The sequence below is a fragment of the uncultured Veillonella sp. genome (assembly GCF_937981445.1).
Lineage (GTDB): Bacteria > Bacillota > Negativicutes > Veillonellales > Veillonellaceae > Veillonella_A.
The window spans coordinates 1-43397 of sequence record NZ_CALJON010000056.1; the positions used below are offsets into that span (position 1 = coordinate 1).

The following is a 43397-nucleotide window of genomic DNA, read 5'->3' on the forward strand; positions in this document are numbered from 1 at the left end:
TGGCTACCCTTGATGACGGTCAAAAATATGCTGGCGACAATGGTCAAACTGATGCTACTCAAGTCATTAAGAAGAAACTAAATGAACAATTAGATATTATCGGCGGTGCAGACCCTACTAAACTTAGCGACAATAACATTGGCGTTAATAATGTAGATGGTAAACTAAAAGTTCAATTAGCTAAAAACATCGACCTTGGCAACGATGGTTCTGTAAAAACAGGTGACACTGTTGTAAATAACGATGGTGTAACAATTACAAGAACGACACCTGCTGAAGGTGGCGAAGCTGGTGCAGAAGGTACTAAGAACACAACGACTATCGGTGCTGATAAGATTGTTGTAAACGGTCAAGACGGTAAAGATGGTGCGGATGGTTCTGGTATCGTAATTGGTAACCAAGACGTAACTCCAATTATCACTAATGCTGATGGTACAACCAAAGACGGTAAATCTGAATCTGGTAACTATGTAACAGGTCTTGATAATACGAAGTGGAATCCTACTGAAAATGGTATCGTTCCAGACCGTGCAGCTACAGAAGGCCAAGTAAAAGAGGCCGTAGATAGTGTTACATCTGATGTAACAACTAAAGGCTTGAACTTCACTGATGATAAAGGCACTGAAGTACATCGTGATTTAGGTGAAACCTTACAAATCGCTGGTGATGGTCAAAACATTGCCACGGTAGCAGATCCAACAACTGGTAAGATTACAGTTGGTTTAACTAATGACTTATCCATTGGTGGTCCAGCTGGTCAGGACGGCAAAGATGGCGTTGACGGTAAGATTGGTATCAATGGTGCAGATGGCAAATCTGGCGTTGGTATCAATGGCAAAGATGGCATTAGCATTAAAGGTGCTGACGGTAAAGACGGCGTAACCATTTCTGCTCAAAATGGCAAAGATGGTAAAGACGGTTCCGAAGGTCATATTGGCTTAACTGGTGCTCCAGGCAAAGATGGTGAAAGCACTTATGCAGACATCCATGTTGTGGAAGGTCAACCAGGCGTTAATGGTACTCCAGGCAAAGATGGTTTAACTCGCATCGTATACGAAGACAAAGGTGGCACAACTCACGAAGTAGCAACCCTTGATGACGGTCAAAAATATGCTGGTGACAATGGTCAAACTGATGCTACTCAAGTCATTAAGAAGAAACTAAATGAACAATTAGATATTATCGGCGGTGCAGACCCTACTAAACTTAGCGACAATAACATTGGCGTAAACAATGTAGATGGTAAACTAAAAGTTCAATTAGCTAATGAAATTACTTTAGGCGGTTATAATAAAGGTGATAGCAAAATTACCGTAGGTGGTGATAATGGTGGCGCTGTTATTATTGATGGTGGTAACCGCTCCATTACCTTCCAAGATCCTACTAATGGTGACCGTGCACCGATTAATGTAACCGTAATTCAAACAGCAGATAATGAATCTGTTGGCGGTGAACGCAATTCTGGCAATACACGCTTAACTGTAGGTGGTGCAGACGGTGTGGACTATGTAGCCTACACATCTGATGGTTATGATTACCATGGCGATATTGGCAAAGCCGCAGTAGGTCTTAATAGTATAGTTTCTGTAACTGGCGGCATTGAAAAAGAGGATGAACTAGCAACAGATCCTAATATTGGCGTAGTTGCAACACCAGTTCATGACGAAGATGGCGATACCGCTAAATTAGAACTTCGCTTGGCAAAAGACTTGAAAGGTCTTAACAGTGCTGAATTTGGTACGATTATTATTGGTAACCAACAAGCAACACCTGTAAAAGCTGATGGCAGTAAAGGTAATTCAGAAACAGGAAACTTTGTAACCGGCTTAAGTAATACGGAATGGAAACCAAATGAAAAAGGTATTGTTTCCGGTCGTGCCGCTACTGAAGAACAGTTGAAAGCAGCCACTGACTCTATTACAGATTATACAAAAGGAGGCGGCTTCGGCTTAGCTGACCAATCTGGTGAAGAAGTTAAGAAAAACCTTGGTGAAACAATTACTGTTAAAGGTGGCATTACTGAAGACACAGCAAGTGAATCTGAAGCTAATGGTGTGTCCAATATTACAACTAAAGTGAATAATGGCGCTTTAGAAATTAGCCTTAACAAGGATATTGATTTAGGTAAAAACGGATCCATTACAGTTGGTGAAACTACTATCGACAAAGGTGGTATTACGACCAATAATGTAACAGCTGATAAAGTAAAAGCTGGCGAAGTTGAAGCTGACTCAGTTAAGACTGACACAATCACTGTGGGTGATACGATTGCTATCAACCAAGATGGTATCAATGCGGGCAAGAAACAGATTAAAGACCTTGCTAGTGGTGCATCTGGTACAGATGAAAATAATAAGCCAGTGTATAATACAGATACTAATGCAGCTAATATTGGTGACGTGAAGAATATTACTAAATCTGCTAATGAAGAAACTGTTTCTAAAGGTCTTAACTTCACTGACGACAAAGGCGTTGAAGTACATCGCGATTTAGGTCAAACCTTACAAATTGCTGGTGATGGTCAAAATATCACAACTACAGCTGACCCAGAATCAGGTAAGATTACAGTGGGCTTAGGCAGCGAAATTATGGCTGGTAAACCAGGTAAAGATGGTAAGGATGGCAGTATCGGTGCTACAGGTAAAGATGGTGCATCCGTAGTTCTTAATGGTAAAGACGGTTCTATTGGTTTAACAGGCCCAGCTGGTGCTGATGGAAAACCAGGCGAAACGATTACAATTAAGGGCGCTAAGGGCCAACCAGGCGTTGATGGTAAAGATGGAATTTCCCGCATTATCGTAGATAATCATGAAGTAGCAACTCTTGATGACGGTATGGTATATGCTGGTGACACTGGTACAGCAGCTGTTAAGCTTAATAAAACAGTCAATATTACTGGTGGCGAAAAAGACGCAGCTAAACTATCTGATGGCGCTAACATTGGTGTAGTAGCTAGCCAAGCTGGTGATAATGGTCAATTGACAATTAAATTGGCTAAGGATTTAACAAATCTTAATAGCGTAACTACTGGTGATGTTAATGGTAACCATACAGCGATTACAGGTGATGGTATCACTATCTCTGATGGTCCAACCTTTACTCGTGAGCAAATCGATGCCGCTGGTAATAAGATTACGAGTGTAGCTGATGGCGATATTGCGCCGGGTTCTAAAGATGCTGTAAATGGTGGTCAATTATTTGATGCCTTCAGCAATGTAGGTGGCGCTATTAATAAACTGGGCAACCGTATTAATCGTGTTGGTGCTGGGGCAGCGGCGTTAGCAGCCTTACATCCACTCGATTTTGATCCAGATGAAAAATGGGATTTCGCAGGTGGTTATGGTAACTACCGCGGTGCTAATGCAGTCGCTGTTGGTGCGTTCTACCGACCAAATGAAGATACTATGTTCAGTCTTGGTGGTAGCTTCGGTGGCGGTGAAAATATGGTTAATGCAGGCGTAAGCTTCAAAGTAGGTCAAGGCAACCATGTATCTACAAGCCGCGTAGCTATGGCGAAAGAATTGAAAGATCTTCGCCAAGAAGTAGAACAATTGCGCAGTGCTCTAGTTGATGTAGCTGCTGGTAACAAGCTTGATCCAACTAAGACTAAGCTCTTCCCAGATGTTCCTAAGAACCATTGGGCATACAATGAACTCGCTATTTTAGCTGGTAATGGCATTGTAGAAGGGTACCCAGATGGTAACTTTGCAGGGGATCGTATGATGACACGCTATGAATTTGCTATGATTGTATATCGTCAAATGCAAAAAGGCGCTGAAATCAGCGAACGCTTATTCAACGAATTTGAACCAGAATTAGAACACATTCGTGTTGATGTGGTAGCTAAAGATAAAGATGGCAACCCAACAATTGAACGTGTTCGTGTAATTCCTGGTCGTGGTTAATTAGAGTTAATCCAAGTCGTTAGGGTTAATTAGAATTAATTCGACTTGTGGTGATTAATTAAAGTTAATTTGCCTTATCATGGTTAATTAGAATTAATGGGCAGCGCATAAGGCACAATGTAATTGGTGATACATTGCAAGAAACGTATCATATAAATTTAACCCAATCCCCTAAATAACACTGTGGTTTCTTGCAATTATCATAATAAAGATACAGGGTCATACCTAGGTTATTACCGACGTATGGCCCTGTATTTTTTATAGATTCCCTTGTGGGCAGTCAATAAGGAATATGAAAACACCCCGAAGCGTATACTTCGGGGTGTTTGATTTGGTCGCTATTTAACTGTTACTAAGTTGTTATTAAGATTTAATTTGATTTTAACTTTTGGCTTCATTTACTTTCTTTTTTTATCAGGCACATAGACTTGTAAAAAGCCCGGTAAAACTTCTAAATCAACGGGCATGAGAGGTCCTTTATTGCCATCCATATTGGTGGGCAGTTCGATATCCTCTAATAATGTGATTTGCGCTTTCCTTACTTTTAAAATCGTTACGTATTTGGAATTATAAATGGAGCCTCGTAAAATGAGTGGCACGATGCGTAATACATCCATAATAAAATACTCTTTGAAAATGATGATTCGCATATAGCCATCGTCTACAGCGGCTACAGGCATAAATTTTTCAAAACTAGATACAACATTAGTAAGCAATGCTAATACTAATGGAGACCGTACAGTAAATTCATGTTCCTCTGCTTTGATGTGGAAGTTGTAGTCCTTCGTTGTAAATAGGGCTTGTCCTCCTTTTACAAAATAGGCCAAGGGTCCTAATAATTGTTTTTCCTTAGGTGTTACTTCTTCTACGACTTTAGGAATGACGCCAGCAGCGATATTATTACAAAAGTATTGGTCGTTACAACGGCCAATGTCTACCCGTCTTATTTTACTGTGTTTAAGGGCTCTAATAGCCGCTAGGGGCTCGAGCGGAATGCCTAAGGCACGAGACATATCATTTACGGTTCCAACCGGAATAAAGCCAAATTTTGAGGTGCCACCACCTTGAGCTATACCATTAACGGTTTCGTTGATAGTGCCATCACCGCCCATGCAAAAGACAGAATCATAGCCGTTTTTAGTGGCTTCACGAGCAAAATTGGTGGCATCGCCAGCCTTTGTAGTAAATTTTACTTCCATATGCTCGAAGAGGGTACTAAGCTGCCACTCTAGTTCCATGGCATACTGACAGGCCCGCCCCCCTCCAGAGACGGGATTAATAATGATTAAGCATCGACTCATATAAACTCTCCCGTATCATTAGTTGACGCGCCCTAGTTCTTATATATATAATGTAATATAATACTATAATGATATATATAGACTGTAAAACAGTAAAGGGCACGCTAATTACTTTTTGTACTTACCTATATATTATATTATAAGATATGAAAGCTGTCATTTAAAAGAACGGAAGTTTTATTCTTTTATTGCTCATTGTTAAATGAACAAACGACACCCTACTAGTGTTAGTTGGAAAATGAAGGATGAGGATCAATATGGGTAAACAAGAAGAGTATCATTTGAATACAATCGATTCCATTGGACGCTTGCCACTTAGTGAACAAGTGTATGTGACTTTAAAACAAGCTATTTTGACTGGTGCATTAAAGCCACAAGTAAAGCTGAATGAAGTGAAAATCGCAGAACAGTTAAATGTAAGTGCCACACCTGTTCGTGAAGCATTTCGCAAGTTGGCAAAGGATAATTTAGTGGTTATTAAACCATGGAAAGGCGTTACTGTAAAGGGCTATACGCCAGAAGAGATTATTGCCATGTATCAGTGCCGTGAAGTCATGGAGGGCTTAGGTGCTAGACTATGTGCTGAAGTATGCACTGATGAGCAAATCGAAGAGTTACAGGCTGTGTGTGATGCTTGCTTAGCTACGACTGATGCAGAAGAGCGCGTTCAAATTAACAGCCGTTTTCATACATTGATTTCATTCTTCTCTGGTAATGATCGGGTAATGGATTATCTTGGTGAATTCCGTGAAATGGTAAATCGCGATATGTATATTAGTACCATGGATCAAGATCGTACTGATTTGTGTAATACAGAGCATGATCGCATTATGAAGGCCATTCGTCATCGCAATGGAGAAGAAGCAGAACAAGCTATGCGTGAACATATTCGCAATGCTTTTGTATTTAAAAAAGCACATGCGGACTTACGGGCTAAGAAATTTGGCGTTAAAGAATAGTTACTTCTTGTAGCCTATTAGGGCTTCCAATAGAATGAGACAAAGTAATTAACAATGTTTTTGCTGTAAAGACGTTTGTACATAAAATAAGAAAAAGTTTGTGAGAGAAAGACAAAATTTTAAAATATAGAATAAAAAAATGCAAAATTTGCATAACTGATGTTTACATTTTTTAACTTGTTTGTTATAATTGCTATGAGATGTGATGAACATCATATCTTGGGGCAACCCCCAAAGCCCCTTAACATTTGAATGTGATTCAAATGTTCTCTCTCTCTTTTTTCTCAAGCACAAAAGCCTCGGTTAACGCCGAGGCTTTTGTGCGTTTTGTATTCTTTAGGATAGTTTAGTCTTGTAAATTGGTAAGCATGAGATGCAAGCTAGTATGGTAGTATACATGTACAGGCATATACAGATATATACAGATATATACAGACATATAGAGATACAGTAGCTGTGAATCAAGCGTACGCTGTAAGCTCCTCCATATCTAGCAGTTCTTTGTGGGGTAAGAGAAAAAATAAAGAAAAATCTATATGTTATAGCCTATATATAGTAAAATATAGGGTAAGAGTTATAGAATGTGAATACATTAGGACTATGTAGATACATTAGGACTATGTAGATACGGGAGATACTAGCTGTATTGAAGGTGCTACTAGTGATACAAATAGTATTGATAGTATAGTAAGAAGATAGCTGAGATAGAAAATACAGAAAATATAGTAAATATAGAAAATACAGAAAATATAGCAAATATAGAAAATATAGAGAGTATAGAAAGGATGGCCCATGAAGAAAATCCATGTAAAAGATGCTGTAGGAGCGGTGTTGTGTCATGATATTGCTCGCATTGTTATTGGCAAAGTAAAAGATACACCATTTCGGCGCGGTCATCGCATTGAGGAGACGGATATTGCCTTATTACTAGAATTAGGTAAGGAACATATTTTTGTCATGGAGCCTGGCGATGAAAGTAAAATTCACGAAGAGGATGTGGCGGCCCATTTGTATAGTCTTTGTGCTAACGATAGTATTGCGCCTACGCCGGTGCGTGAAGGTAAAATTGAAGCCATCGCACAATGGGATGGTATGCTAGTCGTTGACGTGCCGGAGCTATTGCGTATTAATAGCATTGGTGAATTGACCATAGTGACTAAATTACATGGTCAAGCTGTAAAAAAAGGAGAGGTAGTAGCAGGCATGCGTTGCATTCCCCTTATGCTGGAAGCTTCGCAATGGCAGGAAGCGAAAGAGCAATGGACGGGCACGCCAGTAATTAAGGTGTTACCATATATTAGACAGCGTGTTGGGATTGTTACAACAGGAAGTGAAGTGGCAACAGGGCGCATTAAAGATGCATTTACGCCTATTATTAAGGAACGCATTGCTGATTATGGTATGGAAGTAGTGGCTCATGAGACTGTTACAGATGATACTGAGGCTATTGTAGCAGCTATAGAGCGTGTAAAGAAAAGTGGGGTGGACTTAGTCTTTTGTACCGGTGGCATGAGCGTAGAACCTGACGATTTGACGCCAGGGGCTATTCGTAAAATCAGTGCGGAGTTCGTTACCTATGGTTTACCCGTCTTACCGGGTTCCATGGTATGCTTAGCATATATGAGCGATGGTACACCGATTATGGGCGTACCGGGTGGCGTATTATTTAGTAAGCCTACGGCCTTTGATGTCTTTTTACCGCGTTTAGCAGCAGACTATAAGATTACCAAAGAACAATGTGTTGCCTTAGGTCATGGGGGACTGCAATAATATATTATAGGTGCTTATTAAAAAGGTAATGACAGTGTAATACATCAATAAAGGTTTGACACTGCGCATTGAGTGGCGTACAATGAAATTTAGATTATTTATTTTTAGCAAGAGGTGAAATGAATTATGTTTACCACATCGTTGCGGGTTCGTTTTTATGAGACGGACATGATGGAAGTGGCGCATCATACCAATCATTTACGTTGGTTTGAAATGGGCCGCGTTGAATTTTTCCGTGCTTGTGGCATCACCTTGTGGGATATGATGAATGATGGCATTGTATTTCCCATCACTAAAGTAACTTGTGAATATAAAGAACCAGCACGATTTGACGATATTTTGACGGTAGAAGTGACTGTAGCTAAAATAAGTCGAGCGCAATGTGTGTTTACGTATCGCATTTTACGTGAAGCTGATGGTGCTTTGATTGCTACGGGGGAAACACAAAATGTGTTTACTGATAAGGTAACAGGAAAAATCATTCGTTTGCCTGATACGTATTATGGTCCTATGGCAAAAAAAGCAAAGGAGAGTCCCTTATGATGCATGAGAGAGAGCAGAGAACAAATAAAGCAAATCTCCCTATTGGAGTATTTGATTCGGGCATAGGTGGTCTAACTGTCCTATCCGTATTGCGCCATATGTTTCCGCATGAAGATTTTGTATATGTAGGAGATAATGCCAATAATCCTGTAGGTAATCGACCTAATGAAGAAATCAGTGATATTGCTTTGCGCATCGGTCATTTTTTTAATAATGTGCCTGTAAAGATGGCCATTGTAGCGTGCAATACATTTTCGGTGGTTTCATTAGATTTATTACAAAAAACATTTAGCTTTCCTGTAGTGGGAGTTAGCAAAGGTGTTCATACGGCCATTGAAATAAGCCCAGAAAAATCAATTGCCATTATGGCTACAACGGCGACGATTAATAGTCATAAACATAAGGAAGAATCGATGCAGATTGATCCTAAGGTAGCCGTGTATGAACAGGCTTGCCCTGAACTGGCCCATTTAATAGAGGCAGGCCATACAAATGACGAGTTGATTACAGGCATAGTAAAAGACTATTTAGCAGATAGCACGAATAAAGGGGCCGATACGATTGTATTGGGCTGTACACATTTTCCATTTTTAAAATCTTTAATGGAACAAATCACAGGACCTGAAGTAGTTTATGTGGACCCTTCCTATGAAACGGCTAATGAAGTGAAGGCTGTGTTAGAAGCTAACGATTTGCTCAACTCAAAACGCACTGCAGGCGCATTAGATATATGTTTTACAAAAGATATTGAATTAGCTAAACGCATGACGGAACGATTGATTCCGGCCAATGAATTCACAATTCGAGAAATTACACTGTAAGGAGTGGCGGCATGTATATTTACACTTTAATTAATGTAATAGTAGCTATTATAGTTATTATTGCAGCTTTATATTTAGCATTTCGCTTTTATTGTTGGCGCCAAGGTGATGAACAAATCACGATGCTAACGAAACGACGCACGCAATTTGAAGTAGAGGATATTAATTTCCATCAAGTAACTTTAGTTTGCGATATTCCATTTGTTAACAAAGGCCGTCAAAATGGTACTATTATGGACCTATATCCTCGCCATTTAATGCCACAGGAACAATTTGACAATGTAGCCATTCAATCTTGGACTACAGATGCTAATGCAGAGCGTCATGATGGCTATTGGAAGGCTCAAATTATTGAATCTCATAAAGGCGGTTTAGTGCGACTTCGCCTTATTTTCAATGCTAAGAATGGCAATATTCATAAAGACTTAGCCGGCTTCCCTGATATGAATATAGATATTGTGTACCAAGTTGTGGGACGCTCGGATTGGCATATTTCAAAAAATCGCATTGTTCTTTCCGCTGAAGAATTACAGCACGCGTTACGATAGGAGGAAATACACATGGCAGAACTACAATTAATCCCTGTTCAAACGCGCATTCTTACTCAGCGCGATGATATTGCAGAATCCATAGTAGAATATGCAGGTCATATGATTGGCCCAGAAGATATAGTTTGTGTGGCTGAATCAGTAGTAGCAATTACACAAGGGCATTTTACACGTCCTGAAGATCTTACCCCGACTTGGCAAGCGCGCTTGATTAGCCGCTTTATTCCACCAGAAGGGTCTATGGCTTCTATTTATGGTATGCAAGCGGCCATGGAACTTGATGGCAAGTGGAAAGTGTTAGGGGCCTTCATTGCTGGTGCGATTGCTAAGGTATTTAGAAAATCTGGTGTGTTCTACCAATTAGCTCGCCAAGCGTCCTTGACTGATGATGTTACGGGTACAATGCCACCATTTGATAAGCACATTGTATATGGTCCAAAAGATCCAGATAAAGTGGCAGAACGCATTGTACAGCGTACTGGTAGTTATGGTGCGGTAGTCGCTGATGTTAATGATTTAAAACGAGCGGCTGTATTGGGGAAAAGTCGCGGTATGGAACCTAAACGCATAGCCCGTATTTTGATTGATAATCCATTTGGCAATGATGATCAAATGACGCCAATTGTAATTATTAAAAACTTTGCGTCTGTTTCTAAAAAAGCGTAATTAAGAGGCCTGAGGGCCTCTTTTTGTTTTTATTCATATCCATGCTAGTGAGTTAGTAAACGTATTTTTTATGGATTATAAAGCTTAGCTTCGAACGAGTTAGTTTGTTATTTTAGGAGGTCTCTATGCTAATAGGTTTAGATGTGGGTGGCACATTTACAGATGCTGTAGTGCTTCAAGAGGGGCAATTATTAGGGAGTCATAAATGCCGTACAACGCATGATAATTTACTTCAAGGTATTACCGAAGCCTTGGCCGGCATTAGGTCAGTTGTTGTGCCGGAAGCGGTGGAACGCATTACCTTATCGACTACAATTATTACCAATACCTTGATTAATAAAAAAGAAGAGCCTGTTGATTTGTACATTATTCCCGGTCCTGGCATGGATATACGTCCTATGCTACCTGTAGAGCCTATTATATTGCGGGGCTATACGGACCATAGAGGGACTTTGGTTAGGAGTATTAGTACTCGAGAGTTGAGTGAAGCCCTCCCTAGAGAGGAGCACAAAAAGGCCGCCGTATCTGGTAAGTTTAGTGTGCGCAATCCTAAGCTTGAGCAAGCTGTAGGAGCGTATTTGAAGACCAATGGATATGATATTGTAACTGAAGGGGCGCGCCTTAGCGGGACTTTGAATTTCCCACGCCGCACTATTAGCGCGTATTTTAATAGTGCTGTGAGTACGGCGTTTAAAAATTTTGCGGCCGCTGTGGCAGAAGCTGTTTCGTCATATCATAAAGGGGCACCCCTATATATTTTAAAAGCCGATGGCGGTTCATTGCCATTGGAGACTATGCTTGAACGGCCTGTGGAAACGGTTTTTACTGGTCCAGCAGCAAGTGTTCTTGGTATAGGAGCCTTGCATACTATGCCTGAGGCTATGACGGTGGCATTAGATATTGGTGGCACCACAACGGATATTTCATTGTGGCGTGGCAGTACACCTTTGATGGCTCGTGGTGGGGCCACCATTCGTGAGTATGCCAGCGCAGTTCGCTCCTTCGCTGTAAAGTCTGTTGGCGTAGGTGGTGAAACATTAGTTCATATTGAGTCTGGACAATTACAGGTAGGACCGATGCGTCTGGGACCTTCTTTAGCATTGGGTGGGAGCGCACCTACAGTGGGGGATGCTCTTATCGTATTAGGGAAGGCATCCTATGGTGATGTAAATAAAGCAAAAGCAGGGTTTAGAACCTTAGGTGAAACTCTTGGAATGGATGCAGTAGCGGTGGCAGACACAGTTGTTGCCAAGGCCATTCAGGTCATTAAAGAGGGGATTCAGCGCGCTGTAGATGAAGAAAATCGATTGCCTGTTTATGTGGTGGCGGATATTGTAAATCCCCATGCATTTGTGCCGCAGCATCTTATTGGTGTAGGTGGCACGGCTAAAGCATTGATGCCATTGGTGGGAGCATCTCTTGCTTTGCCGTATTCGATTCCTGATGCTGGCGCTGTAGCCAATGCGATAGGGGCTGCGCTAGCAAAAGAAACTTTAGAAATTACCGTACATTTAGATACGGCTCAGAATGTATTGGTCATACCAGAACTAGGTTTTCATGGTGCAGCTCAGGGGCTTTATGATGTAGCGGAAGTAGAAGCACTAGCCATGCGTAAAATCAAAGAAGAAGCAACGCAATTAGGCCTTGAAGATCCTGAGCGGTGCGAAATTATTTATAGTGAAGATGTGCCTATTATCGAAGGGTGGCAATCGATGCATCGTTTAATTACTGTGAGAGCACAGCGACCAGCGGGGGTGAAATATCATGTCAAATAAATTAGGTTTAGTTTTTTTCCCAGCCTTTGATTGGAAAATATCCAGTACGCATCCTGAGCGACAGGAGCGTTTATTGTATACGCGCGATCAATTGCTAGAAGAGGGCTTATTGGAGCACCCTGAGATTCGAGAATACAATCCACGGCTCGCTAGTTGGCAAGATATAGAGCGCGTTCATGTGGGAGCACCCGATTTAAAGTCTTGGGTAACAGAAGCACATCGTGTGTCTGTTGGCGGTGCTTTAGTGGCTGCTGATGCGGTTATGAAAGGAGAGGTAAAGCGTGCCTTTTCTTTAGTGCGGCCGCCTGGACATCATGCTATGACCATGGTTCATGGCATCCGGGGCTTTTGTACAGTTAATGTGGAAGCCATTATGATTGCTTATTTGCGGCGTCAGTATGGTTTAAAACGCATTGCAGTAGTCGATACAGATGTGCATCATGGGGATGGCTCACAAGATGTGTTTTATCATGACCCTGATACGCTATATATTTCATTTCATCAAGATGGACGTACTCTCTATCCTGGTACGGGCTTTATGCCTGAATTTGGTAGCCCTCAGGCGATTGGTGGCACTGTAAATATTCCGCTGCCACCAGGAACCGGCGATGAAGGGATTCAAAAAGTACTACAAGAGGTTGTACTACCTATTTTAGATGATTTTCAACCAGAACTAATTATTAATTCAGCAGGACAGGATAATCATTTTAGTGACCCTCTTGCCAATATGGAGGTAACTGCTAAAGGGTATGCTAAAATTACCGATATGTTACAATCTAATATTGCCGTTCTTGAAGGGGGCTACTCAGTACAGGAGGCACTGCCTTATGTAAATACAGCTATAGTATTAGCTATGGCGGGGCTTGATTATAGTCAGGTTGTGGAGCCTGCATTTGATGAATACCGATATAAGCAGAAGGCACAGGTTACAAGTGAAATTGATGCTATTATTAAGCGTTGGCATACGCAGTGGCGTAGACGATATGAAACGCAGGCTGATGTATTACTAGGCTTAGGTGATTATTGGACGGATCGAAAGCAGATTTATTATGATGAAACAGGTATTTCAGAGCAGCGTTCAGAGCGGATTAGACTGTATCCTGATAAGGTAGGTTGGCATAGTATTGATTCTAGTAGCTATCATGGACCGTATGGAGCACAACATGTATTTGCCATGTTTATTCCTTGGCAAGCTGATGATTCATGTAGGCGCGACGCCTATGATGAGGCGTGGCGTGCTAAGAAAATTGGTGATGCCCAGCGTTATGTAGTAGTGGACCCGATGAAAGATGTACAGGAAGAATTGTAATGAGGTAGTGTTTGACTTACGAGTCTTAATGCTGAGTTTTTTTGTGTGGTATAATATAAGTCGAAACTATTAGTAACAGGAGTGACAAGTATGAGAATTGATGGCAGAACAGAATCCATGATTCGGCCTATAAAAATTACACGACATTTTACAGCCTATGCAGAAGGGTCTGTACTTATTGAATGCGGCAATACAAAGGTGATTTGCAATGCCTCTGTAGAAGCAAAAGTGCCACGGTTTATGAAGGGCGAAGGGCGCGGTTGGGTGACCGCTGAATACTCTTTATTACCACGAGCTACTCAAACGCGCAATAGCCGTGAAGCGGCCAAAGGCCGTCAATCAGGTCGTACTGTAGAGATTCAGCGTTTAATAGGACGTGCGCTTCGCGCCGTCGTTGATTTGGAAGCGTTAGGCGAATACACTATTACCTTGGATTGCGATGTTATCCAAGCCGATGGGGGCACCCGTACGGCTGCCATTACCGGGGCTTTTGTTGCCCTAGTGGATGCTGTGCATAGTGTATATAGTGGGGAAGGTCGCTTCCCAGTGCGTGATTATTGTGCTGCTATTTCTGTGGGCATTGGCGAAGAGGGTCCTATTACAGACTTGTGCTATGTAGAAGACAGTCAGGCTGTTGTGGATATGAATGTAGTGCGCACTGGTTCAGGTAATCTGATTGAAGTACAAGGGACTGGTGAACATGGTACATTTAGTCGCGAGGAACTAAATACTTTACTTGATTTAGCAGAACAGGCCACTGATGAGCTCATGAAGATACAGCGTGATGCATTAGGTGAGATTGGTGATTTTGTTGGTGCTGAAAATAAGACGGTGCCACCTGTTGAATAAAATAAAGAGTAAAGGATTAGGCTATGAATAGATTAGTAGTTGCTACACATAATAAAGGGAAGATTAGAGAGTTTAAAGCCGCTTTTAGCGCTTTAGGCCTTGATGTAGTAGGTGTTGGTGAGCTAGTTACAGTGCCAGAACCAAAGGAAGATGGTCAGACATTTTTAGATAATGCACGCATTAAAGCCCAGTATTATATGAAGGCTACTGGACTACCCTGTTTAGCTGATGACAGTGGTCTCGCTGTTGATGCCTTGGATGGTGCTCCGGGGGTACATTCCGCCCGTTATGCAGGGGATGATTGTGATGATGAGGCCAATAATAAAAAACTCATAAAGGAATTACAGCATGTGCCCTTTGAGAAACGTACGGCTCATTATGTGTGCGAATTGGTTTTAATGTATCCTGATGGAAGTGAGTATACGGCGCAGGGGCGCTGTTCTGGATTGATTCAGGATATTCCAGTGGGCGATGGTGGCTTTGGCTATGATCCTTATTTTTACTTGCCAGATGTGAAGCAGACTATGGCAGAAATTTCTCTAGAAGAAAAGAATAAGCGCAGTCATCGCGGATTAGCGTTAAAAGCTTTATTGGAGAAATTATAAGTGTTTTAAAGACCTTTATGGGAAGATATTTATTTGTAGGATTACAGTGATTGGACTGATTAGAAGGAGGTGAGTTCAATGAAGGAGGATGTATTCGGTAGAATCGGAATTATAAGTGATACCCATGGATATTTAGATGTAGTCGATGAGATCATTGAACGCACTGCATTATGGGATGTAGATATGTGGCTTCATGCCGGTGATTATGGTGATGATGCTCGGTATATGGCAAAGCTCGTGGATGTACCGGTTATTGCTGTACGAGGTAATAATGATAGAAAAAAGCCTTTAGAGTCTAGAGAGCAGCTTATCCCCTATAAAGATACCTATATTTATATGACCCATGGTGATCAATTTTATCCTTATAATCGGGTAGCAGAGATTATCTCTCTAGGTCGCTCTATGGGGGCGGGCCTTTGCGTTGCAGGGCATTCCCACCATCACGGATTGTATGATGCGGGCGATTGTTTATTTGTAAATCCAGGAAGCCCTGCTTTGCCGCGGGACAAATCTGGTGGTATCATTGCATTAGCAACCTATGATAATGGTAAATTTACGGCTGAATTTTATTATTTGCGGGAAAGCAATTGGTAATGTAAACGGCATATATATTGTGTAGCTTGTATCAAGGCGTATACAGTGTATCTATCTATGCACCTGGTGGGATAATACATGTCCTAGATGCATAGATTGCTTGAATATAAAGAAAAATTTCGATATAATGGTAATGAATTCAATTGAGGAAGGTGTAACGACGCTATGGAAACATCCGTAAAGCCAATAAAAAAGATGAAATTATATGGCTTTAATAATTTAACAAAGACCTTGAGCTTTAATATTTATGATATTTGTTATACGCGTTCTGAAGAAGAGAAGAAAGAGTATATTAAATACATAGATGAAGTATATAATGCCCAGCGGTTGACGGATATTTTAACTGAAGTGTCTCACATTATTGGGGCTAATATCCTTAATGTGGCTAAACAAGATTATGATCCGCAAGGTGCGAGTGTAACGATTTTGATTTCTGAAGAAGAAGTTCAAAAAGAAGATGTGGTATGTCATTTAGATAAAAGTCATTTAACAGTACATACCTATCCAGAAAGTCATCCATATCGTGGGATTAGTACATTCCGTGCAGATATTGACGTGTCAACTTGTGGGCAAATTTCTCCATTGAAGGCACTAAATTATCTGATTAGTAGCTTTGACTCTGATATTATTAGCCTTGACTATCGCGTTCGCGGATTTACTCGTGATGTGCAAGGTAAGAAGATTTACATTGATCATCGGATTAATTCAATTCAAAATTTCATTGAATCGAAGACTAAGAATTTATATAATATGATTGATGTAAATGTATATCAAGAAAATATTTTCCATACAAAAATGATGTTAAAAGAATATGATATTAATAATTATCTCTTTGGCATCACGGAAGACGATTTAACTCCGAAGGAAAAGAAGCATATTAATCAATTGTTACGACAGGAAATGGCTGAAATCTTTTATGGCCGTAACTTGCCAAGCTTAAAATTATAGGAGGCTTAACATGGATGTACGTGAAGAAGCAGTTCAAAAGAAGTTGGAATTAGGTGGATTTTTAACAACTGGCACCAAATATCCTTTAAAGGATGCTCATGATTTGTCAGTGGCTTACACGCCTGGTGTAGCTGAGCCTTGTTTGCGTATTAAAGAAAAAGAAGAATTATCTTTTGATTTAACTTGCCGTGGTAATATGGTAGCCGTCGTATCTGATGGTACTCGTGTACTTGGGTTAGGTGATATTGGTGCTGCTGCCGCTATTCCTGTAATGGAAGGTAAATCCTTATTGTTCAAACGTTTTGGCAATGTGGATTGCGTGCCTTTAGTTCTTGATACTAAAGATCCAGAAGAAATTATTCGCACTGTAAAGCTTGTTCAGAAAAACTTTGCAGGCATTAACTTAGAAGATATTTCATCGCCTAAGTGCTATGAAATTGAAAATCGTTTAAAAGAAGAATTAGAAATTCCTGTATTCCATGATGACCAACATGGTACAGCTATTGCTTGTTTAGCTGGTGTTGAAGCAGCGCTTCGATTTGTGAAAAAAGACCTTACTAAGGTTAAAATCGTCGTAAATGGTGCCGGTGCAGCAGGTGCTAATATTGCACGTCTTTTATATCTTGCCGGTGCTCGTGACATTACCTTGATGGTAAGTTCTGGCGTATTAAATAAAAATTATAAACGCCTTGCTCCATTGCAAGCTGAACTTATTAAATTACTTCACCAAGAAGAAAAAACTGGTACATTAGCTGAAGTAGCTAATGGTGCCGATGTATTACTTGGTGTGTCTGCAGCAGGTGTCTTTACTGAAGATATTCTTAAAAATCTTGCAGAAGACTCCATCGTATTTGCTATGGCAAATCCTGTGCCAGAAGTAATGTATGATGTGGCTAAGAAATGTGGTGTTCGCGTGGCCGGTACAGGTCGTAGTGATGCGCCTAACCAGATTAATAATGTGAATGTATTCCCTGGCGTATTCCGCGGTGCTATTGATGTGCATGCATCTAAGATTAATGATGAAATGAAATTAGCTGCCGCAGAAGCACTTGCTAATCTAGTTGCTGACGAAGACCTTCGTGAAGACTATGTAGTAGCGAATGCTTTTGATGAACGCGTGCCATTAGTAGTGGCTAGAGCGGTGGCTGAAACGGCCGTAAAAACTGGGGTTGCAAGATGTGATCTTCAGAAATAATATGAATACTAGGTTATAAAATACTCTTTTTAAAGTCATATAAAGAAACAAAATAAGTCCCTGAAACCTCAGACGAGCTGACGCTCTAAATTCGGTTTTACGGGACTTATTTTATTTCTTATGATAAAGCGGGAAAAGCGTGTTTTATAACTTAGGGGAAAGTATATAATGGCTTATTTCTGAATGACCAGCGCATTGCAAGGGGGGAAAGAAGAAATTATTAATTTCAGCTCGTCAAGAACGAATATGGCCTATAATAGAGGTCTTCTTTCCCTCCTTCTTGGTATTTTGTTGTCTGAAAGTATAATGTTTTATAACAAATAAAGACTACATAACTTTTAACTAAGCAAAAAGAAAACACCTCGCTGTAAAACCGAATGTAAAGCTGTTTTCTTATTCCTCACCTAGTATTTACGTTGCCTAAAGCGTAAAACGATTAAAAATAAATAGGGTCCTCCTTAAACCGAATTTAGAGCGTTAGCTCGTCTGAGGTTTGGGAGGACCCTATTTATTTGAGTATTTTATTTACTTTCAGGCAACATAAACACTACCTTATTTCCCAATTGTTTATTCAAGTTTTTCTGGCTCACATCGCCTAATTGGTCAACAGTGATTAATAATCCGTTGACGTTTTTATTAGGAGTTACAGCTAGAATGGAGCCGGCCCGTTCTTCTTGGTTGTAAGCATAGGCCGCATCGATTTGAAGTTTGTTGAGTTCTACTTCGTTTAAGCTACCGTTGCGAACTTCTAGGTTTTGAACTAAGTCTTTGTCTTTAGAAAATGCTAAGGCAGCGCCAAAGGCTTTGGCATCGCTGCTATTTTGGAAGGCTGCAATAAGCTTGTTATCTTGCCAGAATAGGGCTCCATGAAGTCTAAATACATAGTTTTTACCAAAAGTGCGTTCAATAAGGCTCAGGGTTTTATTTTGTATTTGTTGGTGCAAAATAGTTTCTCTTAGATTTATGGCATCCTTGCTATTGGTAATGCGATAGGTAATTTCGGTAGCCTCTGCACGGGTAATATATTTTTCAGGATTAAAGAGATTGTGTGGCTGATAATTTAAAAATCCTAGGCGAGCCAATTCTTTTACGGCATCTTGAGCCCAAGGGGCAACGAATTTTTGATCACTAAAGTGAATATCTTGTTCATTGCTATAATTATCAGATTCATAGCCTAAGTAGTGAATGTAATTGTCTGCCACTACAGCAAATTCTTGGCGAGACATAAATTTTTCTGGACGATAGGTTTTATCGCCATAGCCACTAATAATATTAAGGCGGGCTACGCGCTCAATGGCATTAGCCGACCAACGATCTGAGGTAATATCTTTAAAGCTACTTGATAGCATAACAGGATTTTGATCTGAAATTAAATTGCTAAATAAAGCAGCCACTTCTTCACGAGAGATTGGTTTATCTGGTTTGAATGTGCCATCACTATAGCCTGAAATGAGTTGCTGATTGGTCATCACTGCAATAGAGGTAGCGGCCCAGAAATCGCTAGGAACATCGGAAAAGGTGTATTTTCGTGCTTCTTCAAACATAGATGTATTGCCTTTATTGAGTCCTTTTGTATTGGCTGTAAAAATTTTTTGATTTTTTGCCAAGGTGGATTCGGTCCCCTCTTCCGCAGTAGTACGATGGGCTTTATCTATAGCCTGGGTAGTATTTACATTTGTATAATAATTGGTTAATAAAGGACTTAAGGTTGTTTTGTCCTTTGCTTTAGTTATGGTTACAGCTTGGGCGGATTCGTCCGTTTCGTCGGCATCAATAGGTGAAGCGCCATAGGCGAGACCTTGTGATACACCTAGGACTAAAGCAAGGGCGATTATTTTTTTGAAGTGATTTGTTGGTGAAAACATGAAAATACTCCTTTAAATATGGTAACTACATGGGTTTATTGTAACTACACGGGTTTATAGTAACTGTATGAGTTAGTAACTATATAGGTTTATGGTAACTACATGGATTTAGACATATAAATAATAATATTTCCCAAACGCCCCCACTCATAGGTGTTATGAGCTAGTGGTGTAGTGGTAAAGTTAGAGTTATACTTGTGCGGCACGAGTATAATGAAATCTGTTTCTGTAGCGGTACTTGCTATGGCACCGTTTACTGTAGTGGTGGGCATAACATTTTTCCCTTCACTCCAAAGATTGTTTTCTTCTTCGGGGGAGATAATTTGTGTTACTTCATGGCCACTATAATAGACTAAAGAGGTGCGATAGTCCCGATAATAATATACCTTTGTGTTGGCTTCGATAGGTAAGATGCGAGCCAGCTCTTTAGTTGATGCTTGATTGACTAAAGGTGGCAGCAGATTGAGTAGGACTATATAAAATAAGCTTATACTTATGGCCGTACCAGCAAATACGCTGCGCATAGATTGGCGGCGTATTGCGACGATTAGAGGCAATACGAGTAAGCTTACAGCCACTAAAATGACCAATAAGGCACTCACGCTGTTAGGGATGAGTTGGGCTTCTGGTGCCGAATTATTTAATGTAAGTAGTTGATACACTAAGATAATAAGCCCTGGTATGGTAATGGCTAAGAGCGGCACCATTAAGAGGGCGGCTCCTAATTTAAACGTATGTTTATGATTTAACCATAGGCGCATACCGCCTTGAGCCGTGCACACCGCTAAGGGGATGAGGCAAAGGAAGGTATAGGTCAAATACTTAGTGGCCATTAAATTGTAAAATACAAATACACCTAATGCCCAAGTGAGTGCATAAGGCCACCAATGGAGGGGTTCAATGGTACGGTTAGGATCTTCTTTAGCATGTTTACTTTGTGTATAGCGTTGAATACATTCATAGATGGTAAGGCCCGTCCAAGGAAATAGGGACACAGGGGCTAAGGCAAAGTAGAGCCACCACCAATTTTGTTCTGGATGTTCCGGTATGGTGGCGCGCACATAATTGTGGAGGCCTAAGAACTCTTCGATAAAATTCATGCCATGAAGGCTATACATGAGTCCGTACCACGGCAGGGCTACTACGCCAAAAGCAAGAATACCTAAAGGGTTAAAGAGCAAGGCATATTGTTTCTTTTGCCGCTCAAAGAGCGTAATATACACCAAAAGAATGAGCCCTGGTAAAATCAGACCTATGGGGCCTTTGGTGAGGACTGCTAAGCCGGCACAAATATAGGCGAGAATAAAAGGCTTCTTGGCTTGACGTCGCAAGCCTTGGTAGGCAGAAAAGAAAATGCCTTGAGTGAATAAAAATAGGAAACCATCAGTTAGTACGGCGTGGCTAATATACCAAAACTCTAAAGAGGTACCTAAAATAATGGCACTCCATAAAGCGAGACGCACCCGCTTAAAGAGGGTGCGTACGCCAATATACATAGCAAGGCCATTTAACATGGCGCAGATGGCAAAGGGCAAACGGGCTGCAAAATCTGATACACCAAAGAGTTTAAACGATGCAATTAACATCCAATAAGTCCAGATGGGTTTGTCATACCAATATACATCGTAAATCATAGGGGATATATAATTGTTATGCTCAATCATGGTAAGGGCTGTTAAGGCATAGTTGGACTCTACCGTATCAGTCATGGGGAAATTCCACGTAAATAAAAGATAAGAGATTAAAAGCCATATACCGAGGAAGCCTATATAGCGATACTCCCGAGGATATAGGTTTGATCGTTTCATTAGTATGGCGCACTCCTTATTAGCTTTCTAATACAAAGACATGTACTTTGTTGCCAAAGGCATTTTTTAAAGAATCACTCATGTATTCAAAGCTTTTGTTAACTGTAACAATCAATTGATTATGTGTTACCGATGGATAGGCACTTAAAACCTGGCCTGCTGGTTGTTTTTGTGCATAATATTTGCGGAAATTAGCTTCGATACGATCGTACTCAGCTTGGCTATATTGAGTAGATTCTAACACAACTGATTGAGCTAATGTTTTGCCTGTAGTTTTGTCAACAGATTTATCATCGGCCAATTTGCTTTCTATTGTTTCTAGATCATCAGCATCTTTTAAAGCCACATGAAGTTGATTATCTTGCCAGTACATAACACCATAGTTTTGGAAATTAGCCGGAGTTTTGTAAAGGCTGTTTAATTTTTTGAACATGCGATTTTCTAGAGACACTTTAGCGGCATCTACCTTTTGGCTAGCACCTTTAGTTTGGTTAGCAGTGTCTCTTTCTTTAGTGTTTTCTGAAACAGCGACAGCTTGGTCCTGATTTGTTTTGCTAGTAGTTGTTGTGCTATCTGTGGCAGCTTGTTTTTCAGCTGTCTTTTTATCTTCAACTGTAGATTCTTTATCTTCAGATTTAGTTGTTTTATCCTTTGTTGTTACGGTTGTAACCGCTTCTTCAGGAGTGGCTACTTTGACTGCTGGTGCAGCTTCATTGTGTTTAATGCGGTAGAGCATGGTAACCGCTTCCGCACGAGTAATGAATTCAGTCGGTCTAAACTCAACTGTTTCACCAGATGAAATGAAGCCTTTGTGAGCTAAGAATCCAATGGATTCTTGGTATTCACTGCTAATATCAGCGGCATCAGCAAAGTGTTGGCCTGCTTCTAATTCCTTAGCTTGCTCTTTTTCACTTTTGTCTTTTTTATCTACAACGCCAGTAGCGACTTCCTCTAAATCGCGTTTGTATTGCGCGTAGGTAGCAGCTGTTTGAGCAAATTCTTGGCGAGTGATTTTATTTTCAGAAGCAAATGGGTGAAGTAATGTTTCACCAGTTACAGCTTCAGGCTCTTTTACTTTAGTAGTTTTCTTTTTATTTGCTTTGTATTTATTGGCTACTGTGTTTGCAATATCTTCTTTAGTTGCTTCGATTAATTTGTTGTACAAGGCTTTAGCATCTTCTACAGAAAGATCCGCATTAGGTTTGAAGTCGCCTTGGCCATTGCCAGATAAAATACCTGATTTTACAAAATCATTAATATATGGTTTAGCCCAATGATCTTTTACATCGTCAAAGGTAATTGCTTTTTCAGCCTCCACAGCGGCTTTGGCATCAGCAATACTTTGGGCATTGCGTGCTTTAGCAATTTGAGCTGCTTCTTGATCAGCCATGGTTGGTGTTTTAGTAATAACTTGACGGGACCCATCAGTATTGACTAATGAGCTCACCGCGCTTACATTCTGTGCTACGGCGTCCGTAGTGTCAGCGGCGGCGTGATTTACATAAAGTGAAGTTGTAAACAGTGTAGCTCCTAAAATAGCTAAACGTAGTGAACGTGATGACATACAATCTCCTTTCGTGCTATATGATGTAGCACATTTCATGGAAAATTAATAATTATGCGATATAAATAAACTCCTATTTCTTTCAACTATGATAAAATCATATAAGTCATTAATTTTTTGTAAATTATTTAGAAATAGGTCACTTGGCAGATAGTTTTATTGTAAAAACTATCCTATTTTAACTAGTTTGATTATATCATGAAGTGAACTCACTTAAAAGACGAAGATAAGGGACAAAGGGCAATTTTTAAGGGCTTTTCTATTATATGTATAGTAAATATCTATTAAGAAAGTATGATAATAATTATCGCTTTTACTTATATTAATGACAGTCATTACTTTTTTGCATATGATGTAACCTGATTGCCAATATCGCAATTCTTTGGACAATATTTTTTATATTCTATATAATATTAGTAGTGATTTCCGTGCAAATTTGAAAAAATATGTCTATGGATCGAAGGAATCGATTTATAATAGATTTTGCGCAAGTGTGGATAATCAACCGTTGTAAGTACGTAGAAAAGATGAGGATGTGAGGAAATGAAAATTCATTTATTTTCACAATGTTTGATTGACATGTTTTATCCCCATGTGGGAATGGCCGGCGTACAAGTATTGGAACGCTTGGGCTGTGACATAACGGTGCCTAAGAAGCAAGTATGCTGTGGGCAGATGTTCATGAACTCTGGCTATGATCAATCAGCAAAAGCAGCGATGAAAAATACTATTGAAGTATTTGAAGATGCTGATTACATTGTAAGTTTATCTGGCTCCTGCGCGTTTGCGATTCGCGAAGAGTATACCCATGTATTAAAAGATGAACCAGAATGGCTCGATCGGGCCGCTAAATTGAGTGAAAAAATCTATGAATTCACTGAATTTATCGTAGATGTATTGGGTGTTACTGATGTAGGTGCTGTATTTAATGATAAAGTAACATATCATAAATCTTGCCACGTAACACGTTTGATGGGTGTTAAAGAGCAACCTATGAAATTGTTAGAAAACATTAAAGGCTTAGAATATTTACCAATGCACCGTGCTGAACGTTGCTGTGGTTTTGGTGGTACATTTACCGTAAAAGAGCCTGAAATCTCCGCAGTTATGACCCGCGAAAAAGCAATGACTATTTATGAATCTGGCGCTAATATTGTGGCAGGTAGTGACCAAGCTTGCTTGATGAATATTGAAGGTATGCTTGATCGTCTATATAAAGATGGCGAAATCGATCGTCACATTCGCGTAATGCACATTGCTGAATTGTTGAATTGTCGCTAGTCGTTAGGAGGAACTAAAAATGGCTATTTTATATGATCAACGCCCGTTTAAAGAACGCGTTAAGGATGTTCTTGCCAATGACTTTAAGGTAAAGGCCATTCAAAAAGCGCAGGATGTATTCTATGAAAAGCGTAAAACTCTTGTAGACCAAGTACCAGAATGGGAAGAGTTCCGCAATGAAGCCGCAGATCTTCGCGATCATGTGCTTAGCAATTTAGATTACTATTTGAACCAATTTGCTGAAAATGCGACTAAAGCTGGTGCTATTGTGCATTTTGCAAAAGACGCTGAAGAAGCAAATGGTTATGTAATGGATGTAGTACGTGAAAAGAACGCTAAGATGGTCGTAAAAGGTAAGACCATGGTGTCTGAAGAAATCAGCCTCAACGAATACTTGATGGATGCAGGTGTAGAAGTTAATGAAACTGACCTTGCTGAATTTATCCTTCAAACAGCTGATTGGAACCCACCATCTCATATCGTAGTACCAGCACTTCATTTCTCTCGTGACCGCATTCGCGATACATTCCATGAAAAATTAGGCTATGAAGGCACAGAAGATCCTGAAGAAATGACTCGTTTCGTACGTAAGCGTATTCGTGATCGCTTCCTTCGCGCTGATATTGGTTTCACTGGCTGTAACTTCGCCGTTGCTGAAACTGGTTCCATTACTATCGTATCCAATGAAGGTAATGGCCGTATGAGTAGTTCTATGCCTAAGACAATGATTTGTTTAATGGGTATGGAACGCTTAGTACCTGATTTTGCAGGTCTTGACGTTATGATGGAAATGTTGATTCGCTCCTCTGTAGGTGCTAAGATTTCCAACTACTTCTCCGTCATTACAGGTCCAGCAAAACCTGGTGAAGCTGACGGTCCAGAAGAACTTCACATTATTATTATCGACAATGGTCGCTCCAATATTCTAGGTGGCGAATTTAACTCTATGCTTCGTTGTATCCGCTGCGGTGCATGTATGAATATTTGTCCTGTATATCGTCATATTACAGGTCATGCGTATGGCTCTATTTATCCAGGTCCAATGGGTGCCGTATTGACTCCATTGCTCGTGGGTTATGAAAAAGCCGGTGATTTACCATATGCATCCACACTTTGCGGTGAATGTTGGGAACATTGTCCAGTTAAAATTCCACTCCATGAATTACTTCGTAAGCATCGCGTAAATATTGCTGATAAAGCTAATTTACGTCCTGCTGCTGAAAAAGCAATTTTCAATACGGTGGCTACTGTATTCAGTAACTCTTTCTTATTCGACTATGGTACTAAGCTTGGTGCTATTGGTATGAAATTGATGAGTAAAAATGGTCAAATGGCTGATTGGACTAAACTACTTCCAGTTGTTGGTGGTTGGGTAAAAGCCAAAGACATGAATACATTGAAACTTAAAAAGTTCCGTGATGTATATGCTGAATATGAAGCTAGTAAAAAGCGTAAGTAAGGAGAGACATAACAATGGATGAAGCAAAACGTAAAGCATTTTTTAGCCGTATTTCTCATGCGTTAGGTCGTAAAGAGATTCCTTCTTATGTAGTACCTTTTCCTTATGAACAAGGTCCTCAAGCAGATATGTACTCTGAACTTTCGCATGAACAAGTAGTTGATATGTTTAAAGCCGAATGTGAAAAAGTTGGGACTAAATACATTACTACTGACAAAGCACATGTGGTAGAAACATTATTAAATGAAATTAAAGAACGTGGGGGCGGTAAAGTTATTTACCCTTCCTCTCAAGTAGCTGAAGATTATAAATTGGAAGAAGCCTTTAGCAAAGTAGACCCTAGTGAAGCTACCTTCTTTAAATGGGTTGGTGCTAATGGTCGTGAAGCAAATATTAATGAAGCTAAAGTCGCTGAAATTGGTATTACATTCCCAATCGCCGGCATTGCTGAAACAGCTACAGTAATCCAGCCAAGTAATGAAGAAAGTGGTCGTTCCATTGGTTTATTACCACTTTGTCATATTGCAGTTATCAATACGAACACAATTATGCCTCGTATGACGCAAACAATGGCTAAATTAACTGAAGTATATAAGGAAAACCCAACAGGGTTCCCTTCCAATGTAGTTCATATCTCCGGCCCATCCAATACAGCCGATATTGAACTTGTACGCGTAGTTGGTGTACATGGTCCGATTAATGTAACCTTTATTTTAGTAGACTAATATATTTTGATTAGTTACTAATTTAATTGAATTAAATAAAATGAAAACTGTAGTCTTTAAGGTATTAGGGGCTACAGTTTTTTTATTAAAAATTTTGTTATCATAAATATGTATAGAGAGCTTTAGATATTTTTAATTCATTTTATACTAAATTAGTAGGAATTTAAATTAACTTGTGTTATAATAGTCCAGTCACATTCACAATAGAATAGTTAGGAGGAACGGAATTGGATATTCCATTTTTTCAACAGTTTTTGATGATTAGTAATGTAACATCAGTACTAATCATTGCAGTATTTGTAGCTTTATTAGGCTTCATGTACTATTTGCAACGTCAAAAGGTTGCCTTTGGTAATCTAGTAATCATTGGTACTATTCTTGGTGCCGTACTTGGTTTCTTTGTACAATTTATTGCAGGATTCCCAACAGATCCAACAAAAGTTGTGTTCATCAAAGAAAGTACAAAATGGTTCTCCCTTATCGGTGGTGGCTTTATTGACTTAATCTTGATGCTTGTAATTCCATTGGTGTTCATTTCCATTATTCATGTTATTTTAAACATGAATCGCAGTGCAGACCTTAAGAAATTAGTTACGTCTACAGCTGCTGTAGCACTTATTATGGTGGCTATCGCTGCGGTGGTAGGTCTTACATTAGGGACTGTGGCTCATTTAGGTGAAGGCATGTCCTTAAGTAGCGGTACGCCTGCTAAAATGAAAGATGTAACGCCTGTAGTGGATACAATCCGCGCATTAATTCCTAAGAATCCAGTAGCAGCTATGGCTAACACAAGTGTTATTGCAGTTGTTGTATTTGGTGTAATTATTGGCGGTATTGCTCGTTTGATTAAACAAACAGGTACTAGCAATCTTGAATTAGTTACAAAATTCTTTAACGAATTACATTTGATTAGTTCTTGGGTTGCTGATTTTGTAATTGGCCTTATGCCTTATGGCGTACTTGCTTTATTAGCTAGTACGATTGCTACTAAAGGGTTCCAAGCTATCGCTGATATGGGTCTCTTTGTAGTACTTATTTATGTAGGCGTAGTGATTATGCTTATTGTACAAGCCGTATTACTCATGATTTTCGGTGTAAATCCAATTATGTATTTCCGTAAAGCGAGAGCGCCATTGTTCTTAGCCTTTACATCTCGCTCCAGTATGGGTGTATTGCCACTTACTGTTGATACTTTAACAAAACGTTTGGGTGTTAATGCAGCGACTGCTAATACAGTAGGTAGCTTTGGTACTACAGCTGGCATGCAGGGTTGTGCTGGTATTTTCCCAGCTTTATGTATCGTTTACATCGCTCGTGTTGCTGGTGTAGAGCTTGATTTAACTATGTATATTATGAGCGTAATCGTAATTGCTCTTGGCTCTTTAGGTATTGCGGGTATTCCTGGTACCGCTACTATGGCTGCTTCTGTATCCTTATCTGGTACAGGCCTTGGCGCGTTCTATGGTATGATTTCCCCAGTACTTGCTATCGACCCAATTATTGATATGGGCCGTACTATGCTTAATGTAAGTGGTTCTATGACAAATGCTATTGTTGTAGATAAGCTTATGGGCACTTTTGATAAAGAGGCCTTCAATGACGAAACAACTATAGATCGTCCAGTAAGCAATAAACAAGAACCTGTTCATGGTGAAGCATAATACAGCGTTACGACAGAACAAAATAGTAGAAGCATAATAAAATAAGCCCCTATTAGATTCGTGTTGCATGGATTTAATAGGGGCTTTTGCTATCTACAATATAGAGATAGATTCTAACATATAGATAGAAATAATTAGCTTATTTGCATTTATATGGCAAGCTAACTTGAATCTATACAGTTTTTATTTAAAAATGGATAATGAGCCTAATTGTTCTCTTAAGTTAATAATATCCCAAGGCAAGTATTCAGCGATGGAAAGGCCTACTAAGTCAGCTTCTTGATTAGCTGCCTGTAGTAAGTTTACTACTTGAGCCAGTTTCATTTCTCCTACCGCATACTCTACCGGCCCTTGGTGTGGTTTGTTGCAGAGAAGACTACTAAAGTCTATTGGAGATAAGACATCGAGGTCTAGGTGGACCATGAATTGCTTAATTTTATGTTCTTTTAGCCAGTTGGTGATGGCCGTACTTGTATGAATATCTTGTGGGGTTAAATAGGTGAGATTATGCTCATGAATAAACTTTTTTTCGTACGCAGATAGGCCGCTTTCTACTAGGCCTACATAAAGAATTTGGGATGGGGTAAAACGATGTGTAACGGTTTTAGCAAAGTCTGGGGCGCCATAACCTAACAGATTACCGAGCACCATAGCATGTTCGTGATCGAATTCGTTAGGTGTCATAATATCAGGATGTGCATCGAGCCAAAGTATGGCTGTATCTTGTGGATAGCGGCCATGAAGATAATCGAAGGGGACTTGTGAAATGGAGCAATCGCCGCCTAGGGTAATAATTTTATCAGGCTGTTTCACGTCTAATATCGACTGTGCAGCCATTTGTTGTTTTAATAATACATTCTTACCATATATGGACTTGTCGTTTTGCATGTCATGGTTAGCATTTGTCTCAGCTTCTGCCAATACGGGCACAGTTACCTTTTCCGTAGTAGGTGAGATAGGTAAAAGCGCAGAGAGTACTTGGGCACCTATTTGGTAGTGTGGATTCGCGCCGCCTTGCCATTGAGGATATAGTAGTTGTAATGTGTTGTTCATAAGAAAGCCTCCTTTGTATGCTATAATCGTAGTGAAATATATGAATTGAATTTGTACAATACTAGTAACATCGTATTTGAATATATAGTAGCAGGATTGTGGTTATCCTCTAGGGTATCGTTGTATAGGGAGTAGGCGCATGTTAATACCAAGATATTTATTTGTGGAAGATTTTGCTGTATGGAAAGATTTTTTTCAAAACCAAAATCCTCGGGTTCAACATATTAAGCCTGGGCAGTTTATATGGTCTCCTGACGAGACATTTCATTATGTAAATTTTCTTGAATCTGGCTTGGCACGGACGTATTTAGTGCATGAGTCAGGGCGAAGAAAAATTTTGTCATATCATGGACACAATACGATTTTCCCTGTTTTTCATGAACTGGATTTTAAAATTGAGAAATCTTTAGTTACAGAAGCTTTTACACCTATGACAATTTGGCAGTTTACGCGCAGTGATTTTAAAAAGATATTAGAAGCTCATCCTGAAATCAATCATGCTTTGCTGTCTTGGTATGCTCGTTATGTAAATTTACTTATATACGAAACGGCGCACCAAGAATATAATTCGGGCTTTGTAAAATTGTGTAATATACTTTGGCTTATGCATAAAGAGCAGGAATATACTAAGGGACAAATGTATACGTATAATCCGTGCTCTGAGTATGTTGATTCGGTAGATGCATTTGACAATAAAATTGTTTTAACCCAAGAGGAATTAGCTGAAATCCTAGGCATGAGCCGTGTAAATTTAACTCGACACATTGGTCGATTAAGAACAGAAGGTATCATTGATACAGCACGTAAAACAATTACCATCTTAGACCGTCATAAACTGCTTCAGTACTGTTCTGGGGAAACGCGAGATGAATAAAAACTTCTATTAACACAATAGAACACATGAATTGATGAGCTATTTAATATAAGTTAACTAATATAAGCTACCTAAGACGAGCTATTTATATTATATATAAAATAGGATTAAATAATCTGCTACAAATGATACAAAAACGAAGCTTTCTCATGAATATGTTTTTTCCTTCCCCCTTAACCCATACATTAGCCGATGATAAGATACATAAGTGATTGTAAAATCAAAGCTAAGGGCTAGGAAGATAAACTATCTACTGCAAGCTGAGGTAAAATAAAACCACCTATCTATAAAGAGCGAATTTCTGCAAAGCAGACTGAGCTCTAGTAGATAGGTGGTTTTAGTTACTATCCTTACATCTTTTCATAGCAAACGGCTAGTTATGGATTAATTTGTTTTCGTTTATTATAAAGGGTTCGACTTCCAAAGTAGAGAAGTCCAAAGGATGCCAAGCACACGCAGCTGCAATTGGCAATCATAATGGTGCTTTGATAGAGAACGGCTTCATTAGGGAGGGCGCCGGCTAAGATTTGTCCTGTCATCATGCCTGGAAGTGCTGTAATGCCCATGCCCACCATGGAGTTCATAGTTGGTAGGAATGCAGTTTCTAAGGATTGATTAATAAAAGGATGGAGAATTTTCTGTGGGTGAGCGCCAATATTTAACAAGACTTCAATTTGATGGCGATTGCTGTCCAAGGCTTCTTTAAATGATTTTAAGGCTAGCGTTGCCCCATTCATAGTAGCACTTACTAACATGCCAGTAATAGGGATTACGTATTGGGGGACTAATGCATCTTTTCGAATCACTGCTAGTAGCATAAAGGCACTAATTAAGGTACAAGTTAAAAATACGGCGATGCCAACAATCCATTGAAAACGACGATTTAGCCAGGGACTTTTATTTAATGTACGATAAATAGCGAAACCAATCATTAGGGTTAGATATACTAATGTAAAGATAGGCGAGGGCGATTGGAAAATATAGAGTAATACATAGCCCGCAATAATGAGCTGTACACTCATTTGAATGGAACCAAAGATTAAATATTTCGTTTGATTGACGCCACAGTATTTAAATACAGCGCCTACAATGAGTAAGAGTACATAGGTGGAGAAGAAGCCAGTTAGCTCCATGGAAATAGATTCAGTCATGACTAGGCCTCCTTATTTAGAATGATGGTTAGTAGGTCGATTAGTTGCTGCAGTACTTGGGAGATTAGTAGCTGGATTGGTGTCCAAGTCTACAATTGCCGTATCTTTTGTAATAGGGCGAGCATTTTCCTTAGTACCGGGAGGTGCCTGTAAGGTAATCGTATGATCGCTAAATACAGGATACAAGCTTTCGTCATGGGAAATGACAAGAGATGTTTTATTATAGCGTTTCATATAATTTCTAAGATTCGTGAAAAAAGCTACGGCAGTTTTGGCATCCAAGGCAGAACTTGGTTCATCCCATAAATAGATACTTGCATCAAAGGATAGCATAATGGCATTGAAAACGCGCTGCCGCTCGCCACCGGATAAATAGGTGATTTCTTTTTCTACTTCAAATGGCGCAATCGCTAGAGCCAAATAGAAATCCATTACATTTTTGTCAGGCACAGGAATGCCGCGGTAGGTATAAAATGTTTCAAAATTATCTTTAATCGTTCCATTAAAAAGGAAGGCTTGTTGGCTAACTTGCAAAATTTGATGCCGCAGTTTCAAAGGATTTATATTAAAAATAGATTCGCCACGAAATTTAATATCTCCGCTGGAGGGGCTAAGTGTATTGTTTAAGAGGTGAAATAGAGTTGTTTTGCCACAGCCACTAGGACCTTGCACAAAGGTTATAGAGCCCTCGGGGACTGTTATAGGAGGATATGTAATTTTGTTTTGAAATGAAAGATTAGAAACAGTCAAGATATCCATATAAGACCTCCTGAGAAAAATACGATGTATTACAGTCATGATGTATTTCACTTTATTATAGACAATGACATATTTTAGTTTATCACAGACTATGGCGTATTTTAGTTTATCACAGACAATGACGTATTTCAGTTTATCACAGACTATGGCGTATTTCAGTTAAAATGATAACGTGAAATAAAGTCCCTGTCCATAGTATATTCTTGGACATTAGGGGGATTTTGTATAGTTGGTATTGGTACTAATGAATTGTCTTTTAAATTATGTTAAACTAAAGGGTAAAAATTAATGGTCTAAGGAAAAAAGTTAATTTTTATATAAGCTAAATTGTAGTAACATAAAGCCTACTAGATTATACATTAGGATTTTATTGAGCCTAGCCCAAAGAGCCCCTAATGAAGCTTGTAATGAATATACAAAATCAAAAAATTAGCGTATAATCAGTAGCGAACTATTTATTGGGAGGTTGTAAGATGAACTTTTCAGTGCGTACAGAAGTCTGTGTACGATGTAATATGTGTGTGGCGGAGTGCCCAACAGGCTTATTAGTGATGACCCCAGAAGGTCCTGAAGCAGGCCGTGGTAGCTGTATTAAATGTGGTCATTGCGTAGCCATTTGTCCAACTGAAGCCATTGACTATGATGTAACACCAAGAGCTTCGCAAACTGCAGTAGGTGATTATAAAGTTTTAACACCAGAAGCAGCGGAGCAATTTATGCGGTATCGTCGGTCGATTCGAATTTTTAAAGACAAACAAGTGCCTAAAGAAGATATTATGCGCCTATTAAATGTAGCGCGTATGGCACCAACTGGATCGAATCGTCAAGGAGTGTCTTATCGTGTAATTCAAGATAAAGAAACCTTGGTGGCCATTAGTCAGGCCGTTATGGAATGGATGCATAAGATGGGCAAAGTCAATGGACGGATGCGTCTTTATGCACGTAATGCAGACCGCTATAATGAAACAGGTCGCGATTTTATTTTGCACAAAGCACCTACTTTAGTACTAGCTTTGAGCAAGGCGACTGACACTGAAAGTGGTCATGATAATGGACATTTTGCTTTAACCTATGCAGAGTTATTTGCTCCTACTTTAGGACTAGGAACCTGCTGGTCTGGGTTCGTTGAATTCTGTGCAGAAGCAGGATATGAGCCTTTACTTGAAACATTACAACTTCCAGACGGATACAAAGTCGCAGGCGCGATTATGGTGGGGTATCCGCAGTATAAATATCGTTATATGCCAGAGAGAGAGCCTTTAGAAGTCTTTTTTGATCAGGAGGTTTAAAATGGCACAAGCTATGGTTACATTGGACATGATTGAAGCAGCGAAGGAACGATTAAAAGGGGTAGCGCAACGAACCGCGATTATGCAGTCTACATCGATTAGTCAACGCTGTGGTTGTGAAGTGTATTTGAAAATGGAAAATTTTCAACGCACTGGCTCGTTTAAATTGCGAGGTGCTTATAATAAGGTGGCATCGCTTACTGATGAGGAACGAGCTCTTGGCATTGTAGCGTCTTCGGCGGGAAATCATGCACAAGGCGTGGCGTTAGCGGCGAAGGAATATGGCTGCAAAGCGACTATATGTATGCCGTCCAATGCACCATTGTCAAAAGTAGAAGCAACCTTAAGTTATGGTGCTGATGTAGTATTAGCTGGCGATTTTTATGCAGATGCCTATGAAGAGGCCTGCCGTTTACAAAGGGAAAAAGGGTATACCTTCTGTCATCCTTTTGATGATCCAGTGGTCATTGCTGGACAGGGGACGATTGGCCTTGAAATTTTAGATGAAGTGCCTGATGCGGATGTCATCATTGTACCTGTAGGTGGGGGCGGTTTAATTGCTGGTGTTGCAGCCGCAGCAAAAGCAATTCGTCCATCCATTCGCATTATTGGGGTGCAAACTGCCAATATGCCATCTATGCAAGCTTCTATGGCAGAAGGTCATTTAGTGACTGTACCCGCCAATAAGAGCTTGGCTGATGGGATTGCCGTAGGAACACCAGGAACGCTAACTTTTAATTTAGTACAAGAATATGTAGATGAAGTGGTGACGGTTACAGAATCTGAAATTGCGGAATCTATATTATTTTTACTAGAACGCGTGAAGACTGCTGTGGAAGGGGCTGGCGCTTGTCCAGTGGCGGCCATGATTAATGATAAGATTGCTGGTTTAGCCGGTAAAAAAGTGGTAGCCTTAGTGAGCGGTGGTAATATTGATGTAAATATGATTGACCGGATTATCAATAATGGTCTTGTTCAATCATGGCGCCGTGTTTATATTGATGTAGTGGTACAGGATCGACCTCATGTTCTATCGCGGTTAACAGGATTGATTTCTGATACAAATGCTAATATTCTAAGTATATGGCATGACCGAAGCCAACGAGATATTGAAGTGGGCTATGTTCATGTGGCACTAGAAATTGAAACCATGGGCGAAAAACATGTGCAGAATTTGCAGCAAAAGCTCATCGATAATGGGTTCCCTGTAGTACTAAAATAGGACCTTTGGTATAGGCAATTTGATTTACTAATCTAATAGAAAATACTAGCTACCTACGAACTTGTTTCGTAGGTAGCTTAGATTTGTCATAAAATAAGAGAATCTAGGCAGCATTTGTTATGTTTCAATAATTTATTAAGCGTCAATACATAGGGCGGTACATGCAGAGTGTGCACCTTCAATAGATGAAGCATTTGGGATACATGCATTATTTGCATTATCTGTATTATATGTAGTATTTGTAGTAAAAAGTAGTAAAAAAGTAGTAAAAAAGTAGTAACAATTTTGAGGAGAAGTTTTTATGGAGTCAGAACAATTAGGACGTCATTTGAAGCCCCGTCATGTGGAGATGATTGCCCTAGGCGGGACTATTGGGGTTGGTTTATTTATGGGGTCAGCTAGTACGATTCAAACAGCGGGCCCTTCGGTGCTATTATGCTATGCCCTAACTGGGGTAGTAATGTTTATTATTATGCGTATTATGGGGGAAATGCTGTATTTAGAACCTAGGTTCTTTTACGGCGTATGGATACCGTTATATTTCTCCTTATATTGGCTTTATAACGGCATGGTGCTATTGGTTCATGTGGATTACCGTGGGCATGGCTGAGGTTACGGCGGTCGGCATTTACATGAGTTATTGGATTCCGGAACTACCTCATTGGATATCTGCCTTAGTAGGAATGGCCATTATTGTGGCAGCCAATTTAGCATCAGTTAAATATTATGGTGAATTTGAATTTTGGTTTGCCCTTATAAAGGTGTCCACCATTGTGTTTATGCTTGTGGTGGGGGCCGGACTGATTCTGTTTGGCTTTGGCAATGGCGGTGTGGCCATTGGCTTTTCTAATTTGTGGGCTCATGGGGGTTTTTTTCCTCATGGCATGAGTGGTATGTTGGCAGCGATGTGTGTGGTAGCGGCTGCCTTTCAAGGCGTAGAATTGGTAGGTATTACGGCGGGGGAAGCGCAAAATCCGCGGCACACGTTAGTCAAAGCAGTTAAGAGCATTGTATGGCGCATATTGATTTTCTATGTAGGGGCGATTTTTGTTATTCTCTGTATTTATCCGTGGAATGAGCTTAGCTTTGTAGGCAGTCCCTTTGTACAAACTTTTTCCCGCGTAGGCATTGCTAGTGCGGCAGGGTTAATTAATTTTGTAGTTCTAACAGCAGCATTATCAGGCTGTAATAGTGGTATTTATAGTTGTGGGCGCATGTTATATACTTTAGCTCAAAATGGGCAGGCCCCTAAAATGTTTGGCAAACTATCAAAATCAGGTGTACCGCGCAATGGCATTTATGTGTCCATGGCCAGCCTTGGTTTTGGGGTGCTGTTGAATTATTTGATGCCTCATTCGCAGTTATTTTTATATATTTATAGTGCCAGTGTGTTTCCAGCCATGGTATCTTGGTTTGTGTTAGCTGGTGCGCAAAGGAAATTTAGAGCGCGTTGGGGAAAAGAAATTATAGCAGCCCATCCGTTTAAATCGCCTTGGTACCCTTATTCTAATTATTTTTGCTTACTCTTTTTAGTCCTTGTTACCATTGGCATGTGGTGGAATGAAGAGACGCGCATGTCGCTCATCATTGGTTGGTCTTTTATTGCCATTCTTACAGTGGCATATTATGTAACGGGGATATATAAACGCCCGGTTGTTCATGAAGAGTATAGAGCAGACGAAAATGAGATGGGCAAAAACGGGCAAGCTACTTCTTAGGCGCCTCTTTTCTAAGATTCATTTATATGTTAGGATATACATAGTGGGTTTTGAGAGCCCCAGGGGGTTATTAAGAGAGAAGAGGTATGTATATGAAACTAAAACGATTAGTATTACCTTTGTTAGCAGCTGTATTAGCATTAGGAATTGCAGGCTGTGGGTCAAGCAATTCAGGCGGCACTACAGCGTCTAAGGAGATTAAGATTGGTGCTACTGCGGGACCACATGCAGAAGTGGTAGAGGCAGTGGCTAAGGAAGCGGCCAAAGAAGGTATTAATGTAAAAGTTGTGGAATTTTCCGACTATATTACACCAGATAAGGCCTTGGCAGATGGCGATTTAGATCTTAATAGCTATCAGCATAAGCCGTTTTTAGACAATTTTAACAAGCAAAATAATTCTAATTTAGTTCCTGTAGGAAAAACCATTCTAATGCGAATGGGACTTTATAGTAATTCCATTAAAGATGTTAAAGACATTCCTGATGGTGCAGTGGTAGCAGTTCCTAATGATCCAACTAATGGTGGCCGTGGCTTAGCTTTATTAGCTAAAGCTGGCTTGATTCAATTACGTGATGGCGTAGGCTATAAAGCAACGGTAAATGACGTAATTAGTAATCCAAAGAACTTAGTGATTAAGGAATTAGAAGCAGCTCAATTACCACGTAGTCTTGATGATGTTACATTGGCAGCGATTCCAATGAACTATGTAATGAGTGCAGGCCTTGATGTAACGAAGCAAGGTGTGTTCTTAGAGCCTAAAGATGAACCGCTTGCTGTCATGGTATTAGCAGCACGTGAGGCGGACAAAGATAATCCGACTTATAAGCGCGTAGCAGAGCTATTCCATTCAGAAGGGGTAAAGAAATTTATTGAAGATACCTATCATGGTACCATCGTACCAGCAGAGTAATATTGATTAAAGTTTTGCGGTGGTCTTTTGCCATCATGAGTTTGAAAACTTTGATTATCTACAATATACAAAAAGAGTAAAAGAGTAAAGGCATTCGTGTATGGGATGATATAAAGGGGCTATAAAGGGAATGAATTCATTTCCTGGAGGCCCCTTTTCTGTACTCTTTTATTCATATAAATATTTTTTATTAAGGGGTGTATCCATCAAAGTAGCAATTAACATGTAACTGTAGGGACGTGCTGATATTTTATAAGGAGGCGTGTTAATTCTTTGTATCGTAGTGCTGGAAATGCAATATTTATTGTGTAGGACAGTGAGAATTTATGTATAATAGTAATAAGGATAATTAATGTTAATTGTGAATTTAAATAGAAAGGAGCATTTTTGTGCTCAGTACAAAAGATGTGGAACAACGACTGCTTTGGCAATCTGCGTGGCTTATGTTTCTAGTCGCTGTCAGTGGGACGGTCATGGGGGTTGTTACCGGATCCTCAGCAGTATTGCTAGATGGTATCGTGTCCTTTATGGCCGTTATCATTAAAATTATGATGATTATGACATCCAAGCTTATTTTGAGGGAAACAAGCAAGCGATTTCAGTTTGGGTATTGGCAATTTGAGCCTCTTGTATTAATGGTGGAAGGCTTTTTCACCTTACTGTTTGTGTTATATGCGTTTATGACGGGGATTATTGATATTTTAGGACAGGGCCACTCCGTAGAATCCGGCCCTATTGTGGCATATGCGGCTTTTTTCACCATAGTTGACTCGTCCTATTATTTCTATGTGCGTCATATTAATAAGCGATTAAAATCGAATCTAGTAAAATTTGATAATATTAGTTGGTCCATTGATGCTGTGTTAGCTGCCGGGATTTTAATCAGTTTCTCCTTTGCGTGGGCATTGGAACAAACGGATTGGGCCGCCTATGCACGCTATGTGGATTCCTTAGTATTGATTGCTTTATCCGTGCAGATGATGCCAAGTGCTATTAAGATTTTAGTACCGGCCACTAAGCAGGTTCTTGGGGTGGCACCAACGGAGCTGCACGAGCGAATTCAGCGTATTATGGATGATTTTATGGCTCGTTATCGTTTTAAAGATTATGTAAGTAGTGTGCAGGTCTATGGGAACAGTAAATTCATTGAAATTGATATTTTATTGCCTAAGAATTATGAAGCACAGCGAGTAGAAGATATGGACAAAATCCGCAATGAAATAGATAATGAAATTGGTGGACGATCTGATGAAAAATGGCTTACCATTACATTTACTACTACTAAGCGGTGGATGGCAAAGGATTATTTATTAGATGATGAAGATGATGAATAAATCTATTCATATAAAGTAACTATTTTTATTCCTCGAGGAGGCCTTACTATGGCAAAAGAAGTTATTAGTCAAACAGAATTAAAAGAAGCGGTACATACAGCGGTATCTGAATTATTACAAGTAGCCCGCTTAGAAGCTGGTGATTTATTAGTTGTAGGATGTTCGACCAGCGAAATTAGAGGTTCTAAAATAGGCACTGATTCTGCCGAAGATATGGGCAAAACTATTGTGGCAGCGCTTCAGGAAGTTCTTGTGCCTGCGGGCATTAACTTGGGGGTACAATGTTGTGAACATTTAAACCGTGCTATTATTATTGAAAAGGCGGTAGCCAAAGCACATAATTGGCCTATTGGCAATGTAGTACCGCAACTTCATGCGGGTGGCGCTACGTCCATGGCGGCTTGGGCTACTTTCAAAGAACCTGTAGCAGTGGAACATGTAGAGGCCGAAGCGGGTCTTGATATTGGGGATACCTTTATTGGTATGCATTTGAAACCAGTAGTAGTACCTGTGCGCCTTAGCATTAAATCGATTGGGGAAGCACATTTAACAGCGGCGCGCATTCGCCCTAAGTATATTGGTGGTCCTCGTGCTGTATATGATGAAGCATTAATGTAGTTGGAGTGAAGTATTTTGGATTTTTACACATATGAGTATATTGTGCACCAAGGTCAGTTTAATGCAGTAGTACAATATGGTTTTTCATTTCTATTATTACTCGCCTTGTTAGGTGCTAGTGTTCAATTCCTTCGCCATAGATTAAATAGTAAGTACCGAGATTTGACAATTTTATTGACTTTGGTAATTCTATTTTTTCTCGGTTTGCGTTGGAATGAATATGACTCGTCCTTGCGAAATTCAGAAGGACTAACTCGCATGGCTTCCTTTCTTACGAGTGCGTCAGAACGCCTTGGTACGCCAAAGGAAGAATTGCGTGTCAACTCACTACAACTGAGCGATAATATTATTGTCAATGCTAATAATCGGTTTTATGAAGTGCGCTTTACTAAAAACTTTGAAGCTTATTCACTGTTACAGGTGCATATGGTGAATGACAAGATACGTGTCATTGATTTTTCAGAGGAGTAAGGCGAGATGATAATAACTGGTTATACTTTAATTATGATTAAACTTATCTTGGGCATTATATGCTTAGTCTTTCAAATCAATTTGATGGGGAAAGGCAATTTAGCGCCTAACTCAGCGGTTGACCAGGTACAAAACTATGTGCTAGGTGGTATTATCGGTGGCGTCATCTACACTGAGGCCATCGGTGTGTTACAATTTCTCTTAGTATTGATTGGCTGGACAATCGTTGTTATGGGGCTCCGCTTTTTGACTAACTACAGCCGTTTTGTTAAGAAACTAGTAGATGGTAATCCTGTGATCGTTGTAGATTATGGGGTGATTCAAGTGGAAGAGTGCATGAAACATGGCGTAAATGCTGGTGATTTGCATTTAAAATTGAGAGCTGCCGGCATAGCCCGTGTAGGGGAAGTGAAACGAGCTGTGCTTGAACAGAATGGTCAATTAACTGTGGTTAAATATGGGGAAGATACCGTTCATTATCCTTTAATTGCAGATGGCTTGGCCGATGAAAATGTTCTATCTTTAGTAGATAAAGATCGTGCTTGGTTAGAAGACAAGGTGGCAGCACAAGGGTATACTATTTCAGAAGTATACATGGCAGAACTTGTACATGGCGAATTGGCTATTACACCGTATGCCAAATAATAAACTATACATAGGCCTTAGGGCGATTTATGAGGAGGCGCATTCATGCAAGGGATTCAACGTGTTTTGACGATTATTGCCTTAGCGTACATCGTGTATCATATATATTCTCATGGTTTTACTACAGTGAATATTATTGCCGCTGTACTACTTGTGTTTGCAGGTATTATGGAGTTGACTAGAAAACAAAGACAGGCTAAACTTGATGCGTACATTAAGCGCAAAGAAGCTGAGTCGCTAGCTGAGGAAGCTGCTAAAGAGGCAAAGACCACTAGTGAAGTGGAGCCGGCAGGGCAGGAAAAAAATAAGTAATATATAGTGTGTGATTAGAGCTGTGCTATAGAACAGAAAAAATAGTAAGCATAATAATAAGAATAATAAGAATAGAAAGAATAGAAAGAATAGTAGTAATAAAGGAGTATGCATGAAATTAATATCTTGGAATGTAAATGGCCTTCGGGCGGCTGTAACAAAGGGCTTTATGGATAGCTTTGAAGCGCTTGATGCAGATATGTTCTGTTTGCAAGAAACGAAGCTTCAACCAGAGCAAATTCAATTGGAGTTACCAGGTTATGAACAATATTGGAATAGTGCTGTAAAAAAAGGCTATAGTGGGACTGCTATTTTTACGCGTGTAAAACCGCTTTCAGTGACTAATGGTATTGGCATTGAAGAGCATGATCAAGAGGGCCGTGTTATTACTGCTGAGTTTGAGAATTTCTACTTAGTTACTTGCTACACCCCTAATAGCCAACGTGAGTTAGCACGCCTTGCTTATCGCATGACTTGGGAAGATGCTTTTAGAGACTTTTTATTGGAATTAAATAAAAAGAAACCAGTTATCTTATGTGGTGATCTTAATGTAGCTCATGAAGAAATTGATTTGAAAAATCCAAAAACAAACCGAAAAAATGCAGGTTTTACTGATGAAGAACGAGCCAAAATGACTGAATTATTGGGAGCTGGGTTTACCGATACATTCCGTCACCTTTATCCTGATACGACTGATGCGTATAGCTGGTGGTCTTATATGGGTAAGGCTCGCGATAGAAACGTGGGATGGAGAATTGATTATTTTATTACGTCAAAATCCTTAGATGATCAAATTGTAGATGCTAAAATTCACCCACAAATTATGGGGAGCGACCATTGTCCAGTAGAGCTTGATATTAATTTATAATTGATGAGAAGGGCATGCCTTGAGGCATGCTCTTTTTTGTACCTTGCTGTAGTCTGTAGGTAGGCTGTGTGTAGAGTGTGCAGTGTGTGTAGTATGTGTGTAGTATTTAGCGGTGGCTTAGATTCTATAGATTGTGCAAAATGGAGGGGAAATGTCTATATGGAATAGTCATATAAAAAGAAAAATACTCTACTAAATTGATAATTATATAGAAGAGTTTGTTAACAATGGGCTTTTTTGAGTTTATGATTTTAAGTCATAGCATAAATCTTAAAAATAAAATAATGATAGGATTTGTAGGGTTCATGTGTTATAGTTGAATTAGAGATTAATAAAGTCTTTTATTTACTTCGCCTAAGAAGTAGGTGAAGTGGGTACTTTATATTTATTTATGTGAGGAGATAAAATATGGCAAAGTACAATCCTTATGAAAACATGCTTAATACGTTAGACGAAGCAGCTCAAAAATTAGGTCTTACTCGCAACGATTATGAAGTCATTCGTCATCCAGAACGTGAATTGACAGTAGCAATTCCTGTACATATGGATGATGGTCATGTGGAAGTATTTAGTGGTTATCGTACTCAACATAGTACAATTATGGGTGCTGCTAAAGGTGGTATCCGTTTCCATCCTGATGCTGATGAAAACGAAGTTCGTGCATTAGCCGCTTGGATGACAATTAAAAACTCCATCGCTCATTTACCATATGGTGGTGGTAAAGGCGGTATTAAAGTGGATCCTAAGAAATTAAGCAAACGTGAATTAGAACGCTTGACTCGTGGATTCGTTCGTAAAATTGCTCCAATTATTGGCGTAGACACAGACGTACCAGCTCCAGATGTTAATACAAATCCGCAAATTATGGCTTGGATTGTTGATGAATTCTCTACATTAAAAGGCGTATGGTCCCCAGGCGTTGTTACTGGCAAACCGTTAGAAGTTGGTGGCTCTCTTGGCCGTAATGAAGCAACGGGCCGTGGCTGTATGTTCACATTGAAGAGCTACTTAGAAAAGAAAGGCAAAAAAATGTCTGATGTTACAATTGCTGTTCAAGGCTTTGGTAACGTAGGTAGCGTAGGCGCTTTATTGATGCATCGTGAAGGGGCTAAAATTGTTGCTATTGGCGATATTCATGGCTCTATTTACAATGAAAAAGGCATTGATGTAGAAAGTGCTTACAAATACTCCAATGCACATGGTCGTTCCTTAGAAGGCTATGAAGAACCAGGTATGACTCGCATTGACAATAAAGATTTATTATTACTTGATGTAGATGTATTGTACTTAGCAGCATTAGAAAACCAAATTAATGGTTCTAATATGAAAGAAGTGCGCGCTAAAACTATCTTAGAAGGTGCTAATGGTCCTACAACTAATGAAGCAGACCTTTACTTCTTTGAAAAAGGCGTAGACATCGTACCAGACGTTTTAGCTAATGGCGGCGGTGTAGTTACTTCTTACTATGAATGGGTACAAAATAAAGAAGGCTTATACTGGTCTGAAGACGAAGTAAACGAACGCCTTGAAAAGAACATGAAAATGAGCTTTGAAGAAGTTTGGGCTATGCAACAAGAATACAAAGTATATCCTCGTTTAGCAGCTTACATGGTAGCATTAAAACGCCTAGTAGCAGCTAGCCAATTACGTGGTTTTAATGGCTAATACCTTTAAGAAACAAGATTTTTAATAAATCAGATTTAATAAATCAGATATGATGTAAACGCTAAGTATAACTGTCTAAGATTGGTGAGTTACACAGAACGTAAAAGAATCACTTTATAAGTAATAAAAGGGGAGAAGTATACTAAGCGCTAAAGCGGCTAGAGAAGTAATAACTAGCCGCTTTTCTTTGTCTAAAACGAGCCTTAGCGTTAGGTTACATATGAAAATATATAAAATTTTACAAATTTGTGAAAAAAGTACTTGCATTAGTTCTTGATTTAGTATAAAATATCTCTTGTACCATTCCTCGATAGCTCAGTCGGTAGAGCAATCGGCTGTTAACCGATCGGTCGTAG

38 protein-coding genes are annotated in these 43397 nt (G+C 39.7%); 31 read left to right on the forward strand and 7 right to left on the reverse strand.

Translation table 11 applies throughout. The annotated features are described in order from the left end of the window. On the forward strand, positions 1-3905 hold a 3905-nt coding region (locus tag Q0376_RS08710), incomplete at its 5' end, for a YadA-like family protein (RefSeq protein WP_298706589.1). Between the two features lie 398 nt (positions 3906-4303). Here Q0376_RS08710 and Q0376_RS08715 read toward each other — a convergent pair. Further along, positions 4304-5206 carry a diacylglycerol kinase family protein gene (locus tag Q0376_RS08715; RefSeq protein WP_298706591.1) on the reverse strand — a complete coding sequence of 301 codons (903 nt, stop codon included), beginning with the start codon at positions 5204-5206 and terminating at the stop codon, positions 4304-4306. Positions 5207-5463: 257 nt separating this feature from the next. On the opposite strand from Q0376_RS08715, the gene Q0376_RS08720 reads away from it, so the two are divergent. The 13 genes from Q0376_RS08720 to Q0376_RS08780 all read left to right on the forward strand — a co-directional run bounded on the left by Q0376_RS08720 (position 5464) and on the right by Q0376_RS08780 (position 17788). Next, positions 5464-6165 (forward strand): GntR family transcriptional regulator, encoded by a 702-nt coding sequence (locus Q0376_RS08720; RefSeq protein ID WP_298706593.1) that lies wholly within the window; start codon positions 5464-5466, stop codon positions 6163-6165. 792 nt (positions 6166-6957) lie between these two features. After that, positions 6958-7935 (forward strand): molybdopterin-binding protein, encoded by a 978-nt coding sequence (locus Q0376_RS08725; protein ID WP_298706595.1) that lies wholly within the window; start codon positions 6958-6960, stop codon positions 7933-7935. A gap of 126 nt (positions 7936-8061) precedes the next feature. Further along, positions 8062-8478, forward strand: coding sequence for a thioesterase family protein (locus Q0376_RS08730; RefSeq protein ID WP_298706597.1), 417 nt, complete (start codon positions 8062-8064; stop codon positions 8476-8478). Continuing rightward, on the forward strand, positions 8475-9299 hold the full coding sequence (murI, locus tag Q0376_RS08735; RefSeq protein WP_298706599.1) for a glutamate racemase: 825 nt from the start codon (positions 8475-8477) through the stop codon (positions 9297-9299). Before Q0376_RS08730 ends, murI begins: the two co-directional genes overlap by 4 nt. Positions 9300-9310: 11 nt before the next feature. After that, positions 9311-9847 (forward strand): hypothetical protein, encoded by a 537-nt coding sequence (locus Q0376_RS08740; RefSeq protein ID WP_298706601.1) that lies wholly within the window; start codon positions 9311-9313, stop codon positions 9845-9847. A gap of 12 nt (positions 9848-9859) precedes the next feature. Then, the gene (locus Q0376_RS08745) at positions 9860-10513 is read left to right on the forward strand and encodes a coenzyme F420-0:L-glutamate ligase (RefSeq protein WP_298706603.1); all 654 of its coding nucleotides are present in this window, start codon (positions 9860-9862) and stop codon (positions 10511-10513) included. 125 nt (positions 10514-10638) lie between these two features. Beyond that, complete coding sequence (locus Q0376_RS08750; protein WP_298706605.1) at positions 10639-12288, forward strand: hydantoinase/oxoprolinase family protein; 1650 nt, start codon at positions 10639-10641, stop codon at positions 12286-12288. Continuing rightward, positions 12278-13597, forward strand: coding sequence for a histone deacetylase (locus Q0376_RS08755; RefSeq protein WP_298706607.1), 1320 nt, complete (start codon positions 12278-12280; stop codon positions 13595-13597). Before Q0376_RS08750 ends, Q0376_RS08755 begins: the two co-directional genes overlap by 11 nt. Before the next feature lie 90 nt (positions 13598-13687). After that, positions 13688-14446 (forward strand): ribonuclease PH, encoded by a 759-nt coding sequence (gene rph, locus Q0376_RS08760; protein WP_298706609.1) that lies wholly within the window; start codon positions 13688-13690, stop codon positions 14444-14446. A gap of 23 nt (positions 14447-14469) precedes the next feature. Beyond that, the gene (locus Q0376_RS08765) at positions 14470-15051 is read left to right on the forward strand and encodes an XTP/dITP diphosphatase (protein ID WP_298706611.1); all 582 of its coding nucleotides are present in this window, start codon (positions 14470-14472) and stop codon (positions 15049-15051) included. Between the two features lie 78 nt (positions 15052-15129). Then, a complete protein-coding gene (locus tag Q0376_RS08770) occupies positions 15130-15645 on the forward strand; it encodes a YfcE family phosphodiesterase (protein ID WP_298706612.1) in 516 nt (171 codons plus the stop codon). Positions 15646-15810: 165 nt separating this feature from the next. Further along, positions 15811-16593 carry an adenosylmethionine decarboxylase gene (gene speD, locus Q0376_RS08775; protein ID WP_298706614.1) on the forward strand — a complete coding sequence of 261 codons (783 nt, stop codon included), beginning with the start codon at positions 15811-15813 and terminating at the stop codon, positions 16591-16593. Between the two features lie 10 nt (positions 16594-16603). Beyond that, a complete protein-coding gene (locus tag Q0376_RS08780; RefSeq protein WP_298706616.1) occupies positions 16604-17788 on the forward strand; it encodes an NADP-dependent malic enzyme in 1185 nt (394 codons plus the stop codon). A gap of 521 nt (positions 17789-18309) precedes the next feature. Here the strand turns inward: Q0376_RS08780 and Q0376_RS08785 are convergent. From Q0376_RS08785 to Q0376_RS08795, 3 genes are all read right to left on the reverse strand, one after another. Then, positions 18310-19653, reverse strand: a complete 1344-nt coding sequence (locus Q0376_RS08785; protein WP_298706617.1) for an S-layer homology domain-containing protein — start codon at positions 19651-19653, stop codon at positions 18310-18312. A gap of 98 nt (positions 19654-19751) precedes the next feature. After that, complete coding sequence (locus Q0376_RS08790) at positions 19752-21461, reverse strand: glycosyltransferase family 39 protein (protein WP_298706619.1); 1710 nt, start codon at positions 21459-21461, stop codon at positions 19752-19754. Positions 21462-21480: 19 nt separating this feature from the next. Then, positions 21481-23025, reverse strand: coding sequence for an S-layer homology domain-containing protein (locus tag Q0376_RS08795; protein WP_298706621.1), 1545 nt, complete (start codon positions 23023-23025; stop codon positions 21481-21483). Positions 23026-23568: 543 nt separating this feature from the next. Between Q0376_RS08795 and Q0376_RS08800 the strand changes: the two genes are divergently transcribed. The 4 genes from Q0376_RS08800 (at position 23569) to Q0376_RS08815 (ending at position 28151) form a co-directional block, all read left to right on the forward strand. Then, on the forward strand, positions 23569-24306 hold the full coding sequence (locus Q0376_RS08800) for a (Fe-S)-binding protein (protein ID WP_298706623.1): 738 nt from the start codon (positions 23569-23571) through the stop codon (positions 24304-24306). A gap of 19 nt (positions 24307-24325) precedes the next feature. After that, a complete protein-coding gene (locus Q0376_RS08805; protein WP_298706625.1) occupies positions 24326-25765 on the forward strand; it encodes a LutB/LldF family L-lactate oxidation iron-sulfur protein in 1440 nt (479 codons plus the stop codon). 14 nt (positions 25766-25779) lie between these two features. Further along, a complete protein-coding gene (locus Q0376_RS08810) occupies positions 25780-26490 on the forward strand; it encodes a lactate utilization protein C (RefSeq protein WP_298706627.1) in 711 nt (236 codons plus the stop codon). Positions 26491-26717: 227 nt separating this feature from the next. Further along, the gene (locus Q0376_RS08815; RefSeq protein ID WP_298706629.1) at positions 26718-28151 is read left to right on the forward strand and encodes a cation:dicarboxylate symporter family transporter; all 1434 of its coding nucleotides are present in this window, start codon (positions 26718-26720) and stop codon (positions 28149-28151) included. A gap of 183 nt (positions 28152-28334) precedes the next feature. Here Q0376_RS08815 and Q0376_RS08820 read toward each other — a convergent pair whose 3' ends face one another. After that, on the reverse strand, positions 28335-29204 hold the full coding sequence (locus Q0376_RS08820; protein ID WP_298706631.1) for an arginase family protein: 870 nt from the start codon (positions 29202-29204) through the stop codon (positions 28335-28337). 139 nt (positions 29205-29343) lie between these two features. On the opposite strand from Q0376_RS08820, the gene Q0376_RS08825 reads away from it, so the two are divergent. After that, on the forward strand, positions 29344-30078 hold the full coding sequence (locus Q0376_RS08825) for a Crp/Fnr family transcriptional regulator (protein ID WP_298706634.1): 735 nt from the start codon (positions 29344-29346) through the stop codon (positions 30076-30078). Positions 30079-30455: 377 nt separating this feature from the next. Here Q0376_RS08825 and Q0376_RS08830 read toward each other — a convergent pair whose 3' ends face one another. Both Q0376_RS08830 and Q0376_RS08835 read right to left on the reverse strand, forming a co-directional pair. Beyond that, positions 30456-31229, reverse strand: coding sequence for an ABC transporter permease (locus Q0376_RS08830; RefSeq protein ID WP_298706637.1), 774 nt, complete (start codon positions 31227-31229; stop codon positions 30456-30458). Positions 31230-31241: 12 nt separating this feature from the next. Continuing rightward, the gene (locus Q0376_RS08835) at positions 31242-31988 is read right to left on the reverse strand and encodes an ABC transporter ATP-binding protein (RefSeq protein WP_298706639.1); all 747 of its coding nucleotides are present in this window, start codon (positions 31986-31988) and stop codon (positions 31242-31244) included. Between the two features lie 473 nt (positions 31989-32461). On the opposite strand from Q0376_RS08835, the gene Q0376_RS08840 reads away from it, so the two are divergent. The 12 genes from Q0376_RS08840 to Q0376_RS08890 all read left to right on the forward strand — a co-directional run bounded on the left by Q0376_RS08840 (position 32462) and on the right by Q0376_RS08890 (position 43041). Continuing rightward, a complete protein-coding gene (locus Q0376_RS08840) occupies positions 32462-33277 on the forward strand; it encodes a nitroreductase family protein (protein ID WP_298706642.1) in 816 nt (271 codons plus the stop codon). 1 nt (position 33278) lies between these two features. Continuing rightward, a complete protein-coding gene (gene ilvA, locus Q0376_RS08845) occupies positions 33279-34499 on the forward strand; it encodes a threonine ammonia-lyase (protein WP_298706643.1) in 1221 nt (406 codons plus the stop codon). A gap of 301 nt (positions 34500-34800) precedes the next feature. Continuing rightward, on the forward strand, positions 34801-35109 hold the full coding sequence (locus Q0376_RS09335; RefSeq protein WP_363303086.1) for a hypothetical protein: 309 nt from the start codon (positions 34801-34803) through the stop codon (positions 35107-35109). Further along, complete coding sequence (locus Q0376_RS08850) at positions 35060-36217, forward strand: amino acid permease (RefSeq protein WP_363303090.1); 1158 nt, start codon at positions 35060-35062, stop codon at positions 36215-36217. The genes Q0376_RS09335 and Q0376_RS08850 overlap by 50 nt, the downstream gene beginning before the upstream one ends. Positions 36218-36309: 92 nt before the next feature. Further along, a complete protein-coding gene (locus Q0376_RS08855) occupies positions 36310-37128 on the forward strand; it encodes a MetQ/NlpA family ABC transporter substrate-binding protein (RefSeq protein WP_298706645.1) in 819 nt (272 codons plus the stop codon). Between the two features lie 383 nt (positions 37129-37511). Beyond that, the gene (locus Q0376_RS08860; protein ID WP_298706661.1) at positions 37512-38462 is read left to right on the forward strand and encodes a cation diffusion facilitator family transporter; all 951 of its coding nucleotides are present in this window, start codon (positions 37512-37514) and stop codon (positions 38460-38462) included. 48 nt (positions 38463-38510) lie between these two features. Next, entirely contained in the window at positions 38511-39080 is a 570-nt protein-coding gene (locus Q0376_RS08865; RefSeq protein WP_298706647.1) for a TIGR01440 family protein, read from the forward strand. Positions 39081-39095: 15 nt separating this feature from the next. Next, positions 39096-39551, forward strand: coding sequence for a DUF3290 family protein (locus Q0376_RS08870; RefSeq protein ID WP_298706650.1), 456 nt, complete (start codon positions 39096-39098; stop codon positions 39549-39551). Between the two features lie 6 nt (positions 39552-39557). After that, entirely contained in the window at positions 39558-40196 is a 639-nt protein-coding gene (locus Q0376_RS08875; protein WP_298706652.1) for a DUF421 domain-containing protein, read from the forward strand. Positions 40197-40241: 45 nt separating this feature from the next. Further along, positions 40242-40508, forward strand: a complete 267-nt coding sequence (locus Q0376_RS08880; protein WP_298706655.1) for a hypothetical protein — start codon at positions 40242-40244, stop codon at positions 40506-40508. 112 nt (positions 40509-40620) lie between these two features. Next, a complete protein-coding gene (locus Q0376_RS08885; RefSeq protein ID WP_298706657.1) occupies positions 40621-41376 on the forward strand; it encodes an exodeoxyribonuclease III in 756 nt (251 codons plus the stop codon). A 408-nt stretch (positions 41377-41784) separates the two neighbouring features. Beyond that, positions 41785-43041 (forward strand): Glu/Leu/Phe/Val dehydrogenase, encoded by a 1257-nt coding sequence (locus Q0376_RS08890; protein WP_298706659.1) that lies wholly within the window; start codon positions 41785-41787, stop codon positions 43039-43041. Positions 43042-43397 lie beyond the last annotated feature (356 nt).

What these genes read in the sequence shown, in the direction of transcription:
- Q0376_RS08780 (WP_298706616.1), top strand. Translation starts at nt 16,604, where the DNA reads ATGGATGTACGTGAAGAAGCAGTTCAAAAGAAGTTGGAATTAGGTGGA.
- Q0376_RS09335 (WP_363303086.1), top strand. Translation starts at nt 34,801, where the DNA reads ATGGAGTCAGAACAATTAGGACGTCATTTGAAGCCCCGTCATGTGGAG.
- Q0376_RS08770 (WP_298706612.1), top strand. Translation starts at nt 15,130, where the DNA reads ATGAAGGAGGATGTATTCGGTAGAATCGGAATTATAAGTGATACCCAT.
- Q0376_RS08825 (WP_298706634.1), top strand. Translation starts at nt 29,344, where the DNA reads ATGTTAATACCAAGATATTTATTTGTGGAAGATTTTGCTGTATGGAAA.
- Q0376_RS08885 (WP_298706657.1), top strand. Translation starts at nt 40,621, where the DNA reads ATGAAATTAATATCTTGGAATGTAAATGGCCTTCGGGCGGCTGTAACA.
- Q0376_RS08730 (WP_298706597.1), top strand. Translation starts at nt 8,062, where the DNA reads ATGTTTACCACATCGTTGCGGGTTCGTTTTTATGAGACGGACATGATG.
- Q0376_RS08890 (WP_298706659.1), top strand. Translation starts at nt 41,785, where the DNA reads ATGGCAAAGTACAATCCTTATGAAAACATGCTTAATACGTTAGACGAA.
- rph (WP_298706609.1), top strand. Translation starts at nt 13,688, where the DNA reads ATGAGAATTGATGGCAGAACAGAATCCATGATTCGGCCTATAAAAATT.
- Q0376_RS08840 (WP_298706642.1), top strand. Translation starts at nt 32,462, where the DNA reads ATGAACTTTTCAGTGCGTACAGAAGTCTGTGTACGATGTAATATGTGT.
- murI (WP_298706599.1), top strand. Translation starts at nt 8,475, where the DNA reads ATGATGCATGAGAGAGAGCAGAGAACAAATAAAGCAAATCTCCCTATT.
- ilvA (WP_298706643.1), top strand. Translation starts at nt 33,279, where the DNA reads ATGGCACAAGCTATGGTTACATTGGACATGATTGAAGCAGCGAAGGAA.
- Q0376_RS08725 (WP_298706595.1), top strand. Translation starts at nt 6,958, where the DNA reads ATGAAGAAAATCCATGTAAAAGATGCTGTAGGAGCGGTGTTGTGTCAT.
- Q0376_RS08810 (WP_298706627.1), top strand. Translation starts at nt 25,780, where the DNA reads ATGGATGAAGCAAAACGTAAAGCATTTTTTAGCCGTATTTCTCATGCG.
- Q0376_RS08805 (WP_298706625.1), top strand. Translation starts at nt 24,326, where the DNA reads ATGGCTATTTTATATGATCAACGCCCGTTTAAAGAACGCGTTAAGGAT.
- Q0376_RS08880 (WP_298706655.1), top strand. Translation starts at nt 40,242, where the DNA reads ATGCAAGGGATTCAACGTGTTTTGACGATTATTGCCTTAGCGTACATC.
- Q0376_RS08790 (WP_298706619.1), bottom strand. Translation starts at nt 21,461, where the DNA reads ATGAAACGATCAAACCTATATCCTCGGGAGTATCGCTATATAGGCTTC.
- Q0376_RS08875 (WP_298706652.1), top strand. Translation starts at nt 39,558, where the DNA reads ATGATAATAACTGGTTATACTTTAATTATGATTAAACTTATCTTGGGC.
- Q0376_RS08765 (WP_298706611.1), top strand. Translation starts at nt 14,470, where the DNA reads ATGAATAGATTAGTAGTTGCTACACATAATAAAGGGAAGATTAGAGAG.
- Q0376_RS08720 (WP_298706593.1), top strand. Translation starts at nt 5,464, where the DNA reads ATGGGTAAACAAGAAGAGTATCATTTGAATACAATCGATTCCATTGGA.
- Q0376_RS08855 (WP_298706645.1), top strand. Translation starts at nt 36,310, where the DNA reads ATGAAACTAAAACGATTAGTATTACCTTTGTTAGCAGCTGTATTAGCA.
- Q0376_RS08750 (WP_298706605.1), top strand. Translation starts at nt 10,639, where the DNA reads ATGCTAATAGGTTTAGATGTGGGTGGCACATTTACAGATGCTGTAGTG.
- Q0376_RS08795 (WP_298706621.1), bottom strand. Translation starts at nt 23,025, where the DNA reads ATGTCATCACGTTCACTACGTTTAGCTATTTTAGGAGCTACACTGTTT.
- Q0376_RS08830 (WP_298706637.1), bottom strand. Translation starts at nt 31,229, where the DNA reads ATGACTGAATCTATTTCCATGGAGCTAACTGGCTTCTTCTCCACCTAT.
- Q0376_RS08715 (WP_298706591.1), bottom strand. Translation starts at nt 5,206, where the DNA reads ATGAGTCGATGCTTAATCATTATTAATCCCGTCTCTGGAGGGGGGCGG.
- Q0376_RS08835 (WP_298706639.1), bottom strand. Translation starts at nt 31,988, where the DNA reads ATGGATATCTTGACTGTTTCTAATCTTTCATTTCAAAACAAAATTACA.
- Q0376_RS08785 (WP_298706617.1), bottom strand. Translation starts at nt 19,653, where the DNA reads ATGTTTTCACCAACAAATCACTTCAAAAAAATAATCGCCCTTGCTTTA.
- Q0376_RS08740 (WP_298706601.1), top strand. Translation starts at nt 9,311, where the DNA reads ATGTATATTTACACTTTAATTAATGTAATAGTAGCTATTATAGTTATT.
- Q0376_RS08745 (WP_298706603.1), top strand. Translation starts at nt 9,860, where the DNA reads ATGGCAGAACTACAATTAATCCCTGTTCAAACGCGCATTCTTACTCAG.
- Q0376_RS08800 (WP_298706623.1), top strand. Translation starts at nt 23,569, where the DNA reads ATGAAAATTCATTTATTTTCACAATGTTTGATTGACATGTTTTATCCC.
- Q0376_RS08865 (WP_298706647.1), top strand. Translation starts at nt 38,511, where the DNA reads ATGGCAAAAGAAGTTATTAGTCAAACAGAATTAAAAGAAGCGGTACAT.
- Q0376_RS08755 (WP_298706607.1), top strand. Translation starts at nt 12,278, where the DNA reads ATGTCAAATAAATTAGGTTTAGTTTTTTTCCCAGCCTTTGATTGGAAA.
- speD (WP_298706614.1), top strand. Translation starts at nt 15,811, where the DNA reads ATGGAAACATCCGTAAAGCCAATAAAAAAGATGAAATTATATGGCTTT.
- Q0376_RS08820 (WP_298706631.1), bottom strand. Translation starts at nt 29,204, where the DNA reads ATGAACAACACATTACAACTACTATATCCTCAATGGCAAGGCGGCGCG.